The organism is Streptomyces monashensis, from assembly GCF_001866665.1.
Taxonomy (GTDB): domain Bacteria; phylum Actinomycetota; class Actinomycetes; order Streptomycetales; family Streptomycetaceae; genus Streptomyces; species Streptomyces monashensis.
On the sequence record NZ_MLYO01000013.1, the window covers coordinates 1 to 57,671 of the forward strand.

The 57,671-nt window shown below is 74.0% G+C and carries 45 protein-coding genes and 3 pseudogenes (1 of these 48 running past the window's edge); 30 read left to right on the forward strand and 18 right to left on the reverse strand.

Annotated features, from left to right (window positions below; all coding sequences use genetic code 11):
- Window positions 1-22: 22 nt before the first annotated feature.
- Window positions 23-583, reverse strand: a pseudogene (locus tag BIV23_RS06505) (MarR family winged helix-turn-helix transcriptional regulator); the annotation flags it as partial.
- A gap of 278 nt (window positions 584-861) precedes the next feature.
- Window positions 862-2,547: an FUSC family protein gene (locus BIV23_RS06510; protein WP_071379783.1), complete on the reverse strand. Its 1,686-nt coding sequence runs from the start codon at window positions 2,545-2,547 to the stop codon at window positions 862-864.
- Between the two features lie 167 nt (window positions 2,548-2,714).
- Here BIV23_RS06510 and BIV23_RS06515 point away from each other — a divergent pair, with 167 nt between their 5' ends.
- From BIV23_RS06515 to BIV23_RS06530, 4 genes are all read left to right on the forward strand, one after another.
- Entirely contained in the window at window positions 2,715-3,272 is a 558-nt protein-coding gene (locus BIV23_RS06515) for a DUF5134 domain-containing protein (protein ID WP_071379905.1), read from the forward strand.
- Between the two features lie 96 nt (window positions 3,273-3,368).
- Window positions 3,369-4,304: a M56 family metallopeptidase gene (locus BIV23_RS06520; protein ID WP_071379784.1), complete on the forward strand. Its 936-nt coding sequence runs from the start codon at window positions 3,369-3,371 to the stop codon at window positions 4,302-4,304.
- A gap of 291 nt (window positions 4,305-4,595) precedes the next feature.
- Entirely contained in the window at window positions 4,596-5,288 is a 693-nt protein-coding gene (locus BIV23_RS06525) for an HAD family hydrolase (RefSeq protein WP_071379906.1), read from the forward strand.
- Between the two features lie 239 nt (window positions 5,289-5,527).
- Window positions 5,528-6,196 (forward strand): TetR/AcrR family transcriptional regulator, encoded by a 669-nt coding sequence (locus tag BIV23_RS06530; RefSeq protein ID WP_071379785.1) that lies wholly within the window; start codon window positions 5,528-5,530, stop codon window positions 6,194-6,196.
- Window positions 6,197-6,209: 13 nt separating this feature from the next.
- On the opposite strand, the gene BIV23_RS06535 is transcribed toward BIV23_RS06530, so the two are convergent.
- Window positions 6,210-6,956, reverse strand: a complete 747-nt coding sequence (locus tag BIV23_RS06535) for a DUF6214 family protein (RefSeq protein WP_425443466.1) — start codon at window positions 6,954-6,956, stop codon at window positions 6,210-6,212.
- 139 nt (window positions 6,957-7,095) lie between these two features.
- On the opposite strand from BIV23_RS06535, the gene BIV23_RS06540 reads away from it, so the two are divergent.
- The gene (locus tag BIV23_RS06540; protein WP_071379786.1) at window positions 7,096-8,433 is read left to right on the forward strand and encodes an FAD-dependent oxidoreductase; all 1,338 of its coding nucleotides are present in this window, start codon (window positions 7,096-7,098) and stop codon (window positions 8,431-8,433) included.
- Window positions 8,434-8,578: 145 nt separating this feature from the next.
- A complete protein-coding gene (locus tag BIV23_RS06545; protein WP_071379787.1) occupies window positions 8,579-9,952 on the forward strand; it encodes a nucleobase:cation symporter-2 family protein in 1,374 nt (457 codons plus the stop codon).
- Here BIV23_RS06545 and BIV23_RS06550 read toward each other — a convergent pair.
- Window positions 9,920-10,297, reverse strand: coding sequence for an ArsR/SmtB family transcription factor (locus BIV23_RS06550; RefSeq protein WP_245790396.1), 378 nt, complete (start codon window positions 10,295-10,297; stop codon window positions 9,920-9,922). The genes BIV23_RS06545 and BIV23_RS06550 overlap by 33 nt on opposite strands.
- Before the next feature lie 120 nt (window positions 10,298-10,417).
- Between BIV23_RS06550 and BIV23_RS06555 the strand changes: the two genes are divergently transcribed.
- The 3 genes and pseudogenes from BIV23_RS06555 to BIV23_RS50160 all read left to right on the forward strand — a co-directional run bounded on the left by BIV23_RS06555 (window position 10,418) and on the right by BIV23_RS50160 (window position 12,503).
- A complete protein-coding gene (locus BIV23_RS06555; RefSeq protein ID WP_071379909.1) occupies window positions 10,418-11,497 on the forward strand; it encodes an NADH:flavin oxidoreductase/NADH oxidase in 1,080 nt (359 codons plus the stop codon).
- A 212-nt stretch (window positions 11,498-11,709) separates the two neighbouring features.
- Window positions 11,710-12,193 (forward strand): annotated as a pseudogene (locus tag BIV23_RS51580) (ATP-dependent helicase); the annotation flags it as partial.
- On the forward strand, window positions 12,156-12,503 hold the full coding sequence (locus BIV23_RS50160) for a hypothetical protein (protein ID WP_071379788.1): 348 nt from the start codon (window positions 12,156-12,158) through the stop codon (window positions 12,501-12,503). The pseudogene BIV23_RS51580 and the gene BIV23_RS50160, both read left to right, overlap by 38 nt.
- On the opposite strand, the gene BIV23_RS50165 is transcribed toward BIV23_RS50160, so the two are convergent.
- Window positions 12,500-12,910 carry a DUF6221 family protein gene (locus tag BIV23_RS50165; protein WP_071379789.1) on the reverse strand — a complete coding sequence of 137 codons (411 nt, stop codon included), beginning with the start codon at window positions 12,908-12,910 and terminating at the stop codon, window positions 12,500-12,502. The genes BIV23_RS50160 and BIV23_RS50165 overlap by 4 nt on opposite strands.
- Window positions 12,907-13,665, reverse strand: coding sequence for a PaaX family transcriptional regulator C-terminal domain-containing protein (locus tag BIV23_RS06570; RefSeq protein ID WP_071379790.1), 759 nt, complete (start codon window positions 13,663-13,665; stop codon window positions 12,907-12,909). Before BIV23_RS06570 ends, BIV23_RS50165 begins: the two co-directional genes overlap by 4 nt.
- A 72-nt stretch (window positions 13,666-13,737) precedes the next feature.
- Here BIV23_RS06570 and BIV23_RS06575 point away from each other — a divergent pair, with 72 nt between their 5' ends.
- Both BIV23_RS06575 and BIV23_RS06580 read left to right on the forward strand, forming a co-directional pair.
- Window positions 13,738-15,417, forward strand: coding sequence for an acyl-CoA dehydrogenase family protein (locus tag BIV23_RS06575; RefSeq protein WP_071379791.1), 1,680 nt, complete (start codon window positions 13,738-13,740; stop codon window positions 15,415-15,417).
- Between the two features lie 147 nt (window positions 15,418-15,564).
- Complete coding sequence (locus tag BIV23_RS06580) at window positions 15,565-17,559, forward strand: PBS lyase (protein WP_071379792.1); 1,995 nt, start codon at window positions 15,565-15,567, stop codon at window positions 17,557-17,559.
- A 69-nt stretch (window positions 17,560-17,628) separates the two neighbouring features.
- On the opposite strand, the gene BIV23_RS06585 is transcribed toward BIV23_RS06580, so the two are convergent.
- On the reverse strand, window positions 17,629-18,219 hold the full coding sequence (locus tag BIV23_RS06585; protein WP_071379793.1) for an Rv1733c family protein: 591 nt from the start codon (window positions 18,217-18,219) through the stop codon (window positions 17,629-17,631).
- 272 nt (window positions 18,220-18,491) lie between these two features.
- Between BIV23_RS06585 and BIV23_RS06590 the strand changes: the two genes are divergently transcribed.
- From BIV23_RS06590 to BIV23_RS06605, 4 genes are all read left to right on the forward strand, one after another.
- Window positions 18,492-19,580, forward strand: a complete 1,089-nt coding sequence (locus BIV23_RS06590) for a WD40/YVTN/BNR-like repeat-containing protein (RefSeq protein ID WP_071379794.1) — start codon at window positions 18,492-18,494, stop codon at window positions 19,578-19,580.
- A 119-nt stretch (window positions 19,581-19,699) separates the two neighbouring features.
- Window positions 19,700-20,377, forward strand: a complete 678-nt coding sequence (locus tag BIV23_RS06595; protein ID WP_071379795.1) for a uracil-DNA glycosylase — start codon at window positions 19,700-19,702, stop codon at window positions 20,375-20,377.
- The gene (locus tag BIV23_RS06600) at window positions 20,374-21,348 is read left to right on the forward strand and encodes an N-acetylglucosamine kinase (RefSeq protein ID WP_071379796.1); all 975 of its coding nucleotides are present in this window, start codon (window positions 20,374-20,376) and stop codon (window positions 21,346-21,348) included. Before BIV23_RS06595 ends, BIV23_RS06600 begins: the two co-directional genes overlap by 4 nt.
- 189 nt (window positions 21,349-21,537) lie before the next feature.
- Window positions 21,538-22,464, forward strand: coding sequence for a sirohydrochlorin chelatase (locus BIV23_RS06605; RefSeq protein WP_107471097.1), 927 nt, complete (start codon window positions 21,538-21,540; stop codon window positions 22,462-22,464).
- 110 nt (window positions 22,465-22,574) lie between these two features.
- On the opposite strand, the gene BIV23_RS06610 is transcribed toward BIV23_RS06605, so the two are convergent.
- Complete coding sequence (locus BIV23_RS06610) at window positions 22,575-23,612, reverse strand: lactonase family protein (RefSeq protein ID WP_071379798.1); 1,038 nt, start codon at window positions 23,610-23,612, stop codon at window positions 22,575-22,577.
- Window positions 23,613-23,726: 114 nt separating this feature from the next.
- Window positions 23,727-25,244: an FUSC family protein gene (locus BIV23_RS06615; RefSeq protein ID WP_071379799.1), complete on the reverse strand. Its 1,518-nt coding sequence runs from the start codon at window positions 25,242-25,244 to the stop codon at window positions 23,727-23,729.
- A 231-nt stretch (window positions 25,245-25,475) separates the two neighbouring features.
- Here BIV23_RS06615 and BIV23_RS06620 point away from each other — a divergent pair, with 231 nt between their 5' ends.
- Both BIV23_RS06620 and BIV23_RS06625 read left to right on the forward strand, forming a co-directional pair.
- The gene (locus BIV23_RS06620) at window positions 25,476-25,952 is read left to right on the forward strand and encodes an Lrp/AsnC family transcriptional regulator (protein WP_071374457.1); all 477 of its coding nucleotides are present in this window, start codon (window positions 25,476-25,478) and stop codon (window positions 25,950-25,952) included.
- A 97-nt stretch (window positions 25,953-26,049) separates the two neighbouring features.
- Window positions 26,050-27,522, forward strand: coding sequence for an MFS transporter (locus tag BIV23_RS06625; protein WP_071379800.1), 1,473 nt, complete (start codon window positions 26,050-26,052; stop codon window positions 27,520-27,522).
- Between the two features lie 78 nt (window positions 27,523-27,600).
- Here the strand turns inward: BIV23_RS06625 and BIV23_RS06630 are convergent, their stop codons facing one another.
- A complete protein-coding gene (locus tag BIV23_RS06630) occupies window positions 27,601-28,362 on the reverse strand; it encodes a LysR family substrate-binding domain-containing protein (protein WP_071379801.1) in 762 nt (253 codons plus the stop codon).
- A 103-nt stretch (window positions 28,363-28,465) separates the two neighbouring features.
- On the opposite strand from BIV23_RS06630, the gene BIV23_RS06635 reads away from it, so the two are divergent.
- The 8 genes from BIV23_RS06635 (at window position 28,466) to BIV23_RS06665 (ending at window position 43,488) form a co-directional block, all read left to right on the forward strand.
- The gene (locus BIV23_RS06635) at window positions 28,466-28,861 is read left to right on the forward strand and encodes a DUF5997 family protein (RefSeq protein ID WP_071379802.1); all 396 of its coding nucleotides are present in this window, start codon (window positions 28,466-28,468) and stop codon (window positions 28,859-28,861) included.
- Between the two features lie 210 nt (window positions 28,862-29,071).
- Window positions 29,072-29,926, forward strand: a complete 855-nt coding sequence (locus tag BIV23_RS06640) for a DUF4132 domain-containing protein (RefSeq protein ID WP_071379803.1) — start codon at window positions 29,072-29,074, stop codon at window positions 29,924-29,926.
- A complete protein-coding gene (locus tag BIV23_RS06645) occupies window positions 29,923-35,019 on the forward strand; it encodes a hypothetical protein (RefSeq protein ID WP_071379804.1) in 5,097 nt (1,698 codons plus the stop codon). Before BIV23_RS06640 ends, BIV23_RS06645 begins: the two co-directional genes overlap by 4 nt.
- Window positions 35,020-35,104: 85 nt before the next feature.
- Entirely contained in the window at window positions 35,105-36,274 is a 1,170-nt protein-coding gene (locus BIV23_RS06650) for an ATP-binding protein (RefSeq protein WP_071379805.1), read from the forward strand.
- 83 nt (window positions 36,275-36,357) lie between these two features.
- The gene (locus BIV23_RS06655) at window positions 36,358-39,957 is read left to right on the forward strand and encodes a vWA domain-containing protein (protein WP_071379910.1); all 3,600 of its coding nucleotides are present in this window, start codon (window positions 36,358-36,360) and stop codon (window positions 39,955-39,957) included.
- Window positions 39,954-41,672, forward strand: a complete 1,719-nt coding sequence (locus BIV23_RS06660) for a hypothetical protein (RefSeq protein ID WP_071379806.1) — start codon at window positions 39,954-39,956, stop codon at window positions 41,670-41,672. The genes BIV23_RS06655 and BIV23_RS06660 overlap by 4 nt, the downstream gene beginning before the upstream one ends.
- A gap of 74 nt (window positions 41,673-41,746) precedes the next feature.
- Window positions 41,747-42,163 carry an NAD(P)-dependent oxidoreductase gene (locus BIV23_RS45745; protein WP_177239750.1) on the forward strand — a complete coding sequence of 139 codons (417 nt, stop codon included), beginning with the start codon at window positions 41,747-41,749 and terminating at the stop codon, window positions 42,161-42,163.
- A gap of 137 nt (window positions 42,164-42,300) precedes the next feature.
- Window positions 42,301-43,488: a cytochrome P450 gene (locus BIV23_RS06665; RefSeq protein ID WP_071379807.1), complete on the forward strand. Its 1,188-nt coding sequence runs from the start codon at window positions 42,301-42,303 to the stop codon at window positions 43,486-43,488.
- Window positions 43,489-43,504: 16 nt separating this feature from the next.
- Here the strand turns inward: BIV23_RS06665 and BIV23_RS06670 are convergent, their stop codons facing one another.
- The 5 genes from BIV23_RS06670 to BIV23_RS06690 form a co-directional block, all read right to left on the reverse strand.
- Window positions 43,505-44,947 carry a DEAD/DEAH box helicase gene (locus BIV23_RS06670; protein WP_071379808.1) on the reverse strand — a complete coding sequence of 481 codons (1,443 nt, stop codon included), beginning with the start codon at window positions 44,945-44,947 and terminating at the stop codon, window positions 43,505-43,507.
- 170 nt (window positions 44,948-45,117) lie between these two features.
- Window positions 45,118-45,321 carry a cold-shock protein gene (locus tag BIV23_RS06675; protein WP_071374452.1) on the reverse strand — a complete coding sequence of 68 codons (204 nt, stop codon included), beginning with the start codon at window positions 45,319-45,321 and terminating at the stop codon, window positions 45,118-45,120.
- A gap of 259 nt (window positions 45,322-45,580) precedes the next feature.
- A complete protein-coding gene (locus tag BIV23_RS06680) occupies window positions 45,581-47,056 on the reverse strand; it encodes an amidase (protein WP_071379809.1) in 1,476 nt (491 codons plus the stop codon).
- Window positions 47,057-47,131: 75 nt separating this feature from the next.
- On the reverse strand, window positions 47,132-48,154 hold the full coding sequence (locus BIV23_RS06685; RefSeq protein ID WP_245790398.1) for a glycoside hydrolase family 3 N-terminal domain-containing protein: 1,023 nt from the start codon (window positions 48,152-48,154) through the stop codon (window positions 47,132-47,134).
- Window positions 48,155-48,639: 485 nt separating this feature from the next.
- Window positions 48,640-49,062 (reverse strand): secondary thiamine-phosphate synthase enzyme YjbQ, encoded by a 423-nt coding sequence (locus BIV23_RS06690; protein WP_071374449.1) that lies wholly within the window; start codon window positions 49,060-49,062, stop codon window positions 48,640-48,642.
- A 375-nt stretch (window positions 49,063-49,437) separates the two neighbouring features.
- Here BIV23_RS06690 and BIV23_RS06695 point away from each other — a divergent pair, with 375 nt between their 5' ends.
- The 3 genes from BIV23_RS06695 to BIV23_RS06705 all read left to right on the forward strand — a co-directional run bounded on the left by BIV23_RS06695 (window position 49,438) and on the right by BIV23_RS06705 (window position 52,130).
- Complete coding sequence (locus tag BIV23_RS06695) at window positions 49,438-50,340, forward strand: ABC transporter permease (protein ID WP_071379811.1); 903 nt, start codon at window positions 49,438-49,440, stop codon at window positions 50,338-50,340.
- The gene (locus BIV23_RS06700; protein WP_071379812.1) at window positions 50,313-51,059 is read left to right on the forward strand and encodes an ABC transporter ATP-binding protein; all 747 of its coding nucleotides are present in this window, start codon (window positions 50,313-50,315) and stop codon (window positions 51,057-51,059) included. Before BIV23_RS06695 ends, BIV23_RS06700 begins: the two co-directional genes overlap by 28 nt.
- Window positions 51,060-51,122: 63 nt before the next feature.
- On the forward strand, window positions 51,123-52,130 hold the full coding sequence (locus tag BIV23_RS06705; RefSeq protein ID WP_177239758.1) for an ABC transporter substrate-binding protein: 1,008 nt from the start codon (window positions 51,123-51,125) through the stop codon (window positions 52,128-52,130).
- A 684-nt stretch (window positions 52,131-52,814) separates the two neighbouring features.
- On the opposite strand, the pseudogene BIV23_RS51585 reads toward BIV23_RS06705, so the two are convergent.
- Window positions 52,815-53,063: pseudogene (locus BIV23_RS51585) on the reverse strand (hypothetical protein); the annotation flags it as partial.
- A gap of 80 nt (window positions 53,064-53,143) precedes the next feature.
- On the opposite strand from BIV23_RS51585, the gene BIV23_RS06710 reads away from it, so the two are divergent.
- A complete protein-coding gene (locus BIV23_RS06710; protein WP_071379814.1) occupies window positions 53,144-54,223 on the forward strand; it encodes an NAD(P)-binding domain-containing protein in 1,080 nt (359 codons plus the stop codon).
- 290 nt (window positions 54,224-54,513) lie between these two features.
- Here BIV23_RS06710 and BIV23_RS06715 read toward each other — a convergent pair whose 3' ends face one another.
- Entirely contained in the window at window positions 54,514-56,322 is a 1,809-nt protein-coding gene (locus BIV23_RS06715; protein WP_071379815.1) for an ABC transporter ATP-binding protein, read from the reverse strand.
- Window positions 56,323-56,436: 114 nt separating this feature from the next.
- On the opposite strand from BIV23_RS06715, the gene BIV23_RS06720 reads away from it, so the two are divergent.
- The gene (locus BIV23_RS06720; RefSeq protein ID WP_071374442.1) at window positions 56,437-56,886 is read left to right on the forward strand and encodes a MarR family winged helix-turn-helix transcriptional regulator; all 450 of its coding nucleotides are present in this window, start codon (window positions 56,437-56,439) and stop codon (window positions 56,884-56,886) included.
- Between the two features lie 274 nt (window positions 56,887-57,160).
- On the opposite strand, the gene BIV23_RS06725 is transcribed toward BIV23_RS06720, so the two are convergent.
- A protein-coding gene (locus BIV23_RS06725; protein ID WP_177239751.1) for a peptide-N4-asparagine amidase crosses the window boundary here: on the reverse strand, window positions 57,161-57,671 show its final stretch. 1,100 nt of this gene lie beyond the right edge of the window; 511 of the gene's 1,611 nt are visible here — the last part of the coding sequence; the start codon falls outside the window, past its right edge; it ends in the stop codon at window positions 57,161-57,163.

A 57,671-nucleotide genomic window follows, 5' to 3' on the forward strand; every position in this document is an offset into this window, starting at 1 on the left:
CCCGCGCTTCCTAAAACACGGCCTAGGCGCGCAGCGCCCCCATCCGTCCCTCCAGACGGCCGAGCAACTCGCCCAGCAGACCGGCGAGTTCGCCTTGGCCCTCGGGGGCGAGTACCGACAGTACGGCGGTCTCGTAGGCGAGTTGCTCGGGCAGGATGCCGTCGACCAGCTCGCGGCCGGTGTCGGTGAGCCGGAGGTGGGCGACGCGGCGGTCACGGGTGTCGCCGCGCCGCTCGACCAGCCCGCGCTCGGTCAGCTGCTTGAGCCGCTTGGTGACGGCGGCGCCGGAGGAGAAGGTCTCGCGGGCCAGCTCGCCCGGCGTCAGCTCGTGGCCGGTGCGGCGCAGCGCGCCGAGCAGATCGAACTCCGGGCGGCTGAGCCCGGCCCGGCGCAGGGGCGCGTCCTCGGCCTGCTGGAGCAGGGCCGCACAGCGGTTGATCCGCCCGATGACCTCCATGGGCCCGGTGTCCAGCTCGGGATGCACCGCCCGCCACTGCCGGACGACGGCGGCAACGGTGTCACCGGGCGAGACACCGGAACCGGGGCCCGGGCCGGGACCGGCACCACCGCCGGTGCCCGTACCGGTACCGGTGCCACTACCGGTGCCGGTGGATGTGCCGGACCCGACGTCAGCCCCGACCCCCGCCCGGGACTCGGCCTCAGCCCTGCTCCCGGCCTCGGACCCGGTCCCGGTGTCGGTCCCACTCCCGGCCGCAGATCCGGAGACGGCGCCGGGAGCCGGGCCGGAGCCCGTGCCGGTCCGCTCCGCTCCCCCGTTCCGTCTCGTCTCCGCTCCGGCGCCCGTGCCCGCCTCCGCCCCGGTCGTGTCGTCCGCGGGTGCCGGTCCGCCGTTGCTCGCCGTCATGGCCGTATGTCCTCCGTCGCCCGGCCCGGGTTCTGCCTCCGGCCCCGGGCCTGCTCCTCGTCCTGCCCCGGTACGTACCCCTGACGTCGTACCGTCGCCGCGAGCGTACGGTGTCCGGACTGCTCGGCGAGCACGACCCGCTCCTCGGGCAGGGCGCGCTGCCACCATTCGCCGGCGGCGGCGTCGGCTGTGGCGCGCAGGTCGGCGAGGGCGGCGGCGAGGGCACGGCGGGCGCTCTCCAGGGCGCGGGGCGCCGGATGCGGTTCGGCCAGCAGCCGGGCGGCGTGCTCGCGGGCGCGTTCCGCCGTGGTCAGGGCGTGTTCGAGGCGGTCGCCCGCACGCCGGTTGGTGACGACGACCGCCGCGCCGAAGCCGACCAGCGCGCCGACGAGGGTGTCCAGGGCCCGCTCGGTCATCAGCCGCCCCGGGTCCTGGCTGCGGGCGAACTCGGTGACGAGCAGCGCCATCGGGGTCACACAGACACTGCCGAGCCAGTAGTTGCGGCCCATCAGCGCCTCGGCGCCGAAGCTGAGGGCGAGGCAGCACAGCACCAGGGCGGCCGGGTGGAGATGGGCGAGCGGGGCGAGGGCCGCGAAGGCGAGCACGCCGACGAGGTTGCCGACGACGCGCTGGACGGCTCGCTTCCAGGTGAGCGTGACGTTCGCCTGATAGAGGGAGGCCGCCGTGACCAGGGCCCAGTAGGGACGGCCGACGCCGAGCGCGAGGGCGGCGTAGCTGGCGAGGGCGCAGCCGATCGCGGTGCGTGCGGCGATCGGCGCGTACGGGGCGAGGCGGTGCCGCAACGACCGTGGCCGCAGGGCGAGTTCGTCGTCCACGCCGAGGAGTTCGTCGGCGGATTCGCGGGGCGGCGCGACCCGCGGCACCCGGCCGGTGCCACCCAGGTCCCGGGCCCAGGCGCGCAGTCGGGCGGGGTCGCTGTCGGCGGGGGCGGCGAGGGCGACCTCGGCGCGCACCACGAGCTGCTCGAGGGCGCGGCGGGCCCGGTCGGGGCGTGCGGCGAGCAGGGACTGCCAGGCGGCGTGGATCGCGGCGGCGCTCGCCGCGCGGGCCGTGACCCGCCCGTCGCCGGTGCCGTCCGTGGCGGCGTACGCGGCTGCGGCGTTCAGGGCCTGGGCGGTGGCGCGCCGTTCGGGGCCGTGCGGGCGCAGCAGCCCTGGCGCCATGCCGACCAGCCAGGCCCAGGCGCCCGCCGCCAGGGCCAGTGCGACGTGTCCGGGGACCTGGCCGAGGGTCTGCGGGGCGAACAGCGAGGCGGAGCTGATGAAGGTGAGGACCACGTTGGCGGGCGGCCCGAGCCGGGTCGCGTCGCACGCGGTCTTCTGCACGGCGGCCATGACGGCGCCGATGGTGACCAGGACGACGGCGTTCGTGGTGAGCGACGCCGCGAGCAGCGCGACGGCGAGGCCGCCGACCATACCGGCCACCACCCAGGCGAGGACGCGGGCGCGGGCGGCGTAGGGCCGGTTGTGGCCGTAGAGCGCGCACAGGGATCCGGCCATCGTGTACATGGCGAGATCAAGGCGGCCGAGCGCCAGCAGGATCAGGTTGGGCGGGGCGATGGCGGCGACCACGCTCAGTGCGGGCTTGAACCAGATGTCGGAGGGCCGCCCGAGGCGGAGCACTCCGGAGAAGGGAAGTCGGCGAGGGGGCGCATTGCTCATACCCTCTAATTTAGCATGTGTTTTACTCGTGAAGCATTTATTCGCCGGACCCCCGCTCACCTGCTGTGCTCCGTCGAATGCTCCCCGTGTACACCCTTGCGCTCGCGTGCGCCCCGTTCGGCCGGGGCATCGCATCCCTCGACCGAGCGTCGAGCGGGGAGGTGCGCGTGCACGGACCGGTACCGGCCGCCTGGCTGCTGGTCGCGCTGTGCGCGGCGACGGGGGTCTACTGCCTGCTGCGGATGCGCAGCGGAGTCGAGGAGCAGCGCCGCTCCGCCGGCGGCGAGGCGCTGATGGGCTTCGGCATGGCCGTGATGGCCGTACCGGCCGCGGCCTACACCCCGCCGAGGTGGGCGTGGCCGGCGTACGCGGCGGTGTTCGGGGCGGCGGCCCTGCGCGCACTGTGGGCCGCCCGCACAGCGCCGCACCATCTGCACCACCTGGTGGGCACGTTCGCGATGGTCTACATGGCGGCGGCGATGGCCGTCGCGCCGCCCGCCGCGCACCATGTGCACGGCGGCTCCGGCGTGCCGGTGCTGACCGGCGCGCTCCTGGTCTACTTCACGGGGTACGTACTCCGCACCGGCTCCCGCCTGGTGCCGGCCACGGTCGCCGCGGCCGGACCGGGATCCGGACCGGCTCGCTGGGGAGACCGACCGGAGCTGGCCCGGGCCTGCCGGTTGTCGATGGGGATCGGGATGGTGGCCATGCTGCTCACGATGTGAGCGAGCAAGCCGGCGGACCCGACGGGAGCGTTGTCTGCGTCACTTCGGCGTCACGGCCCGTACGGTGAGCGGCCCCGCACTCATAGGGTGCTGTCCATGATGGTCCCCGTGGCACTGTTGCTGCTCGGCGCCGTGACCGCCATCGTCGCTCCCCGGCTGCTCGCCCGGGCCGACTGGGCGGACCGTGAACCGGTCGTCGCCCTCTGGGTGTGGCAGTGCGTCGTGGTGGCCGTCCTGCTGTGCTGCGCACTGTCGATGACCCTCAGTGCGGCCGCGGCCTGGGGGGCCGTGCGCGGGAACGTGTTCGCCCCGGCGCCGCGCGCGGTCGTGGACGCCTACGCGCTCGGCGCCGCCGGGCCGTGGGCCGCGACCACCGCCGTGCTGCTCGCCTCCGGAGGCCTGTGGAGCCTCGCGATGTTGGTGCGCGAGATCGTACGGTCCCGGACGCGACGGCGGGCACGGCGTACCGAACTCCTCGTGCGTGCACCGCTGTTGCCCGGCGAGGAGCAGGTGGGCGGACGGCTGGTGGTGCTGGAGGCCGAGCGTCCCGACGCCTGGTGGCTGCCCGGCGCCGCGCCCCGGCTCGTCATCACCACGGCCGCGCTGCGCCGCCTGAAGGGGCGTCAGCTGGACGCGCTGCTCGCGCACGAGCAGGGTCACGCGCAGGCCCGGCACGACTGGCTGCTGCACAGTTCGGCCGCGCTGGCGGGCGGGTTCCCGCAGGTGCCGGTGTTCGCCGCGTTCCGCGACGAGATGCACCGGCTGGTCGAGCTCGCCGCCGACGACATGGCCTCCCGGCGCTTCGGCCGGCTGACGACCGCTCTGGCCCTGGTCGAACTGAACGAGGAGCGCGGCGTGTTCGGCCCCTCCCCCACCCCGCAGGCCCATGTCCCGCAGCGCGTGCACCGCCTGCTCACCGCCCCGGACCGGCTCCCCGCCCTGCACCGGCTCCGCCTGACGGCGCTGGCCGCGCTGGTGCCGGTGCTCCCGGTACTGGTGGCCCTCGTACCGGGGCTGCGCGCACTGGGCTGAGTCACCGCGGAGCCGCCGTAGGTGCCGTCACGGAGTCGCCGCAGAGCCGCGGGCATCCGGCCACGACCCCCGCCGACCGGCGTACATCACACGATGCGCCCCACGCGTCCCCGCCCCCATCCCCCGTCGCGTACGGCGCGCTTCGCGGCGCTCCTCGCCGTCTGCCGCACGCTCGTGCTGGGCAGCCGGCTGTTCGGGGCGTCGGCGGTGGCTTCGGCCGTGCCGGTGCACGAGTGGATCGGGCCGGTCGGCTCAACTCCCCTGGACACCAACCTCGATAAGGTCAACGGCATGACCGCTGTGCTGTTCGACTTCTCCGGGACCCTGTTCCGGATCGAGTCCGCCGAATCCTGGCTGCGCGCGACGCTGGACGCGTCGGGGCGCGACCTTCCCGAACCGCAACTACTGGAGACCGCACGGGCGCTGGAAGCATCCGGCGCGCATCCGGGCAGCGGTGTGGAGCCGGTCGGCCTGCCGGCCGAACTGGCCGCGTTGTGGGCGGCGCGGGACGAGAGCGCGCGGCTGCACCGGGCCGCCTTCACCGGCGCGGCCCGACAAGTGCCGCTGCTTTGGCCGGAGTTGTACGACGTCCTTTACGAGCGGCACATGGCCCCCGCCGCCTGGTCCCCGTACCCGGACGCGGCCGAGGTGCTGAGCACGCTGCGCGAGCGCGGGATCGGGGTCGGCGTGGTCAGCAACATCGGCTGGGACCTGCGCCCGGTATTCCGCCATCACGGGCTCGACGCACACGTGGACGCGTATGCCCTGTCGTACGAACACGGGGTGCAGAAGCCGGACCCGCGGCTGTTCTCGGTGGCCTGCGCGGCCCTGGGCGCCGATCCGCGGCAGGTGGTGATGGTCGGCGACAGCAAGGAGGCGGACGGGGGTGCGGCCGCGCTCGGCTGCCGGGTGCACTTCGTCGACCATCTGCCGGTGACGGACCGGCCCGACGCACTGCTGCCGGTGCTGGACCTCGTGGACTGAGGGCACTTCCGGTCACGCTGCGGCCCAAGTGGCCCTCTGGCCCCGGGACACCGAGGCGCGGCCGTCCGAGCAGGGTATTGACGGCCGTGGAGAGCAATGGCTAGCTGACGCACCGTCCGTCTGAGACGATCCCCCGCGTCGCCCCAGACGGACGGCAGCCCTGGACCGGTCCCACCCATGGCGGGGCCACCCGCGTTGAGTATAGTTGGCTGGCAGCCAGTCAACGCAGGAGTTACAGGATGTCCCCGCGAAGCGCCTCGGTCAATGAAGAGTTGCGACGGCGTTCCCGGGAACGGCTGTTGCAGGCGGCGGTGGAGATGGTCGACGAGCACGGCTTCGAGGCCGCCACGCTGAGCGACATCGCGGACCGGGCCGGTTCGGCGCGCGGCCTGGTGTCGTACTACTTCCCCGGCAAGCGCCAACTGGTGCAGTCCGCCGTGCACCGGCTGATGCACCGCACGCTGGAGGAGGCGCTGGAGCGCGAGCCGCACACCGAGGACGGCAGGGAGCGGCTGGCCCGGGCCATCGACGCCATCCTGGGCCTGACCCGCGATCACCCCGTGCTCATGCGCCAGCACATGGCCGGCCTGCTGCAGGCGGAGGGCTTCGTGCAGTGCCCGGAGCAGCAGCGGCTGGGCGAACTGCTGGGGGACACCGTCGCCCGGTACGGCTCCGAGGACGTCCCGGCCGACTATCCGAAGCTGCGGGCCCTGTTGATGGGAGCGGTGTACGCGGCACTGATGCCGGGAGCGCCGATGCCGCTGCCGGTGCTGCGCGCCGAGCTGTTCCAGCGGTACGGGCTCGACTGGTCGATGGGGGTGCCGCCGGAGAGCGCGACGGACTCCGGGGCGCGGGCGCAGGATCTGTCCCGGTTCTTCGCCACGGAGGCCCGGCCGGAGCAGGGCTGAGGGCCAACCGCCCTCAACCGCGGCGCGCGTGACGGGCCGTCAGGAATCCCGCGTCCCGCGCCTGGGCGATCAGTTTGAGGGAGCGGCGACGACTGCGCCCGGTCGCGGTCATCACGGCGAGCACCGGATCGGCGCCCTCCTCCTGCGCGGCGCGGTACTCCTGGGCCGCGCGCCGACACCCCTCGACACCGCGCGGCCAGGGCGACCGCTCACGTCGAGCCGTTGCGCAGACACCAACCGCTTCCCCACCGTCCTCGCCACTCACACCGCCCTCGCCGCCCTCGGCCCTCCCGTTTGCCTCACCACCCTCGCTCGCCGTGGTGTTCACACCCACCTCGTACGACTCCTCCGCCACACGAGCACCCTCCTGGGCGACCCAGTCGGACGCCCCCTCGACCACTTCCGCCTCCACACCCGCACCCGCCCCCTCACCCTCGTCCGCCCGTCGGTCCGCCGTGTCCGCCGCCACCCCGCACGCCCCGGAGAGCGGCCCCTTGAGCCAGTCCGCGAGGGCTGTCAGGTCGGCGAGGGACAGGGCCGGTTCGGCCTGGACGTCCTCGATGGACACGCGTCCCTCGCGGGCGACGGCCAGCGCGTCGACACGGGCGCCGTCGGGAAAGGCCAGCCGGACGTGGAACCAGGACAGGGTGCCGTCGCGTTCCCGCACCTCCCACGCGGGCCACACGGACACCGCACCGTCCTCCGGGTCCCGATCAGTCAGATTGAGGTCAGAAAGATCAAGAAAGGATGCTCCAGGCACGCATGCAACGTAACCGCATGATCACACTCCATACGAACGGACACGCGTCCACGTCACCCCGGCGGCCCCTGCCGTACCGGGCCCGGCAGTGCCATGCTGATGACGTCCGCACACTCTCCTTCCCTCGAGGAGTTCCGCTGTGCTGCGTGTCGCCGTCGTCGGTTCGGGCCCGAGCGGGTGCTACACCGCCCAGAGCCTGGTTCAGCGGGATCCCGGGGTCCACGTGGACGTCCTGGACCGGCTGCCGTGCCCGTACGGCCTGGTCCGGTACGGCGTCGCCCCGGACCACGAGAAGATCAAGTCGCTCCAGGGCGCCCTCGCGGCGGTGCTCGAACACGAGCGGGTGCGATTCCTCGGCGGGGTCCGGGTGGGCGGTCCGGGCGGGCTGCCGGTGCAGCGGCTGCGGGAGCTGTACCACGCGGTGGTGTACTGCGTGGGCGCCGCCGGTGACCGCCACCTCGGGATCCCCGGCGAGGAACTGCCGGGCAGTTGGTCGGCGACCGACTTCGTGGCCTGGTACAGCGCACATCCGGACGCGGTCGACGCGGGCTTTCTGCACGGTGTGCGCTCGGCCGTGGTCATCGGCGTGGGCAACGTGGCGGTGGACGTCGCGCGGATGCTGGTCCGGGGCGCCGCGGAGCTGAACCCGACGGACATTCCGCAGGCGGCTCTCGACACGCTGACGGAGAGCAGGCTCGGCGAGGTGCACGTGGTGGGGCGGCGCGGCCCCGCGCAGGCCCGCTTCACCACCAAGGAGCTGCGCGAGCTGGGCGGCCTGCCCGACACCGAAGTGACCGTGCGGGCAGACGAGTTGGCGCTGGAGCCGAGCGACCCCGGCACGCTGCCCGGGGTGTCGCGGCGCAATCTGGAGGTGCTGCGCGGCTGGGCGGAGCCCGCGCCGGAGCCGGCCGCACGGCGGATCGGCCTGCGTTTCTTCCTGCGGCCGGTGGAACTCCTCGCGGGCGAGGGAGGCCGGGTGGGCGCCGTGCGCTTCGAGCGGACGGCACCGGACGGGCAGGGCGGGGTGACGGGCACGGGCCGGTACGAGGAGGTGTCGGCCCAGTTGGTGCTGCGGTCGGTGGGCTATCGCGGAGTGCGGCTGGACGGGCTGCCGTTCGACCCGGTGAGCGGCACCGTGCCGCACGAGGCGGGCCGGATCGTGCGGGGCGGCGCGCCCGCTCCCGGCGAGTACGCCGCGGGGTGGATCAAGCGCGGCCCAACAGGTGTCATCGGCACCAACCGGCCCTGCGCGAAGGAGACGGCCGCCTCGCTGCTCGCGGACGCGCCCACGCTGCTCGGCAGGGAGGTGCCCGGGGATCCGGTGCCGGCGCTGCGGGCGGCCGGGTTCGATCCCGTGCCGTGGCCGGGCTGGCTGGCGATCCAGCGGGCCGAGGCCGCGCTCGGCGCGCGGCTCGGGCGGAGCGTGGTCAAGCTGGCCGACTGGGACGCGCTGCGCACGGCGGCCGGCACCGCGTAGCCCGGCCTGCTCCGCTGTGCCGCGACGGCGGGGGCCGGAGGTGACACACACCGGCAACAGACCGGAAATCAACAAACTGTTCAAGACGCTTACGGTCTCCTCCTGTTCGGATGTCACTCCCCACCCGCCGCTCGCTGGAGTCCCCATGACCACCACCGCAGAGGTGCACCCCGTCGACGAGATACCGCCGGTACGGCAGCTGGCCGCCTTCGGGTTGCAGCACGTGCTCGCGATGTACGCGGGCGCCGTCGCCGTACCGCTGATCGTGGGCGGCGCGATGAAGCTGTCGCCCGCCGACCTGGCGTACCTGATCACCGCCGATCTGCTGGTGTGCGGCATCGCCACGCTGATCCAGTGCGTCGGCCTCTGGCGGTTCGGGGTACGGCTGCCGATCATGCAGGGCTGTACGTTCGCGGCCGTGTCACCGATGGTGCTCATCGGGACGACGAACGGCGGACTGCCCGCGATCTACGGCGCGGTGATCGTCGCGGGGCTGGCGATCATGTTGCTCGCGCCGGTCTTCGGCAGGCTGCTGCGCTTCTTCCCGCCGCTGGTGACCGGCACGGTGATCCTGATCATCGGGGTCTCGCTGCTGCCGGTGGCGGGCGACTGGGCCGCCGGCGGCGCCGGGGCGAAGGACTTCGGCGAGCCGAGGAACCTGGCGCTGGCGGCCTTCGTGCTGGCGGTGGTGCTCGGCGTGCAGCGGTTCGCGCCGGCCTTCCTCGCCCGGATCGCCGTGCTGATCGGTATCGCGGTGGGCCTGGCGGTCGCGGTGCCGTTCGGGTTCACCCGCTTCGGCGGGGTCGCGGACGCCGACTGGGTCGGCATCAGCGCGCCGTTCCACTTCGGGACGCCGGTGTTCCATGTGTCCGCGATCGTGTCGATGCTGGTGGTGGCACTGGTCAGCATGACCGAGACGACCGGTGACCTGATCGCCGTCGGTGAGCTGACCGGGCGGAAGGTCGAGCCGCGATCGCTGGCCGACGGGCTGCGCGCGGACGGGCTGTCGACCGTGCTCGGCGGGGTGTTCAACACCTTTCCGTACACGGCGTACGCGCAGAACGTGGGTCTGGTCGGCATGACCCGGGTGCGCAGCCGCTGGGTGGTCGCGGCGGCCGGCGGGATCCTGGTGCTGCTCGGCCTGCTGCCCAAGCTGGGCGCGGTGGTCGCGGCGATCCCGGCGCCGGTGCTGGGCGGCGCCGGTCTGGTGATGTTCGGCACGGTCGCGGCGAGCGGGCTGCGGACGCTGGCCCGGGTGGACTTCCGGGGCAACGACAACCTGACCGTGGTGGCCGTCTCGGTCGCGATCGGCATGCTGCCGGTGGGGGTGCCCACGGTCTACGAGCGGTTCCCGGACTGGTTCCAGACGGTGATGAACAGCGGCATCAGCGCGGGCTGCCTGTCCGCGATCGTGCTGAACCTGCTCTTCAACCACCGTACGGCGAGGGCGGGTTCGGGCGCAGGCGACTCGGCGGGGGAGCCGGATTCAGGCGCCGCCGCCGAGCCGGCGGATCTGTAGCTCGGTGGCGGCGAGCAGGCGGTCGAGCAGCCCGGGAAAGAGGTCGTCGAGATCGTCCCGGCGCAGGACGTTCATCTTGGCCGTGCCCCGGTAGACCTGCCGGATGACCCCGCTCTCACGCAGCACCCGGAAGTGGTGCGTGGTGGTGGACTTGGTCACCGGCAGGTCGAACTGCGAGCAGCTCAGCTCGCCCTCACCGGCGGAGAGTTCACGGAAGATCCGCAGCCGGATCGGGTCGGCGAGCGCGTGCAGCACGGTCTCCAGTCGGATCTCGTCCCGCTCCGGGTGCGGCAGGGCGCGGCCGGTGGCGGCGGTGTCGGTCACGGCGGAGCCCTTTCGTCCCATGATCCCTGCAGGTCCTTGCCCCTCGACCATTGTACGAGACTCATCATAGTTTGACATCTCTCGTAGTACGAGGGTTATCGTACGAGTCGACCAACGGTCCCGTGACGAATGGAGTCCGTCGTGAGCGCGCTCTTCGAGCCCTTCACCCTGCGCGAAGTCACCATCCCCAACCGGGTGTGGATGCCCCCGATGTGCCAGTACTCGGCCGACCCGGAGGGACCGCTCACCGGCGCCCCGAACGACTGGCACTTCGCGCACTACGGGGCCCGCGCCACGGGCGGCACCGGCCTGATCATCGTCGAGGCCACCGCCGTCTCGCCGACGGGCCGGATCTCCCCCTACGACCTCGGCCTGTGGAACGACACCCAGGTGGAGGCCTTCCGCCGGATCACCCGCTTCCTGACCGCCCAGGGCTCGGTACCCGGCGTCCAGCTGGCCCACGGCGGCCGCAAGGCCTCCACCGACCGGCCCTGGAAGGGCGGCGCGCCGGTCGGACCGGAGGCGCACGGCTGGCAGCCGGTCGCACCGAGCGCGGTGGCCTTCGACGAACGGCACCCCGTGCCCACCGAATTGACGATGGATCAGATCGCCGAGATCGTGGGTGAGTTCGCCACCGCCGCGCGTCGCGCGCTCGACGCGGGCTTCGAGGTCGCCGAGATCCACGGCGCCCACGGCTACCTCGTCAACGAGTTCCTCTCGCCGCACTCCAACCGCCGCACCGACGCCTACGGCGGCTCGTACGAGAACCGCACCCGCTTCGCCCTCGAAGTCGTCGACGCCGTACGCGAGGTGTGGCCCGAGGACAAGCCGGTGTTCTTCCGCATCTCGGCCACCGACTGGCTCCAGGACGGCGGCTGGACCACGGAGGACACCGTGCGCTTCGCCCGCGACCTGCACGCCCACGGCGTGGACCTCCTCGACGTCTCCACGGGCGGCAACGCCTCCGGCGTGACCATCCCGGTCGAGCCGGGCTACCAGGTGCCGTTCGCCGCCCGGGTGAAGGCCGAGACGCCGCTGCCCGTCGCCGCCGTGGGCCTGATCACCGAGGTGGGGCAGGCCGAGAAGATCCTGACGAACGGCGAGGCCGACGCCGTCCTGCTCGGCCGCGAGCTGCTGCGCAGCCCCTCGTGGGCCCGGCAGGCGGCGCGCGAGCTGGGCGCCGAGACCCGGGTGCCGGTGCAGTACCACCGGTCGGTCTGAGCCCGGCGGTGCGCCGCCGGTCCGCCGGCGCACCGCCCGGTCGAAGTCGATCACCGCGTCGAAGTGGCCTGCACGGCGACGAGACCGCCGGTGCCCGCGCGCCGCGCACCGGCGTGGAAGACCACCACCGTCGGCACCCTGCCCCGGCGCACCTCTGTCCCCTCCAGGTCCGCACCGGCCGGTGGCAGGATGCGGGGGCGAGGGGAGAGCGGATGGGGCGCGGGGAACGGGAGGCGGTCGCGCGCGGCGCGGCTGTACGAGGCGGCACGGTCGCCGGGCTACGACCACGACAAGGCCGTCGAGGCGGCGCGGGCGGCGCTGAGGCCGATCGAGGACGCGGCGGTGGAGGAGGCGCTCGACGCCCTGCCCGTGGCCCGGCTCCAGGACGCCACCGGCGGACGGGTGCGGCTCGGCGAGGGGGACGACAGCGGGCTGCGCACGGTGCGTCAGGTGCTCGACGCCGGTCCCTACCGGTTGCGGCGGATCCCCGGAGCGGGCGAGCGGACCGCCGGCCAGTTCGTCGCGGCCGCGCGCCGGCTCGCCGACGCCGTACGGGAGACCGTCGCCGTACACCTCGGCGTCGACCGGCCGCAGCCGCGCACGACGGCGCTCGTGAGGGCGCTTCAGGTGCTGGTGGAGGCCGGGCCGGAGGCGCGGCGTGCCGTCGGCACGGCCGGCGTGCTCGCACAGCGCCTCGAATCTGAAGGCCCGCCTGTTCGACATCTACGCCCGCCGGAGCGCGCTCGCGGAGGCGACCCCGGACGCCGTCGACGTGTCGGACTCGGACCTGGGACGCCTGATCGTCGAGGAGGAGCAGATCCGGCTCGGCCTGGCGAACGGCGGACGGGGAGCCGAGGAGGCAACGGGAGCCAATGGCGGAGTCGGCAGCAGTGCCGAGGAGTTCCACGCCACGGGCGCCGACGACGACCTGGCGGGCGCCGCCCCTTCCCCGTGTCACGCCCGCACCCGCGAACGATCCCGGCGCGTACGGTCGGACGGGTCCTAGGGGCGCCAGAGGTCGTCGTATCCGGGATGCCCGGCGAAGGGCAGCGCGAGCAGGCGCAGGGTGGTGCAGGGCGGGCGGGGGTGCTCGCCCTCGCGGCAGGTGCGGCACCTGCCGTCGTCCCGCACCCGATGCTCCGCCAACAGCCCCCGCTTCGCGTGAAGTTCGCGCAGTACCCGGGCCGGATCATGCCGGGCCACGTGGGTCAGCAGCTTCACCGGATCCTCGGCGCCGAACTGCACCATCGGCGTGTGCGTGGACCCGCCGTCCCGGGACGTGAGCACCTGCTCGATCTCGTCCGCGACGACGCCCCAGACGGCGCCGGGGGCACCGGCGATCGCGTCGCGGGCCACCCGCTCCTCTTCCTCGAGCCGGTCCCGCAGGAACCTCTCCAGAGCCGTCGTCGTCATGCGGCGCGCTCTCTGCGGCCGACCGATGCGGACAGTTCCCGCTGGTAGTCGGCGTAGGCCGTGCGCAGGGCCTCCCCCGGCCAGTCGGCGGGCAGGAGCGCGGGCGGCAGGACGGGGTCGGCGAGCAGGTGGCGAACGGCCGCCGCGCAGGCCGTGAAGCGGTCCGCCGGGCCGCGGCCGGCCGCCGTGTGCGCGAGCAGCGTCCGCGCGGTGGCGGCCCAGGCGGCCAACGGCCAGAGCCGGGCCGCCAGTTCGGGGGTGGGGTCGTCGGGGCGGGCGGCGTACGTGAGGGCGACGCGGCGCAGCTCGGCCGGCAGCGGGCGGTCGAGGTTGGCCGGGCGCAGCCACACGCCCTCGCGGAGTTCGGCCAGGCGCAGGGCGGTCAACCGGGCGCGCAGGTCGGCGCGTTCCGCGGGACCGCGACCGGTCGCCGTGATCACCACCATCTCCCAGTCGCCGTCCCACGCACGCGTGCCGGGGCGCAGTGCCTCGTCCTGGCGGCGCTGGCGGGCCAGCAGCCGGTCGCTGAGCCGGTACACGCCGTCCGTGCGCCGCAGATCCCCGGCGGCCACCATCCGGCTGAGCGCGGCGCGCAGCGCGGAGCCGCCCACGCCGAACGGCTCCACCAGCCGGACCAGGTCCCTGACCGGCAGCTCTGGCGGGTGTGCGCCGAGCAGGAGGCTCAGCACGGCCGACCGCGCGGACAGCGGCCGCAGGTCCGCCTCCTCCGGCTCGGGCGGGACGTTCATGCGCATGGGCACGTACTCTACGTGCGCCCCCACTGTTGCGTCATTGCTACAGCCGCAGGAAGAGTGCAACATGACGTTATGGTCTCCATACCCGCAGAGCAGCGGCCGCAGTCTGCGGCTCAGCCGCCGTACGTCACGCACGACGTCACCAACCAGGCCCCGCCGCTGGCCCCGTACGACGCCTCCGACGACCGCGCCCTGCTGGAGGGGCTGCGCCGGGAGGGTGCCGGGTGGGCCGAGGAGGACCTCCGGCGGCTGGGGGCGCGCGCCGGGAGCGCGGAGGCGCAGGAGTGGGGCGAGCTGGCCAACCGGCACGAGCCCGAGCTGCGCACCCACGACCGCTACGGCCACCGGATCGACGAGGTCGACTTCCACCCCAGCTGGCACCACCTGATGCGCACGGCGGTCGCCGAGGGCCTGGCCGGCGCCCCGTGGGCGGACGAGCGGCCCGGCGCCCATGTGGCCCGCAGCGCGGGCGGGCTGGTCTGGGGGCACACGGAGGCCGGGCACGGCTGCCCGACGTCGATGACGTACGCCGCCGTCCCCGCCCTGCGCGCCCAGCCCGACCTCGCCAAGCTCTACGAACCGCTGCTCACCAGCCGGGAGTACGACCCGGAGCTGCGCGTGCCGGCCGAGAAGCCGGGTCTGCTCGCCGGTATGGGCATGACCGAGAAGCAGGGCGGCTCGGACGTCCGCACGAACACCACGACGGCCACGCCCACCGGCGAGCCGGGCGTGTACACCCTGCGCGGGCACAAGTGGTTCACGTCGGCGCCGATGTGCGACGTGTTCCTGGTGCTCGCGCAGGCCCCGGGCGGCCTGTCCTGCTTCCTGGTCCCGCGGATCCTGCCGGACGGCACCCGCAACACGTTCCGCATCCAGCGGCTGAAGGACAAGCTGGGCAACCGCTCCAACGCGTCCTCCGAGCCGGAGTTCGACCGGACGGTGGCCTGGCTGGTGGGGCCGGAGGGGCGCGGGGTGAAGACCATCATCGAGATGGTCAACTGCACCCGGCTGGACTGTGTGATGTCCACGGCGACCCTGATGCGCAAGACGCTGGTCGAGGCGGGCCATCACGCCCGGTACCGCAGCGCGTTCGGCGCCCGGCTCCTCGACCAGCCGCTGATGCGCAACGTCCTGGCCGATCTGGCGCTGGAGTCGGAGGCGGCGACGACGCTCACGCTGCGGCTGGCCGGCGCGGCCGACCGCGCGGTGCGCGGGGACGCCGGGGAGCGGTCCTTCCGGCGGATCGCCACCGCCGTGGGCAAGTACTGGGTCACCAAGCGCGGCCCCGCGTTCACCGCGGAGGCCCTGGAATGCCTGGGCGGCAACGGATACGTGGAGGACTCCGGCATGCCCCGGCACTACCGGGAGGCCCCGCTGCTGTCGATCTGGGAGGGCTCGGGCAACGTCAACGCGCTCGACGTGCTGCGCGCCCTCGGCCGCGAACCGGACTCCGCGCAGGCGCTGTTCGCCGAACTCGCCCTCGCGCGCGGGGCGGACGCCCGGCTCGACGCCACGGTGGCCGGGCTGAAGGACCAGTTGGCCGAGACCGACCAGGTGGGCGCCCGCCGGCTGGTCGAGCGGATGGCCCTCGCCCTGCAGGCCTCGCTGCTGGTCCGGTACGCCCCGCAGCCGGTCGCGGACGCCTTCTGCGCGAGCAGGCTGGGCGGCGACTGGGGGCACGCGTTCGGCACGCTGTCCGCCGGGACCGGCCTCGACGCGATCCTGGAACGGGCTCTGCCCGGCCTGAACTGACCCCTCCCTCCGGGCGAGTGCGGGCCACGCGCGCGTGTGGCCGGTGACAGCCGACGGATCGCACACAGTCAGGCCGTGACTGCGGACCGTTGTCAGTGCCGTGGTGCACACTCGCGATCAGGTGGCACTCGCCTGGGGGAGGACTACGTGTTCACGGGGATCGACGAGGTCGACTGGGCCTCGCTGCGGCACGCCCACGGCAGCGCGCGGGACGTGCCCGGATGGTTGCGGGCGCTGGCCTCCACGGACGACGCCGAGCGGGCGACCGCGCTCGACGGGATGTACGGCGCGCTGCGCCACGAGGACGGGGTGTACGACGCGACGCCGGCCTGCGTCCCCTTCCTGTTCTCGCTCGCGGCCCGCGCGGAAGTCCCGGACCGGGCCGGCATCGTGGAACTGCTGATCGGCGTCGGCACGAAGGCCGCGGACGGCGACACGCGCGCGTGGGACGCGGTGCGGGCGGGCGCGGAGGACTTCGTCCCGCTCGCCGCGGACCCGGACCCGGCGCTGCGCGCGGCGGCGGCCGGGGCCCTCGTGCGGTTCCTGACCGAGCCCGCGCGGACCCTGGAGGTGTTACGGCGGCGGCTGCGCGCCGAGCGGGACGACCGCGTCCTGCTCGCCCTCACCGAGGCGCTCGGCCTGTTCGCCCGCGGGCACCCCGCGCACGCCGCCGCAGCGGTGGACCTCCTGGCCGAGCTGAGCGCGCCGCCGCACGACGCGGGGCTGCGGCTGGCCGCCCTCGGACAGCTCGCGCTCGCCGCGCCCGACCGGCTTCCGGCCGGCCTGGTGCCGACGGCGGTCCGGCTGCTGCGGGAGCGGTCCGCGCGTCGCGCAGGCGCCGCCGAGCAGCCCGCGGCCGACACGCTCGTGGGGCGGCTGCGGCGACTGCGTCCCTCGGACGAGGAGGGGGCCCGTCTGCTGCGCACCCTGCACACCGCGCTCGGCGACCGCGTGGCGGACCGCAGCACCCTGCTGTCCGGGCAGTTGACCAGCGCGGACCCGGTGGACCGGTGCAACGCCGTCTGGCTGGCCGCGGCCCTGTTGCGCGGCTGGCGCGGCGACCACACGGCGACCGTGGCGCTGCTGGGCCGCCAACTGGGCGCGGAACAGGACCGGTTACGGGACGCGGCGGTCGCGGTCCTGGCGGAGCTGTTCGTGCTGGCGGCGCCCGCGGCCGACGCCCTGCACGCGCTGGTGTGCGCCCGGCCCGACCTGTGGACACACCGCTGGGAGCGCGGCTCCCCCGTGCTCGGCGGCCCGCTCAAGGCGCTGGCCAGGAGCGGCGATCCCCGCGCGGTCCCGGCCCTGGCCCGGCTCCTGGCGGGCCCGGCCGCGCCCATGGACCTGGGGTTCGAACTGGCCCACCTGGGCGCCGCCGCGGCCCCGCTCGCCCCGGCGGTACGGCACCGGCTCGGCCGGGTCCCCCTGTCCTCCCCGTCTGCCGCCCGGCTCGCCGCGCCGCTGCTGGCGGCGGTGCGAGCCGCGGGGGACGCGGAGGCGGTCCCGGAGGTGTTACGGCTGCTGTCGGACACCCCCGACGCCCTGGGGACACGGGACGCGCTCGCGCCTCAGGTGATCGCGACGCTCGAGACTCTGGGAGCCACGGCGCAGGCGGTCCCGCTTCTCCACGCGCTCCTGTCCACGCGCCACGCGGCCGCGGCGGCCGGGGCGCTCTGGTCGGCGCACGGGGACAGCGCCGCCGTACTCCCGGTCCTGCTGCGGGAGTTGACCGAGGGCGACCCGGCCGGCCGGTGCGTGGCCGCCCTCCGGCTGGGCAGACTCGGCCCGGCCGCACGGCCCGCCGTGCCCGCACTGCGCCGCGCCGCCCGGTCGGGCCGGACACGTCAGCGGACGTCGGCAGCGTGCGCGCTGTGGCACATCGCCGCGGATCCGGAGCCCGTGCTCCCCGTCTTCCGGGCGGCCTGGACGGACGACGTGCGCACCCGCGGCACGATCGCCCACTGCCTGACCACGATGGGCCCGGCCGCGTCCCCGCTACGGGACCTGGTCACGGCGGAACTGGCCGCCCCACGCCGCCATCTGGCCCGCGCGGGCACGTCCTGCCGCCGGGGCGTACCGAAGGACGAGGCACTGCTGCGCGCCTGCCGGGAGATGCTGATGGTGATGCAGCGAGTGATGTGACGGGCGGTGCAGGAGGTGTTGGGACGGGCGTTGCAGGGGGTGTTGTGGTGGCTGGAGTGGGTGTGGTGGTCAGACCATCCGCCCCCACTGCGGGCCGAGCCGTGCCCATTCGGTGTCCCAGGCGTTCATCCGGCGGCGCTCGAGCCGGCCGCGCAGGGCCAGGCCGCCGACGAAGGGCACCGCCGCGGCGCTCATGCCCACCAGCCCGCCGACGAGGGTGCCCCGCAAAGCGGCCTCGGAGGCGGAGGTGGGGCGGCCGACGAGACGGCCCTGGGGATCGGTCCAGACGGTGACCGGCGTACCGGCCTTGCTGCCGAACTCCACCCTGACCTGCCCGGTGTGAGCGGTGCCGTCGGCGACCGTCCAGCGCACCTCGGCCCACACCCGAGCCGCCGCGGCGGCGTGGCCGTGCGGGGGCGAGGTCTGCCCGGCGCGTCCGACGACACGGGCCACGACGGGCTGCCACTCGGCGCGCTCCCGGGCGAGTCCGTGCTCCACCGCCCCGGCGCCCGCGAGACCGGCCAGCACCCCGGCGACGACGGTCAGCAGCCAGGTCCCGAGCACCACCCAGGCCTCCACCACGTCGGCCCGGCGTTTGAGCGGGTTGCGCCGCCAGCGCCAGAGCCACACCTTGGGACCACGGAACGCCTTCAAAGGCATCCTCCTCACGAGCGCACCGACCGGCCGGACCGCCCTCCCATACGTGGGAGATCGCTCCGTTGCTCACGACGAGCCGTCTCCTCGACGGTCGCACGAGACACCCGGTTCGCGCAGGCACATGCCGGAACGCATCCGGCCGATCCTCGCCGCAGACCGACGACACCGCCGTGACCTGCGCCGACGCCCGGTCGGGGGGAGAGTGTCAGTGGTGGGGTGCAGACTGGCCGATATCTGACGACTACCCGGACAACGGCGTCCCGGAGGTGATCGGCATGACCGACGTTCTACTGGCGGTGGGCACCCGAAAAGGTCTGTTCATCGGGCGGCGACAAGGCGGCGGCAGCTGGGAGTTCGACGACGGCCCGTACTTCAACGCACAGGCGATCTACTCGGTCGCCATCGACACCCGGGAGGGCCGGCCTCGGCTGCTGGCGGGCGGTGACAGTGCGCACTGGGGGCCGTCGGTCTTCCACTCCGACGACCTCGGCCGCAGCTGGACCGAGCCCGAGCGACCGGCCGTCAAGTTCCCCAAGGACACCGGCGCCTCGCTGGAGCGCGTCTGGCAGCTGCATCCGGCCGCGGCCGAGCCCGGCGTGGTCTACGCGGGCACCGAGCCCGCGGCGCTGTACCGCTCGGCGGACCGCGGCGAGAGCTTCGAGCTGGTCCGGCCGCTGTGGGAGCATCCGACGCGCGCGCAGTGGGTGCCGGGCGGCGGCGGTGAGGGTCTGCACACGGTGGTCACCGACGCCCGCGACCCGAAGGCGGTGACCGTGGCCGTGTCGACGGCCGGGGTGTTCCGCACGACGGACGGCGGCGCCAGCTGGGAGCCGTCCAACTCCGGTGTGTCCGCGGTGTTCCTGCCGGATCCGAACCCGGAGTTCGGCCAGTGCGTGCACAAGATCGCCAAGGACGCGGCCGACCCGGACCGGCTGTATCTGCAGAACCACTGGGGAGTCTACCGCAGCGACGACGCGGGCGGGCACTGGACCGACATCGGCGCGGACCTGCCGTCCACGTTCGGCTTCGCGGTGGCCACGCACCCCCGCCGGGGCGACACGGCGTACGTGTTCCCGATCAACGCCGACGCGGACCGGGTGCCCGCCGAGCACCGCTGCCGGGTCTTCCGCACCACGGACGCGGGCCGCTCCTGGGAGCCGCTGGCCGCGGGGCTGCCGCCGGAGGACCACTACGGCACGGTCCTGCGGGACGCCCTGTGCACGGACGACGCCGACCCGGCCGGTGTGTACTTCGGCAACCGCAACGGCGAGGTGTTCGCCTCGTCCGACGACGGCGACAGCTGGCAGCAGCTGGCCTCGCACCTGCCGGACGTGCTGTGCGTGCGCGCGGCGGTGATCGGCTGACACCTCACACACGCGACGCACACGCGCGCGTGCGCGGCCGGAGCGCGGGCGTGGGCGTGGGCGTCGGGCTCCGGCCATCGGTTGATCACGGGCCCGTGTACGGCAGTAGGGTGACGCCCGTGGCACCACGACCCTTGCATGAAATCGTCGAACCAGGCTGGGCGAAGGCCCTGGAACCCGTCGCCGGGCGGATCGCGCAGATGGGCGACTTCCTGCGCGCGGAGATCGCCGGGGGACGCACCTATCTCCCGGCCGGATCCAACGTCCTGCGAGCGTTCCAGCAACCCTTCGACGACGTACGGGTCCTGATCGTCGGTCAGGACCCGTATCCGACCCCCGGGCACGCGGTGGGCCTGTCGTTCTCGGTCGCCCCCGAGGTACGCCCGCTGCCGCCGAGCCTGATCAACATCTTCCGCGAGCTGAACACCGACCTGGGCCTGCCCCAGCCGTCCAACGGCGACCTGACCCCGTGGACGCACCAGGGCGTCCTGCTTCTCAACAGGGCACTGACCACGGCTCCGCGCAGCCCGGGCGCCCACCGCGGCAAGGGCTGGGAGGAGGTGACCGAGCAGGCGATACGGTCGCTGGCGGCGCGCGGCACACCGCTGGTGTCGGTGCTCTGGGGCCGGGACGCGCGCAATCTGCGCCCGCTGCTGGGCAGCCTGCCGGCGGTGGAGTCCGCGCATCCCTCGCCGATGTCGGCTGACCGCGGGTTCTTCGGTTCGCGCCCCTTCAGCCGGGTCAACGACCTGCTGGTCCAGCAGGGCGGACAGCCGGTGGACTGGCGTCTGCCGTGACCGTCCCCGGATATCTGGCGGTCGACTCCGGGGGCTCCGGTCTCCGGGTCGCGGTCGGCGTCCCGGGGCGGGCGCCCGCTGCCCGGCGGGAGTCACGGGACCCCGTCCGCACGGGCGCCCGGGGCATCGATCCGGCGCATCTGCTGGCGCAGCTCCTCCCCCTGGCCCGCGCGGCGGCCGCTGAGGCCGGCGTGGACGGGCTGGACACGGCCGTCGTCGGCGCCACCGGATTCGCCACGCTGGGCGACGCCCTGCGCGCCGAGCTGCCGGACGCCCTGGCCCGGGAGCTGGGGGTGCGGCGGGTGGCGCTCGCCGCCGACGCCGTCACCGCCTACGTCGGCGCCCTCGGGCCGCGGCCGGGCGCGGTGCTCGCCGCGGGCACCGGGCTGATCGCGGTCGGCACCGACCTCGCGCGGTGGCGGCGGGCCGACGGCTGGGGGCACCTCCTCGGCGACTGCGGCAGCGGCGCCTGGATCGGCCGGGCCGGCCTGGAGGCGGCGCTGCGCGCCCATGACGGCCGCGAGGGCGGCTCCGCGCCCCTGCTGGCCTGTGCGGAGGAACAGTTCGGCCCGGTGCGCGAACTGCCGGGCAGGCTCTACCCGCGCGCCGACCGGCCCGCCGTGCTGGCCTCCTTCGCGCCCGGGGTGGCCGCGTGTGCCGCGCACGACCCGGTGGCCGCGGACATCCTGCGTGCGGCGGCGCGGCACATGGCCGACTCCGCCGCGGCGGTGTGCCCGGCGGACGGGGCGCCCGAAGTGGCGCTCACCGGCGGCCTGTTCCGCATGGGCGAGCCCCTCCTCGGACCGCTGCGCGAGGAGCTGGCGAGCAGGCTGCCGCACGCCCGGCAGGTGCCGGCCGAGGGCGATCCCCTGCACGGCTCGGTACGCATCGCGGCCGTCCTCGCGGCGGGTCGGCTCACTCTGCCGGGTGAACCGGCGATGCTCTACGTGGTCCCCCGGCAAGGGGGTTGAGCGAACGGACGGACCACCAGGTCGATATCGCCGTAAAAGCGGATTGTTCGCCCTGTCGGCTCATGTTCCCGGCACGTGCCCGGAACACGTGTCCACGGTACGTAACTCATCAGACAAAACAGGACGGATACCGCTCACCTGCACCCTCCCCGAACGGAGGAGCCCCCGAAGCCAGTAACATGCGGCGCCATGAGCTCCCCCACTGGACCCGCGTCCGGCCTGCCAGTACGAATGCCGCGACCCCGTCAGCCCGGACGGCACCGCCGACCGGAACCGCTGGCGGCTCCCGAGGGCGCGCCCGCGCTCGTCCTCGCGGTGCCCGGCGCGCCCAGCACCGCGACCCGCGGCCTCGCCGAGGAGGTCGTGAGCATCGCCCGCTCCGAGCTGCCCGGCCTGGACGCCCGGATCGGGTACCTGGACGGGGACGACGCCGAGTTCCCCACGCTCCGCTCCGTGCTGGCGTACGCCGCCGAGGAGCGCGCGGCCCGCTACGAGCAGGCCGTCGCCGCCGGTGTCGAGGGGATCAAGGAGCCCGACGGCCCGGTCGCCGTCGTCGTACCGCTGCTGGCCGGTCCGGACAGCGCCCTGCTGCGTCAGATCCGCCAGTCCGTGATGGACAGCCGCGTCGCCGCCGATCTGACCGACGCCCTCGGACCGCACCCGCTGCTCGCCGAGGCGCTGCACGTGCGGCTGTCCGAGGCGGGCCTGGCCCGCGCCGACCGCGCCCGGCTGTTCACCGTGGCCACCGCCGCGGACGGCATCATCCTGGCGTCCGTGGGCGGCGACGAGGCGGTGCAGGCGGCCGGGATCACCGGCATGCTGCTCGCCGCGCGCCTGGCCGTGCCGGTGATGGCGGCGGCCCTGGACCAGGAGGGTTCGATCTCCTCCGTCGCCGAGCAGCTCCGCTCGTCCGGCTCGCAGCAGCTGGCCCTCGCCCCGTACCTGATCGGTCCGGAGATCGACGCGGGGCTGCTCGCGGCCGCCGCCGAGGAGGCGGGCTGCGCCACGGCCGAGTCGCTGGGCGCGTACCCGGCGATCGGCAAGCTCGCCCTCGCCAAGTACACGACCGCGCTCGGCATCGCCCCGCAGCAGCCGCAGGGCACGCCGGTCCGCTGATCCCACGCCGGCACCGGCCCGGCATCCGCACGACGAAGGGCCCGCTCCGCACCCCGGGAGCGGGCCCTTCGCGCTGCCTCGCGACGGCTCGGCCGGCGCCTGCGGACGGCTCAGCCGAAGACGACGCAGGAGGCCGCGGGCACCGGCACCGAGCCGTCGTAGCGGGGCAGCCCCGTCGCCTCGTCCACGGCGAACCAGGTGACGTCGCCGGAGCGCTCGTTGGCCACGTAGAGGAAGCCGGCGTGCTCGGCGAGCGCGCGCGGCCAGTTCCCGCCGCAGGTCACCGCGCCGACGAGCCGCAGCGCGTCGCCCTCGACGGCGAGGACCGACAGGACGTCCTCGCCGCGGGTCGCGGTCCACACGAAGCGGCCGTCGGGCGAGACCGCGATGCCGGACGGGTAGGCGTCGCCCGCCGGGGCACCGGGCAGCACGGGGACCTCGGTCAGCGGCTTCAGGGAGCCGCCGACGGCGTCCCAGCGGCAGACGGTCACCGTCGGGGTGAGTTCGTTGACGACGTAGGCGTGCCGGCCCCCCGGATGGAAGGCCAGATGACGGGGGCCGGCGCCGGGGCGCAGGGCGATCTCGCGGTGCAGGACGGGGACGCCGGCCGCGAGGGCGCACACCCGTACCGAGTCCGTGCCGAGGTCGGTGCTGACGGCCCACCGGCCGCTCGGGTCGGACTGGACCTGGTGGGCATGGGGGCCGCGCTGGCGCCGGTCGTGCGGGCCGGAGCCGGTGTGCTGGAGGAGTCCGGAGGCCTTGGCGGCGAGGGTGCCGTCCGGGCGCAGGGGTACGGCGGTGACGCTGCCGGAGCCGTAGTTGGCGGTCAGTACGTGGCCGTCGTACAGGCCGAGGTGGGTGGGGCCGCTGCCGTCCACCGGCACGGGTGGTCCGGCGAGTTCCGGCCGCTCGCCGCCGACCCGGAAGGCGGCGACAGCGCCCTCGGCCGTCTCGCTGACCGCGTAGAGCGTGTCGCCGTCGGGCGAGAGGGCCAGATACGAGGGGTCGCGGACGTCGGCGGCGGTGGCGCCGAGCGTGAGGGCGCCGCCGTCCGGCGCGACGGTCGCGGTCACCAGTCCGGGGCCGCCCGCCGCCGTGAACGAGCCGATGAACGCCCGGTGCCCGCCGGAGCTGCCGTCCTGTGCCACCGCTGTCCCCTCTCGGTCCTCCCGGTGGAGCCGGTCCGGGGCCGACGGTAGCAGTCGATCAGGCAGGGTCTAGACCAAGAGACACGGGGCGCGTCCCCGGGTCGCGGCGCCGGCTCAGGCGCCCACCAGCCGCGAGCCCGACGGTGCCCGCAGGGGCTCGGCGAGATCGGCGAGGGCACGCTCCAGGCCGTGCAGATGGGCCAGGGCGGGCGGGTGAGCCTGGGCGGACTCGACGGACGGTGCGGTGCGGCCGCGCACCGGCTCCGGGCCGCCCGCCGTGAGCGCCTCGACGGCGGCCTCCACCCGCCAGCAGGCGGCGGCCAGCCGGGCGTCGTGCGAGGCCTCGGGGTCGGCCGCGACCGTCACGAGGCCGCGCACCTCGCGGACGCAGTCGTCGAGGAGCGCGAGGACACGGCGGGCGCGTTCCTTGCGGGCCGGCATCGGGTTCAGCGGGTGCACCAGCGGGGCGACCGCGAGCCGGACCCGGCCGAGCAGCTGCTCCAGTTCGGCCACGCGCGGCGCCGGGTCGGCCGTCGCGGAGCCCGCGAGCCGGTCGGCGGCCTCGGCGGTGCAGGCGTGGACGCAGCGCAGGGCACGCTGGATCCAGCCGTCGGTGACGGCGTGGGTGGTGACCGGCAGGACGAACACCACGGCGAGTACGGCGCCGAGCGCGCCGACACCGGTCTCGACCAGGCGCAGGCCGAGCAGCCCGGGGCTGAGGACGCCGAGCAGGCCGTAGAGGGACTCGGCGAGCACGGTCACCCAGAGCATCATCCAGGTGTAGGAGACGGCGGCCGAGTAGAAGATGCCGAAGACGGCGATCGTGACGAGGACGGCGGTCGGGACGGGCGCGCCGTGTACGGGGACGGCGACGAGGAAGCCCAGGCCGATGCCGATCAGCGTGCCGAGGACGCGGCGGAAGCCGCGCACCAGCGTCTCGCCGCGCGAGGCGGTGTTGACGAAGACCCACCAGGTGGCGCCGACGGCCCAGTACCAGCGCTGTTCCGACACCAGCTGGCCCACGACCAGCGCGAAACCCGCGCCCGCGGTCGCCTGGACCGCCTGCCGCGTGGTCACCCGGGCGAGGCCGGTCCCTGACGGCCCGGACGGTGCGGACGGTGCGGCGGCCGGGGGCAGCCGGCGCTCGTAGCACCACAGCCCGAAGCGCACCACGGCCGCGCTCAGCACGGACAGCAGGACGGCGGCGTACAGCTCGGGCAGCTTCTCCGGGGTGGCGTGCACGAACTGGGCCACGAAGAAGGTCATGAAGGCGAACACGCCGAGGCTGTGCCCGCGAGGCCCCCAGCGGCGCGCGTACACCCCGGCGCCGACGACGGCCAGGAAGGCCCCGTCGCGCGCGACGGGGAAAGCGTGCAGCTCGGCCGCCGCGGCGAGCACCGGCACGCCCACGACGGGCAGCAACGCGGTGGTGACCGCCTGCCCTCGCACGGTCGCGTCGGCCACGGTGAACAGCGCGAGCAGCGCGGCGAGGCCGCCGGTGACCGCGCCGACGAGGGAGTGTCCGGCGGCGAAGCAGACGACGACAGCCAGGCCGATGCCGAGGACGGCTCGCGCGGCGAAGCGCAACCGAGCCCGACCCGGGTCCGGCGCCACGAACATCCTCTTCAGCACTGCTGCCCTCCCCAGGGAACACCGGCACGGAAAAGGCGCCGCGGGGGATCCGCAGCGCCATCGACGTCCCCATGAGAGCATCACCGGGGTCACTGGCTCAAGTGTTCGCCGATTCACTGGTCCATTGGCATAGCATGGGGGATGCGACGGGGCTCATGGAAAAGCCAACGGACCAGGTCGGAGGGCCTGCGTCCCGGCAGGGGGCCTGAGCCATTGGTACAGTCACCGGTCATGGCCGTGGACGAACTCGACACCCGCATCCTGCGACTGCTCCTGGAGCAGCCGCGCACCAGCGTGCGCGAGTACGCCCGCGTTCTCGGCGTCGCCCGCGGCACTCTCCAGGCCCGGCTGGACCGCATGGAGCGGGACGGCGTGATCACCGGCACGGGCCCGTCCCTCTCCCCGGCCGCCCTGGGCCATCCGGTGCTGGCGTTCGTGCACATCGAGGTCACCCAGGGCCATCTGGACGACGTGGGGGACGCGCTGGCCGCCGTACCGGAGATCGTGGAGGCGTTCTCCATCACCGGTGGCGGGGATCTGCTCGCGCGCGTGGTGGGCCGGGACAACGCCCATCTGGAGGACGTCATCCAGAAGCTGATCAGTCTCCCGGGCGTGGTGCGCACCCGCACCGAGGTGGCACTGCGCGAGCGCGTCCCGTACCGGCTGCTGCCCCTGGTGGAGTCGGTCGGCCGGGCGTCCCGCGCCTGAGGCGGGACCTGCGGACCGGCTCGGCGGGCCGGAGCGCATGAGCGGTCACGGGAGTCCCCGTCGTGCGCGCGCGACCTCGACTGCATAGCGTGATCGCATGACCACAGACCAGGCCGGACCGGTGCCGGTCGTCGGTGACCGGCGGTGGAAGGCGCTCGCCGTCTGTCTGACCGCGGCCTTCATGACGCTGCTGGACACCTCGATCGTGAACGTGGCCCTGCCCTCGGTGGAGCGCGGGCTGCGTGCCGACGAGGCCGATCTGTCCTGGGTGATGTCCGGCTACGCGCTCACCTACGGCCTCTGTCTCGTCCCGGCCGGCCGGCTCGGGGACATGCGCGGGCGGCGGCAGACCTTCCTGACCGGGCTCGCCCTGTTCACGCTGGCGTCGGCGGCCTGCGGGCTGTCGTCCGGCGCCGCCTGGCTGGTGCTGTTCCGGCTGCTCCAGGGGGCGTCGGCGGCGCTCATCGCGCCCCAGACCTCGGCGCTGATCCAGCAGATGTTCCAGGGCCCGGAGCGGGCGCGCGCGTTCGGCATGATGGGCAGCACCATCGGGATCTCCACCGCGGTCGGCCCGCTCGCGGGCGGCCTGCTGATCCAGGCGTCCGGCGGCCCCGAGGGCTGGCGCTGGGTCTTCTACGTCAATCTGCCCATCGGCGTGGCCGTGTTCTGCGCGGCCCTGCGTCTGCTCCCCCGCTCCCCCGGTCCGCCGGGCCGGCGCGGCGAGTGCTTCGACCTGCCGGGCGTGCTGCTGCTCGGTGCCGGCGTGCTCGCCCTCATGCTGCCCCTCGTGCAGAACCAGCAGTGGCACGGGCGGTCGAAGTGGGCACTGCTCCCGGCCGGCGCCTGCCTGCTGGCCGCGTTCTGGGCGTGGGAGCGGCACCAGGGGCGGCGCGGCCGGGCGCCGCTGATCGACCTCGGGCTGTTCCGGCTGCGTTCCTTCACGCTCGGCGCGCTGCTGAGCCTCGTGTACTTCGGCGGCTTCACGACCCTGTTCTTCGTCTACACGCTGTTCCTCCAGAACAGCATGGGGTACGGCGCGCTCGCGGCAGGTCTGTCCTCCATGCCGTTCGCGCTGGGCGCCGCGGCGGGCTCCGCGCTCGGGGGTCGGCTGGTGCTGCGGTTCGGGCGCCGGACGGTCATCGGCGGGCTGAGCACGGTGGCGGTGGGGATGGCCGGCGTCGTCACGGCCGTGCAGTTCGTGCCGGGGCGGGCGGTGGCCTGGGGCGTCGCGCTGCCGCTGCTCGTCGCCGGACTCGGCTCGGGCCTGACGATCTCCCCGAACACCACCCTCACCCTCTCCCGCGTCCCGGTGGGGCGTGGCGGGGCCGCGGGCGGGGTCCTCCAGACCGCTCAGCGCATCGGTTCGGCCGCCGGCATCGCGGTCGTGGGCTCGGTGTACTTCGCCCATCTGGCGCACCGCGGCAGCCCCGCGACCGCGCTCCAGCTGGGCCTGCTCACATCCATCGGCATCATCCTGCTGGCCCTCGTCCTGGCCTACGCCGACCTGCGCGAACGGCGCTCGCATCCGGAGGAGGAGAGAAAGCCGGAGGCCGCCCGGCAGGGGACGTAGCCGGAGTCGTGCCGGGGCGCGGGACGGGACCGCTGCGGGACGAGGTGGCGCGCACCGCGTCGCACCCGCCCCGCGGCCTCACGACCTGCGCCGCGGCTTCCCCCGCTTCGGCGTCGGCCTGCCCCCCGCCGTGCGGGCGCGGGGCGTGCGGGCCGGGGATTTCGCCTGGGGCTTCTGGCGGGTGCCCGCGTCCTCGGAGCGCTTGGGCTTCTGTTCGGCCGGCGGCTGGGTGCGGCCGCGGGTGCTGTTGACCGTGCGGCCACGGACGATGCCGATGAAGTCCTCCACCAGGTCGGTGGTGGCCTCCTCCGGCCAGGACAGGGCGACGCCGGATTGCGGGGCGTCGGTGACCGGGCGGTAGGTGAGGTCCTTGCGGTGGTAGAGGCGGGCCAGGGACTGCGGGACGATCAGGAGCCCGACGTTCGCGGCGACCAGCTCGATCGCGTCCGGCGTCGTCGCGGGCCGCTCGAAGGCGGGCTCGCCGGGCGGGCTGTCCCAGTCGAAGACGTCGTCCAGGGGGTGGAAGAGCACCTCGTCGACGAGGTCGGCGAGGGTCACCTCGTCCGCGGCCGTGATCAGGTGGTCCTTGGGGACGACGACCACCGTGGTCTCGGTGTAGAGAGGGATCGCGCTGAAGTACGTACGGTCGACGGGGAGCCGCACGAGGCCCGCGTCGGCCTCGGCGGCGCGCAGCATTCCGGGTGCCTCGGCGGCCGGGACCTGGACGAGGGCGAGCGGGATGTCCGGCCGGCGTTCGTTCCAGGTCTTCACCCATTTGGCGGGCGTCACTCCGGGGACGTACGCGAGCCGGAACGACGGTGATTCCTCCGAGCCTGTCACCAGGCCAGGTTACCGGCCCTGGCTGCCGCGCCGTCACCGGCGGCCGCCCTGCCGCGAGCGGCCGTGGTCGGCGGCCGGGCACGCGGCCGATACCCTTGGCCTCATGAGTTCGCAGCAGAACACCCAGACGATGAAGCCCGCGACCGCGGCGAAGAAGCTGGGTGTGTACCTCCCCGCCACCCCCGCCTCGTTCCAGGAGGGCGTCGTCACGCGCGCCGAGCTGAACGAGCTCCAGGCGAACCCGCCGGAGTGGCTGAGCGAGCTGCGCCGCACCGGTCCCCACCCGCGTCCGGCGGTCGCCGCGAAGCTCGGCGTCTCCATCGCCGGTCTCGCGCGCGGCGGGGTGACCGAGGCGCTGACCACCGAGCAGATCGAGGCGCTCAAGCAGGAGCGGCCCGAGTGGCTGGAGAAGGAGCGCGCCACCCAGGCCGAGGTCCGCAAGGAAGCCGCGCGGATCAAGCAGCGGAACGCCGAGCGCGCGGAGCAGGCACGCTCCTGACGCACTGAGCGTCCCGCGACGCCCGGAGCGTCCCCGACGCCCCCATCGCCGAGTAGTACGGCGGTGGGGGCGTCGTCGTGCTGTCGACGTGCTCACCGTCGCGGCGCTGGTCAGAGGCCCCGTGCCGGTCCTCCCCAGGGCCCGCGGGCGTTGTCAGTGGTGTGCCCTACAGTTCCGGTCACTTGATCAGTAAGGGTGCGGGAGGCACGTATGGGGTGGGTGTCGGCCGGCGACTACGAAGTCGCCCTCGACGGTGGGAAAGTGGTGTGCCGCAACGCCTCGGGGCGGCTGTTGAAGTCGGTGCCCCCGAAGATCGCGGACGATCCGGCGGTCGTGGGTCTGAAGCAGCTGACGGAGTGGCTGGAGCGGCACGAGCGACAGTGCCTGGCCGATACCGAGCGGTGGATGGTGCGTTCGCTGCCGGTCCCGCTCGACGTCCTCACGCGCGTGTGGCCGGACCCCGCCTGGCAGGCGGCGCTGCGCGACCTCGTCGTCACCGGCGCCGACGGACAGGTCGCCGGCTTCCTGCGGGACGCCGACCTCGAGCGCGGCCTCGGCCTGGTCGACCTCGACGGCGACACCGTCCGCATCTCCCCCGCCCTCGTCCGCATCCCGCACCCCGTCCTGCTCGACGACCTGGAGGAACTGCGGGAGTTCGCCGTCGAGCTGGGCGTGGAGCAGCGTGCGCAGCAGCTCTTCCGCGAGGTCTGGCACCGCCCGGCCGCGCTCGACGCGGAGGCGACCCAGGTCGAGGAGTACGCCGGCGGCTCGTTCAAGGAGCTGCGCTTCCTGCACGGCAGGGCCGCCCAGCTCGGCTACCGGGTGCGCGGCGGCTACGCGGTCTGCCCGGTCCTGGAGGACGGCCGCAGCACCGAGGCGCGCGTCTGGATCGGCGACTACGACGGCTGGTCGGAGACCGAGACCGGTCCGCTGGCCTGGTCGGATGCCACCGGGAGGGTCCTGAAGCTCGGTCAGGTCGGGCCGGTGGCCTGGTCGGAGGGCATGCGCATGGCGGCCGCGCTCCACGCGGGGCGGGACATCGAGGACGAGGAGCGGGCGGCATGACGTACGGCGGGGACAAGAGGAGCGACGCGATCGACGGGGTCGCAGCGACGGCGCTGCTGGACGCCGGTGCCGTCCTGCCGCCGGGCAGCACCGCGCGCGAGGACGCCGACGCCCTCACCGTCCGGGTCTACACGCACGCCGCCCTGGACGGCCGCGCGGTGATCCGGTTGGTACCGGGCACCCTCGGCGAAGCCGAGGACCTGGCACTGGAGTTCCTGGGCCTGGCCCGCGAGCCGGAGACGCCCGAGGTCGGGCAGGTGCGCCGGGAGACGCTGGGCTTCCCGGCCTGGGCGCTGGTCCACGACCCGGCCAACGGCCATCACGCGCTCGCCCTGGTGAAGGACGTCGAGCGGCTCGCGCGGCAGGCCAAGTCCAAGCCGGGCAGCGCCAAGGACGGCTTCGAGGCGCTCGGCGAGCGGCTGGGCCGGGCCGTGCCGCACTTCCTGCCGACGTTCTACGAACAGGCCGCGCGGGTCTTCCTGGAACACGAGAACACCACGTACGCGGCCGCGTTCTTCGGCAAGGCCCGAGAGGCCGAGCGGGTGCACGCGCTCGCGGTGGACGAGGACAGCCGGCGCGCCGTCTTCCTGGAGTTCGCGTTCGCCGGGGCGCTGACAGTGAAGGCGCTCAAGGAGCATGTGCGGGACCTCACCGGCCGGCTCGACCCGGCGCAGGCCTGGGCGCAGTTCCGGCAGCTCACAGTGGAGCGCTGCGCCGCCGGGATGCCGCCGTACGCCTCGCTGCCGCAGGACGCGCGCGGACTGATCAGGGCGGCGGGCCTGGACCGGATCGGCGAGGAGTGCGCCCTGGCCGCCGACTTGATCGCCTCTCCCGCGGCCGTACGCGCGCCGAAGTCCTTCTGGACCGCCTACCGCGCGGTGCTGCCCGTCCTCGCCGAGCGCCGCCCGGAGATCCGGCTGCGGCTGCTGGAGATCATGCCGGTCGGTCTCGGCCGGGACGTCGAGGACGACGCGTTCTGGCTGACGCTGTTGGCGGAGACCGGGGCCGAGCGGCTGCTGACCGATGAGGCGGCGGCCCGGGAGCACGGCGCCGATCCGGCGGACTGGCTGAGCCGCTGGGCGTCCTTCCGCAAGCACGGCGGCTCGTACGCGCGGCGCTGCCCGGCCACGCTGGCACTGGTCGCGCGCATGGCTCCGCTGCTGCGGGCCGCGGGCCGTCCGGTGGACCTGTGCACCGGCCGCTGGCACGCGGGCGCCGACCTCGACCTGCTGGACCTGTGCGCGGCCGAGCGGCTCCCGCTGGCGCTGCCGGGCCCTGACGTCCCCGTGTATCTGCCGGTGCCCGAATGGCTGTTGGACACCCGGGAGGACCCGCGTGACCTGGCGGCGGTCGCGGCGGACCCGCGGCTGCGGCGGCTGCTGCACCGGACCATGGGCCGGGTCGGCAGCCATCAGCGCTCCGCCGAGCTGCTGCAGTCCGTCGCGGGCCATCCGGTGCTCTCCGGGGTGCTGCGGGAATGGCTGGACGAGGCCGCCGACGACGTCACGCGCGCGGTGGGCCTGCCGGGCGCCCGCGCGGCGCTCGACCGGCTGCGTCCGTTCCGGGTGATCGCCGCCGAGGTGGCCCCGGACGCGGTGGCCCGGGTCGGCGGACACGAGGTGGCGCCGCTGCTCGGCCGGACCCTGCGCGCCGGCATCCTGGACGAACTGGGCTGGCCCGCCCTCGACGAGGCGCTGACGCTGCTCGACGCCGGGATGGGCGAGGTCGACGATGACGGCAAGACCGGCACGGTCGGCACGGTCGGCAAGAAGAAGCGGAACGGCGGCGACGACGAGCTGGCCGTCCACGAGGCCTGGCCCACGCTGATCCTGAGCCGTGGCCGCAGGGCGGTCGTCGTCGGACCGGAGCGCGTACTGCTCGAACACGATCTGCGCCTGCCGCACGAACCGGACCGCTGGCAGCGCCCCCGCTTCCGGTTCGTGGACGGGGAACTGCTCGTGATGTGGCGGAGCGACAGCAAGCAGTACGGCTATTGGTCGGCCCGGCCCGCCGCGGTGTTCGAGCTGGGCGGCGAGCAGTTGCCGACCTGGTGGTCCGGCCAGGAGACGGCGATCCCGTCGGTCCCGCTGGCCGGCGGGGGCCGCGCCACCGGCGGCCGCACGCTGCACGCCGGGGACACGGACCTGCCCCCGTGCCGTGCCGTCATCGGCGACGGCACCACACTGTGGCGCCAGGGCCGGCAGGGCCGCCGGACGGTCTGGCTGGAGTACGACCCGGCCACCGGCACACACGGCCGCGCCTCCCTGCCCGCGCTGCTGCGCTCGGGCATCCGCGAGGACGCCGAGCTGCTGCCCGACCTGTGCGAGGTCCTGCCGCTGCAACCCGGCCTGGAGCGCAGCCCGTTCGGTACCGACGGCACGGTGCTCGGACGCTGGGTGCGCACCGAGGTCACCGGTGCCGAGAAGCGCCGGACGGCCGGGACGCCGGACGGGCGGACGGTGTCGCTCGCGGTGGACGACGACGGCGCGACGGGCGTTCCTCTCGGCGCGCTGCGGCTGCCCTGCGACGCCGAGCCCGTGGTGGCCCAACTGACCGGCCCCCACGCCCGCCTGGGCGGACACGTCGGGCTCTACGCACCCGAGGACACGTCCTCCCACGACCTGCTGGGTCGCGTGACGCCGTACGCCGGCGGCGGTGAGTACTGCGCCGGCACCCGCTTCGTGCCTCCGCTGCCCTTCTGGCACGCGCTGCGCCCGCGTGACGAACGGGGCTCGGCCGTACTGCGCGCCCTGGGCGACGAACGGGTCGCCGAGGCGCTCCGGAAGACCGCCGAGGAGCTGGCCCTGCGTCAGAAGGCGCTGGCGAAGGCCGGGAACGACGAGGCCGCCAGGGCCGCCGTGCCGACCGTCGACCGCATCGTGCTGACGGCCGTGGAGCGGTTCCTCCCGGGGATCACCGACGAGCGGCTGCGCATCGGTGTCGCCGGGCTCGTCACGTCGGCGTTGCGCATCACCGACTCGGCCGTCACCTTCGCGAACCCCCCGAAGGAGCGGCCGCGGCAGCCGCGCAGCCGGACGGAGGGCATGTTCGCCGACTACAGCCCCGCGCACGGTGACGACCGCACGCTGTCCGCCGCCCTGACCGGTCTGGTCGGCCTGCACGGCTGGTGGCCCGGGGAGCGGTACACCGTGCTGCGGCAGATCCGCGCGGTCAACCACGTGCTGTCCGGCAGGCCCGCCGAGGGCCGGCAACTGCCCGGCCTGGAGCGGCTCGACGCCCTCACCGACGGCTGGACGAGCGAGAAGCACACCGTCCCGGCGATCGGCCTGACGTGGCCGCCCGTCCTGGGCGCCCTGCGGGCGATGCTGTACCGGGCCGCCTCGCCCGTCCTCCCCGACGCCCACCGGGAGGCGCTGCTGCTGCTCGGGGAGGCCCTCGGCGAGGGTCCGCTCGCGTCGGCCGACGGCACACTGCGGCAGGTCGTACTGGGCGAACCACTGGAGGAGAAGCAGCAACAGCGCGACGGGCAGGTGCTGCGCCGTGCCGGGCGCACGGTGGTGATCCTCGGTTCGCACGGGATCGACCGGCAGCGCGACCGGATCCGGTGGCTGGCGCTGGACCACGATCCGGCCGGTGCGTTCGGCGCGGTCGCGCACTTCGCGCTGGACGAGGAGACGCGGTACACCCCGACGGTCTCCGCCGAGGACCTCGCCGCCGTCGTCGGGCTGATCCGGGCGAAGGGCGCCGCGCCCTGGCAGCCGGGGGCGCCCGAGGCGCTGATCGCGGCGACCGGCGGCGGGCTGGGACCGCTGCAGGCCACCGTACTGCTCGCCGGAGTGCCGCAGGAGGCGCCGCCCGCCGAGAGCCGCGCCGCCGTCGGACTGAAGCCGAAGCAGCGGGAGTTCGGCGCCGCCCTGCTGCAAGGTCTCGGGATGGAGCCGCGGTCGGCGCTGATGGGCGCGCTGCTGCCGGCCGACCCGGCCGCCCTGTGGACGGCGGGACCGGACCTCGACGCCGCCGGGCGGTTGTGGACCGAACGGTTCGGCTCGCTGGTCCGGCTGCCCGAGGACCTCTTCGCCGAACTGGCCGGAACGGACGCCGGCGGCGCAGGGGACGTGCTCAACCCGTCCCGCACACCGTGGCTGAGCCGCACGACGGTGATGCGGTGGGACAAGGACGGCCGGCTCGCCCCGGCGGACCCGCAGGCGCTGCCCGGCGGACACACCCTGACGGGGGCGGTCGGCGCGCTCACCGCGCTGGCCTACGTCCTGCCGTACGGCCATCCGCTGCGCGCCCTCCTGCCGGACGGGCTCGCCGCGGTGCGACGCCGGATGTCCGACCCGGAGCTGATGCTCGGCCTGGGCGTGGAGTCGACGGAGAAGGGCGGCCCCACGGCGGTGGAGCTGCGCAAGGCCTACGGACTGCCCGCGGCCGGCGGCGCCGACGCGCACGGCACGACCCGGGTCGGCGAGGCACTCGCCCTGCGCCCCTGGTACCGCGACGTCGAGACGGTCCTGGTCCGCCCGGCCGGACTCACCGGCCCGGACGACGCCGTGTTCGGACTGCTGGAGGGCCTGGTGGGGCCGCACCGCGGGCACGGCCTGCGCATGCTGCGCACGCTGCTCGGCGAGGAGCTGGGCCGCGCGGTCGCGACCGGCGCCGAGGGCCTGACGGGATACGCCCAGGACCCGACCGTCAGCGTGCCGCAGCTGGTCACCGAGGTCGCCGGGGCCCATGGCCTGAGCCAGGACTCGGCCGCGCTCTACCTCCAGCTGCTCGCCCTGCCCGATCCGACGGACCGCAACTGCGCCCGCTGGACCGGCTGGAAGCCCGCACGGCTGAAGAAGGCCCGCACCGAGCTGGCCGGCACGGACCTGGTCGTCACGGCCAAGCGGCCGCGCGCCGGACGGACCTTGTTCCTGCCGTGCGGCTGGCGCGACCTGAAGTCGCCCGCGCTGCCGGTGGAGATCTGGAAGGAGGGCCTGTACCCCGTCCCGGCCCGGCAGCGTGCGATACCGCTGCTTCCGGTGCCGGAACTCTTCGGGCGCGCCTGGGACCGCGTCCGCGCGGGCGACGCCCCGGCGTACGAGGAACTGACCACCCGCGCGACCCGGCGGGGGCGGCGCCGATGACGTCCCGCCAACCCGGGCCAGGAGGCTCTCCCCCGCCCGGTTCCACTCCTGCCGCTGTCCGCACCACACCGAAGGACTCCCGCCGATGACCGCCGCCCTCGCGCCCGACGCGACCCGCCAGATCGTCCCGCCCGAGGACCGGTACGCCACCGAACTGGCCTTCCTCGCCGCCCACGACTCCGGTCCCAGGCCGCCCGCCTGGCGGCTCACGCCCCGGGCCGTCGTCACGTTCGTCATGGGCAGCGCCGGGCAGGCACTGCGCCTGCCCGACGACGCGACGGCGCCGGACGGCGTGCCGCGCCGGCTGGTGATCTCCGGCAAGTTCGTGGGCGACCGCGCGCTGGTCGAGCGATGCGTGGTCACGCTCGCCGGTGAGCGGGGCCTGCTGCTGGTCGGCGAGCCCGGCACGGCCAAGTCGATGCTGTCGGAGCTGCTGTCGGCCGCCGTGTGCGGCACCAGCGGGCTGGTCGTGCAGGGCACGGCCGGCACGACGGAGGACCAGCTCAAGTACGGCTGGAACTATGCCCTGTTGCTCGCCCAGGGACCCAGCCGGCAGGCGCTCGTACCGTCGCCGGTGCTCACGGCGATGACCCGGGGCGCGATCGCCCGGGTCGAGGAGGTCACGCGCTGTCTGCCCGAGGTGCAGGACTCCCTGGTGTCGCTGCTGTCGGAGCGGCGCGTCGCCGTACCCGAACTGGCTGGCGGCGAGGACGCGTTGGCGCACGCGGCAGCCGGGTTCAACCTCATCGCCACCGCCAACCTGCGGGACAAGGGCGTCTCGGAGATGTCGGCCGCGCTCAAGCGCCGCTTCAACTTCGAGACGGTGGGCCCGATCTCGGACCTCGACGCCGAGACGGCACTCGTGCGCGGCCAGGCCCAGGCGGCGGTGGAGCAGGCGGGCGCGGCCTTCCAGGTCGACGACGCCGTCCTGGAGGCCCTGGTCACCGTCTTCCGCGATCTGCGGGAGGGCAGGTCGGCGGAGGGCTGGGAGGTCGAGCGGCCGTCCACGGTGATGAGCACGGCGGAGGCGGTGTCCGTGGCGGGTGCGCTGGGGCTGGCCGCGGCGTACTTCCCCGGTGACCGGGACGTCCTCGGGCTGCTGCCCGGCCATCTCCTGGGTGTCGTACGCAAGGACGACCCGGCCGACGCGGCGCGGCTGCGCGGCTACTGGGACGGAGCGGTCCGGCGCCGGGCCGAGCAGGGGTCGGCCACCTGGCGCACGCTGTGGGATCTGCGCGCGGTGCTGGAGGGCTGAGGATCGTGACCCACCCGTCCACGGACGACGCGACGGCCGAGAGCAGGACCCGGGCCGAGGACGCGGCCGAGGCTCGCCAGCGTATTCGCGCGCCCGACGCGGCCGTCGCCGCGCTGACCGGGCCGTCGGCGCCGTATCTCATCGGGGTACGGCATCACGCACCGTCCCTGGCCGCCGCCGTGCCCGCGCTGCTGGACGCCGCCGGGCCGGACGTGCTGCTGGTCGAACTCCCCGCCGAGTTGCAGGAATGGCTGCCGTGGCTCGCCCACGAGGAGACCCGGGCCCCGGTCGCGCTCGCCGCCGCACCCGGTGGCGGCGGCGCGGCCGGGGGCCCGGCGTTCTACCCGTTCGCCGACTTCTCACCGGAGCTGGCGGCCGTGCGCTGGGCCGCGCGCCACGAGGTGCCCGTGATCGCCTGCGACCTGCCGCTCGCGGACCGGGCGTGGACGGGAGCACCGCGCGCCCACGGCAACGGCAACGGCAACGGCAACGGTCGCCCACCCGGCGTCGTCGCCGCGCTGCGTGCCCGGCTCACCGGTCGTCCCGGGGACGATCTGTGGGACCGGCTGGTCGAGGCCGCCGCGCCGGGTTCACCGCCGGAGGCGCTGCGGCGGGCCGCGCTGCTGACAGGGTGGGCGCTGCGTGAGGAGGCGATGGCCTCGGGCGGGGTGCCGGAGCTGGATCTGCGGCGGGAGCGGTGGATGCGGTCGTGCCTCGCGGCGGCCACGGCGAACGGGGAGCGTGCCGCGGTGCTCGTGGGTGCCTTCCACGCCCCGGCGCTCCTCGGACCGGCCGAGGACGACGCCGGTGAGCCGACCGCGCGGCAGCAGCCGACCGCACCGGCCTGGACGACCTCCCTCGTCCCCTACAGCTACGCCCTGCTGGACGAGCGCTCCGGTTACCCCGCCGGCATCCGTGACCCGGAGTGGCAGCACACGGTCCTGGACGCGGCCGGTGATCCCGCGGCACTGGAGGACGCGCTGATCCGGACCGCCGTACGGGTGTGTGCCGAGGTGCGGACGCTGGGCCACCCCTCCGGGCCCGCCGACGCGCGGGAGATCGCGCGGCTGGCCGGTGATCTGGCCCGGCTGCGGGGACTGCCCGCGGCGGGCCGGGGCGAACTGGTCGAGGCCGTGCAGACGGTGCTGGCGCAGGGCGAGCCGTACGGGCGGGGGCGGGCCGTCGCCCGGGCGATGGAGCGGGTGCTGGTCGGTACGCGCACCGGGCGCCCGGCCCCCCGGGCGCCGCGCAGCGGGCTGGCCCCGGCGGTCGAGGCGGACCTGGCCGGGCTGGGCCTGCCGGGTCCGGCCGACGCGCCGTCCGCCGGCACCCGGGACCTGCGCCTGGACCCGCTCCGCTCGGACCTGGACCGCTGCCGTGAACTCCTGCTGCGGCGTCTGACGGTGTGCGGGGTTCCGTACGGCGAGCCCAAGGCAGTGACCGGCACGGGCGGCGCCGACGCGCTCACCTCGCGCTGGGAGGTCCGCTGGACCCCGGCCACGGCGGCCATGCTGACGGCGGCCGGGGTGCGCGGGGTCACCCTGGCACAGGCGACCGAGGGGGTGCTGCGGGAGCGGCGGCGTACCGAGCGGGAGGAGGGCGGCCCGACGGCGGCGCAGACCCTGGCGGGCCTGGAGCAGGCGGCGGACTGCGGTCTGCCCGGGCTCGCCGACGAGCGCCTGGCGGACGCCTCCGAGGTGCTGCCGGGCTCCGGCACGCTTCCCGAACTCCTCGCCGGACTGGCCCTGTTGGACCGGCTGCGGGCCGGGCACAGCGCCGGACTCGGCCGCGACGAGGTGCGTACGGCGCGGACCGCGGCCGTCGCCGAGCTGCTGACCGCCGCCGCGGTGCGCCAGGTCGACGGGCTCACGGGCTCGGAGGACCCGGCCGACGCGCACGCGCTGGTGGAACTCGCCCACCGTGCTGACATGTTGGGCGGCATCCGGCTCACCGACGCGCTCGCCCGGCTGGCGGCCGGCGGTTCCCCGCTGATGCGGGGCGCCGCCGGGGCCGTACGCGTGCTGCTGGGGCAGGAGGAGGCCCGGACGCTCGGGGACCGGGTCGCCTCCTGGGTGGACGGGGCCGTCGACACCGCGTCGCGTACGGCGCTCACGGCGCGGCTGACCGGTCTGCTGAGCGCGGCCGGGCCGCTGCTGGAGTCGGCGCCCTCCGCGCTGGAACCGCTGCTGAACCGTGTGTCGGAGCTGTCCGACCGGGACTTCCTCGACCGGCTCCCGGCATTGCGCGGCGGCTTCGACACGCTCAGCCCGGCAGCCCGCGAGCGCCTGCTGACCGCGGTGGAGCGACGCCTCGACGGCGACCGGCCGGACGACACCGGGGCCGTGGACCCGGCGGCCCTGGCCGTCTGGACCCGTGCGGACCTGAGGGCGCGCGAGACGCTCGCCGCACTCGGGCTGCTGCCGCCGGAGCGGCCCACCGGGGCAGACGCCGACGAGGCATCGCGGGACGAAGCGCACACGGACGCGTCCGGCAAGCCCGCGTCCGGCAGACCCACGACCAACGGGCCCGCATCGGGCGGGGGTCGCCCTACGCCCGCCACGCCCGACGCCGGGCGCAGAATCCCTCCCGCCGACCGCTGGCGGCTCGCGCTGGGCCGCCGGAGCAGCCAACTCGGCGTGTCCGCACGCCCGTTGGCGACCGCGCTGGACGAGTTGTACGGCTGTGGGCGCGGTGAGGGGAGTCGCGGAGAGCTCTCCGGGCACGGGAACCGCGGCGGGCGTGAGGCGGCGTTTCCCGGGGTGCGGGAGTGGTCCGAGGAGCTGGCGGCGCTGTTCGGCCCGGGGATCCGGGAGGAGGTGCTGGCGGCGGCCGCCGCGACCGGCCGCCAGGACGTGTTCGCGGAGCTGGACCCGGATCGGGTGCGGCCCTCCGTCGATCTGCTGCGCTCGGTGCTGCGGCACGCCGGCGGGCTGCCCGAGTCCCGGATCGCGGCGCTGCGTCCGCTGGTCCGCCGACTGGTCGACGCGCTGACCCGGGAACTGTCGACCCGGCTGCGCCCCGCCCTGCACGGCACCACCCTGGCCCGCCCCGGCCGGCGCCCCGGCGGCGGCCTCGACCTGCCCCGCACCCTGCGCGCCAACCTCGCCACCGCCCGCCGTCTGCCGGACGGCACGGTGCGGGTCATACCCGAGCGGCCCGTCTTCCGCAGCCGTGCGAAGCGTGCGGCCGACTGGCGGCTGATCCTGGTCACCGACGTGTCGGGCTCCATGGAGGCGTCCACGATCTGGGCGGCGCTCACGGCCTCGGTGCTGGCCGGGGTGCCCACCCTGTCCACGCACTTCCTGGCCTTCTCCACCGAGGTGATCGACCTGACCGACCACGTCGCCGACCCGCTCTCCCTCCTCCTGGAGGTCAGCGTCGGCGGCGGCACCCACATCGCGGCCGGACTGCGCCACGCGCGCGAGCTGGTCGGCGTGCCGTCGCGCACGCTCGTCGTGGTGGTCAGCGACTTCGAGGAGGGCTACCCGGTCGGCGGCCTGCTCGCCGAGGTCCGTGCCCTGGTCGGGGCGGGCTGTCATGTGCTGGGCTGCGCGAGCCTCGACGACACGGGCCGGCCCCGCTACTCCACCGGCGTGGCCGGGCAACTGGTCGCCGCGGGCATGCCGGTGGCCGCACTCAGTCCGCTCGAACTCGCCCGCTGGATAGGGGAGAAGATCGCATGAGCCGGGAACTGCCGCCGGTCGCACCGTCCGTGACCGCCGCCCTCGTCGCGGCCCTGACGCCCCGGCTGCGCAGGCGCCTGGACGCGGGCATCGCCAAGCTCGCGGACCGCCCGGTCGAGCGCGACGGCGCCGTCGTGCGCATCGCCCTCGACGACGCCACCGACCTCGAACTGCACGCCCCGGACGGCACGGTGAGGAGCACGGACGCCGTCCGCTGTGGTTGTCTCCTGGCACCGGAGTGCCTGCACCGCGCCGCGATCGCCGCGGCGGCCCCGGTCGCGGACGACACCGACTCCGCGGAGCCCGAGGGCAGTTCGCGGGAGACACCCGCCACACAGCCGCCACACAGCTGGCCGGAGACCGCCACGGCCGAGCAGTGCGCCGCCGCCCGCGCGCTCCACTCCGCCACGGCCGCCGTACTGGAGGCCGGTACGGACGGAGCGGGCGCAGTGCTCCAGGCCGGGCTGCTGCGTGCCGCGCACGCGGCGCGCCTCGCCGGTCTGCACCGGGCCGCCGCCTCGGCCGTGTCCGTGGTCACCGCGCTGCGCGCCGCCCGCGCGGCCGACCCGGCCTACCGACTGGACGACCTCGTCGCGCGGCTGCGTGACGTGCTGACCGTGGCCCACCGTGTCCCCGCCGCCGACGGCGCCGAACTGACCGGGCTGCTCGGCACCGCACGGCAGCCGTACCGCCCGGACGGCTCGCTGCGGCTGTACGGCCTGTTCTCCGAACCGGTGGTCACCGCGAGCGGCTACGCGGGCGCCGTCACCTGGACCACGGACGCCGCGGGCCGGCTCTTCCAGGTGTCCGACGTCGCTCCGGGCGGCGCCGGGCGTGCGGTGGGCGCGGCCGACCGGGCGGTGCGGATCGGTGACACGGCCCTGAGCCACCGGAAGCTGTCCCGAGCGGGCCTGGCGGTGTCGGGGGCCACCGTCTCCCCCGGCGGGCGGCTCGGCGCGGGCGCAGGGGTACGGGCGGTGGCGGCGGCCGGTGCCGGCTGGCGCGAGGAGCCGCTGTACCGGCTCTGGCAGGCGCCCGTGGCCGAGCAGGTCGAGCGGGCGCTGAGCGGCGGCCACGATCTGCTGTTCCTGGAGGTCACCCTGGCCGGTACGGCGGCGGAGGCGGAGGGCGAGTGTCTGCTCGCCGAGTGCGGTGGCGTCGCGCTGCGGCTGACCCGGGCCCATGACGACCCGGCACTGCCCTGCCGGGACAACCTGCGGCTGCTGGCCGCCGCCCGGGGCAGCACACTCCGGGTCGTCGCCCGGCTCGCACCGGCCCCGCACGCCCGGGCCCAGCTCCTGGCGGCCGAGCATCCGGCGATGGCCGGCGAGCGTGTCGACCTCGGCTTCGACCGGCTCCAGCGCGCGGACCTGCCGGCCATGCCCGTGTTCCCCGTTCCGGCCGCGTCGTCGGTGCGGGAGGAGGCGCCGGTCCATCTGCTGCGCCGCCGGGTGCAGCAGGCGGTGTCGGGCGGGCGGCGGGTGCTGTCCTTCCCCGGTGACACGGCGGTCGACGTCCGTCGGCTGGGCAGGTCCGGGCTCGCGACGGCGGGCGACCTGCTGGCGGCCCTGCACGGTGCGGCGGCGGAGCGGTCCCGTGACGTGTTCGGCCGCCTCCTGCCGACGGACCCGGACCGCTTCGCCCGCGCGTGGCTGGCGGCTGCCCGCTACACCGACGAACTGGACCGGGCCCTGTGCGCCGCCGCCTGGACATGAGACCGGCCCGGGCCACACCTGTCCCTGGCCGGGGCCCGCCCGGGCATGGGGCACCTCGGCCGTGCGATGGCCGGATGGCACACGCCGCGTTCGGCACGGAGATCCTCTGCTGCCGCCGTCGCCCGCCCCGCGCCGGACGCCCTGCCGTACACGGCGGTCCCGTGCCGGCCGAACTCTTCGCCGCCACCGACGTGGTGAGCGTCGGCTTCGCCCACGAACCGGGCGTGAACGGCGAGGGCATCGGCACCGAGCACCTGCGCGCGCCGGGCCCCGCCGGGCACCTCGTGCACGTGTCCCGCGCCGCACTCGTCGACCCGTCGGCGCTTCGTTCCGCCCTGGCCGAGGGCGCCGTCGCGGGCGCTTCCCCGGACGGCTGCTCCAGCGAAGCCCACCCCTCCCCTCGCCGACGACCCGCACGGCCTCCTCGCCTTCGCCCCGACCCGCCTCCTCAGCTCCCCCGCACAGCGCCTTCGACAGCGCCCAGGCCCTGACCCGGGTGGCCGAGACGGCCGTCGCCGGCTTCCTGGCCGTCCACCGCGGCGCGGACCCTCCGTACGCCGTCCACGCCTAGGATCCTGCTCACCGGATCACGCCGGAACTCCCGGAACAGGAACAGGAGACGGCTCCCATGGTGACAGCGCGCCGGTTCCCGCTCGGCTCCGCGACCACGCTCACGGAGCTGGCGGACGACCCCCACCCCCGGCTGGCCCTGCTGCGCGCCCACGAGCCGGTGTCGTGGGTCCCCGTGCTGGGGGGCTGGCTGGTGACGCGGCGCGATCTCGCGCTGCGCGTGATGCGCGACGCGGCGACCTTCACGGTGGACGACCCCCGCTTCTCCACCGCCCAGGTCGTCGGTCCGAGCATGCTCTCCGTGGAGGGCGCCGAGCACAAGCGGCACCGTGCCCCCTTCGCCGATCCGTTCCGCGCGCAGGACGTGCGCGACCGGTTCGCGGGCTTCGTGGCACGGGAAGCCGCCCGGCTCGTGGAAGTCATCCGGCCGCGGGGCAGCGCCGAGTTGCGCCGCGCGGTGGCCGGACCGCTGGCCGTCGCCGTCGTCGCCGAGTCCCTGGGCTTGGCCGGCGCGCCCGCGGAGGCGGTACTGGCCTGGTACGACGCCATCGTGAGCGCGGTCTCCGACATCACCGCCGGGCTGCCGGCGAACCCGGCCGGGGCGGCGGCCTTCGATCAGCTGCGAGGAAGCGTCGAGGCGACGGTCGCGGCAGGAGGCGGCACGTCGCCGCTGGCCGCGGCGGCCGAGAGCGAGCGCCTGACGCTGCCTGAGGTGGTCGCCAACGCCGCCGTGCTGATGTTCGGCGGTATCGAGACCACCGAGGGCATGATCGCCAACGTCGTACTGCACCTCCTGGCACACCCCGGTCAACTCGCCCTCGTGCGCGCCGATCCGGACCTGGTCGACGCGGCGATCGAGGAATCGCTCCGCCTGGAGCCCGCCGCGGCCAACGTGGACCGCTACGCGACCGCCGACGTGACCATCGGCGGGGCCGACGTCCGGCGCGGTGATCTGGTGGTCGTCTCGCTCAGCGGCGCGAACCGCGACCCCGAGACCTTCCGGGACCCCGACGTCTTCGACCTGCGACGGGGCAACTCCCGCCTCCAGCTGGCCTTCGCGCACGGCCCGCACTTCTGCCTGGGCGCCCACCTCGCCCGTCTGGAGACCCGCGCCTGCCTCCTCGCGCTCCTCGACCGGCTCCCCGGCCTGCGGCTCGACCCGGACTCGCCCACCGCGCCGAGGGGCCTGGTCTTCCGGAAGCCTCCGGCCCTGCGTGTCCGCTGGGACGTGCCGGTGCGGCGCTGACGTGACGCCGGCCTACCTATGCGCCACGACGCATCCGGGCGGCCTCACGGGCCTCGGCCATCCGGCGGGCCTCAGCGGACCGGCGCGACGAGCCGCCGGCGCCGGCCCGCCCCGGTCGGGTGCCCAGACCGCGGAACGGGGCACCGCCGCGTTTCGGACGCTCCGCGACCGGCGCGCTGCCGCCGACGGGGACACCGGAGGGAGCCTGGGCGCCGGTGATGCGGCTCAGCTCGGCCTCGCCGGAGCGGACCTGCGTGATCTGCGGCCTGATGCCCGCGTCGGACATGAGACGGGCCATGTCGCGGCGCTGGCCGGGAAGGACCAGCGTGACCACGCTTCCGGAGGCGCCGGCGCGGGCGGTTCGGCCGGCACGGTGCAGGTAGTCCTTGTGGTCCTTGGGCGGGTCGACGTTGACGACGAGATCGAGGTCGTCGACGTGAATGCCCCGCGCCGCGACGTTGGTGGCCACCAGCACCGTGACGTCGCCGGTCTTGAACTGCGCCAGGGTGCGGGTGCGTTGGGGCTGCGACTTGCCGCCGTGCAGCGCCGCGGCCTGCACGCCGCTGCTCAGCAGGTGCCTGGTGAACTGGTCGGCGGCGTGCTTGGTGTCCAGGAACATGATCACGCGCCCGTCGCGGGCGGCGATCTCGGTGGCGGTGGAGTACTTGTCGGCGCCGTGCACCTGCAGCACGTGGTGTTCCATCGTGGTGACCGCGCCCGCCGACGGGTCGACCGAGTGGACGACCGGGTCGTGGAGGTAGCGGCGGACCAGCAGGTCGATGTCGCGGTCCAGCGTGGCCGAGAACAGCAGGCGCTGGCCGTCGGGGCGTACCTGGTCCAGCAGTGCGGTGACCTGCGGCATGAACCCCATGTCCGCCATCTGGTCGGCCTCGTCCAGGACGGTCACCTTCACCCGGTCCAGGCGGCAGTCCCTGCGCTCGACGAGATCCGTGAGGCGACCGGGCGTCGCGACGACCACCTCGGCCCCGGCACGCAGTGCGCCGGCCTGCCTGCCGATCGACATGCCGCCGACCACCGTGGCCAGCCGCAGCTTCAGCAGTCGGGCGTACGGAGTGAGCACCTCGGTGACCTGCTGGGCCAGCTCGCGCGTGGGGACGAGGATCAGGGCCAGCGGTCTCCGCGCCTCGGCGCGCTGCCCTCGCGTGCGCACGAGGAGCGCCAGGCCGAAGGCGAGCGTCTTGCCCGATCCGGTGCGCCCCCGCCCCAGGACGTCGCGCCCCGCGAGGGAGTTCGGCAACGTGGCCGCCTGGATCGGGAACGGCTCGTGCACGCCGAGTTCGGTCAGCGTCTTCAACAACTCGGCGGGCATGTCCAGTTCACCGAAGGCGGCGACCGCGGGCAGGGCCGGGGTGACGGTGACCGGCGGCGCGAACTCGCCCTGGGGTACGGAGGGACGGCGCCCGGTATGGCGGTCGTTCGTGCGGGCTGAGCGGCTCATGGAGAACCTTCCTCGACGGGGCACGCATCGAGGAATTCACGACAGGAATGAGCCGCCTGAATTGCAAGAACGAGCCTAATGTGAGACTGAGAGAATTTCGCCGGAATGCAAAAAAGATATCTGGGGCCCCGTCGCAGGACGGGGCCCCAGATATCTCACGCGCTTCGCCGTCAGGCGGGAGTGATGTTCTCCGCCTGCGGGCCCTTCTGGCCCTGCGTGACGTCGAAGTTCACCTTCTGGCCCTCGTGGAGCTCACGGTAGCCCTGGGTGGCGATGTTCGAGTAGTGCGCGAAGACGTCCGGGCCGCCGCCGTCCTGCTCGATGAAGCCGAATCCCTTTTCCGAGTTGAACCACTTCACGGTGCCGGTAGCCATGTCACATCTCCTTGGGGGCAGTGCCCGCGGGTTCACACCGTGTGAACCCCTGCGTTGCCACGATGAACCCCGTCCGGATGAGCACCGGATAAACAAAAATGCCCGGCGGCATACGGCCGCCGAGGCACTTGAAGTTTCGGGAACCACAACTGCAACTACCGGTAAGTTTAGCAGAGTACGCGAGCTTGTACTACTTTCATCTTGGAAGGTGAACCTCCAGATTGCACAGGGCGTGGCCAAGTGAAACAAGGCACCGGCTTCAGGCTCCGGTCTCGCATTCGGGTGCCTGGAAGCCGCCGATCCTCTGCTCCAGCAGTTCGGCCAGCCGCAGCGGCGTGCGGTCCTCGTACATCGGCCCGATGAGCTGCACTCCCACCGGCAGCCCCTCGGGGGACCGGCCCGCCGGTACGGCGGTGGCGGGCAGGCCGGGCATGGTGGCCACACCGGCCCAGACGAGCTGGTCGAGGTACGGATGCTCGACGCCGTCGATGTCGATCCGGCGTTCCCCCGGATCGGGGTTGTGGTCGTGCGGGAACGCGGGAGTGGGCGTGATGGGAGACACCACGACGTCGAACTCGGCGAAGAGCTGCCGCCACCGGTGACGGTGGAGCTCGCGACGGGTGTCGGCCTCGATCCAGTCGCGGTGGCTGAGCACCATGCCGCGCAGCCGCGCCGCATCGAGACTCCGGTCGTCCGCGCCCAGCGCGGCGACGCGGGTCCGCAGCCGCTCCTGCGCCTCGACGGGAAAACGCGCGACGGAGCCCGAGACCACCAACTGCGTGTAGAGCAGCGCGGCTTCGTCCAGGTCCGGCAGCAGCGGACTGTGCCGTTCGACGCGGGCACCGCCGTCGGCAAGCGCTTGGGCCACCCGGTCCACGCCCGCCCGCACGGCGGACCCGGTCGGAATGAACGGATGCTCGTCGAGGACCAGGACCCGGAAGTCGCGGAGCCGCTCGTGGCGCGCGGGCGGCAGCCTGACATCGTGCGCCACACCGAGCGTCAGGGGGTCCGGTCCGGCCATGACGTCGAGCAGGAGCATGAGGTCGCGGGCGCTGCGCGCCATCGGTCCGACGACGGCGAGGTCAGGATCGGTCGGCAGGGCCGGCGCGGACGGCGGGACCATACCGCGGGTCGCCGCCAGCCCCCGTGTCGGCTTGTGTGCGTAGACGCCGCAGAAATGCGCGGGGGTGCGCAACGAACCGGCCATGTCGGAGCCGATGGACAGCGCTCCGAATCCGGACGCCAGTGCCGCCGCCGAGCCGCCGGAGGATCCACCGGGTGTGCGACCGTGGTCCCACGGGTTGCTGGTGGTGCCGTAGATCTCGTTGAAGCTCTGTATGTCCTGCAGCCCCAAGGGCACATTGGTCTTGCCGAGCACCACCGCGCCCGCCGCCCTGAGCCGCGACACCTGCACCGCGTCCTCGGACGGCAGGTAGTCCCGGTGCAGCGGTATGCCCCAGGTCGTGGGCAGCCCGGCGATGTTGTAGGACTCCTTGACCGTCACCGGAATGCCCAGCAGCGGCCGGTCCTCACCGACTTCGCCGCGGGCGCGCGCCTGATCGGCATCGCGCGCGGCGGCCCGTGCGCGGTCGAAGTCCGGCACACAGATCGCGTTGACCGCTGTGTCGTCCCGCTCGATGCGGGCGATCGCCTCGTCGGTCAGTTCCACCGAGCTCACTTCACCGGCACGCAAGGCAGTCGCGAGTCCTTCGGCCGTCTGAAATTTCCACTCCATGAACCAGACCGTACCGGCCTCGGGAACAGGCCACGAAATGCCGCTTCGCACAACGGGTTTATGCCTCGATGCTCCTCAACCGCAGTCGAGTCGGCCCGCGTTGTGCTTGGCGTCGAGTATCCGGCGCACGCTGTCGTCGACCTTGGCCCGGAACGACGCGTCCTGTCCCATCCGGGTCTGGATGCCCTGCGCCATCGCGGGTATGGTGCTCGGCTGCACCGTGAGGATCATGTCTCCGCCCGCCGCGATGAAGTTCACGGCCCGCTGGGTAGGGGTGAAGGACCGCACCGCGACCGCGTTGCCGAGGTCGTCCGAGATGACCACGCCCTTGAAGCCGAGTTGGCCGCGCAGCAGATGATCGATGACCGTCGGCGAGAAGGCCGCCAGGTGGTTGGGGTCGATCTTGGTGTAGGTGGCCGACGAGATCATCACGAAGGGTGATCCGGCCTGGATCCCGGCGCGGAACGGTGTGAGGCTGGGGCTGTCGGCGGTCGTCACCGAGTCGACGACGTTGGCGGTGGTGTCGGTGTTGCCGATCACCTGCCCGAGCCCGGGAAAGTGCTTGAGCGTCGTCATCACGCCCGACTGCGCGAAGCCGGCGGCGAAGGCGCCGGTGTGGGAGGTCACGACGTCCGGGGTATGGCCGTACTCCCGCTGGAAGGAACCGATGGGTATGTTGCGGGCGCCCAGCGCGGCCGGGACCACGTCGGCGACCGGTGCCAGGTTCAGGTCGAGCCCGGCGGCCTTGAGCTCGCCGGCCCATGCGGCGGCCTGGGTACGCAGCGTCGCCGTCGGCCAGCTGCCCTGGGTCAGGCCGCTGGGCATGGCCGAGAAGCCGGGACCACTCAGCACTTGCACCCGGCCGCCCTCCTGGTCGGTCGAGACCAGCAGCCCGACCCGCCTGCCGGCGACCTGGTCCGCCTGGCCTCGGAAACCGTCGACGAGCTTTCTAGTCGCCGTCGTACCGGCGGTGCTGCGGCCCGTCAGCATGACGGATCCCACATGGTTGTCGCGCAGGATGCGCAGCTGGGCCTGATCGGGCTGGGAAGCGGAGATTCCTCCCATGAGGAGCTGTCCGACCCGTTGAGCGGTGGTCATGCCCGACAGGTATCGGTCGGTGCAGGTGGCGGCGGGCGCCGACGTGCTGGCGCTCGCGGTGGCCGGGGCCGCATCGGCACGGGTACGGCCCGGCAGTGCGCTGGCGGTACCCGGGGTCGGTGGGCCATGGCTGGCAGCGGGGGTTCGGGGGGATTCGGGTGCCGCCCCTGGCGCTGCCGACGAACCACAGCCCGCGACGGCGAGCGCCAGGGTGACCAACGGGACCTTGGTGCGCAGGGCTGAGCAGCGGCGGTTCCTGGGCTGCTGCCGGACGCGTATGGTCATGCTTCTTCCTCCGGCCTGGACGAGCCGGGGTCACCGCGCGCTGCGTAGCCACTTCCGTCACGGCGGGCCCGGCTTGCTGCGTCCATCACACCGTACGTTACTGGGCATTTGTTCGCCCCTTGGCCGAGTACTCGGGGCTCTGGAGCGGACCGGTGCGGCGGCGCGGCAGCGCGTCGGCAGGCCGGGAACCCGCCTCGGAACTATCCGAGGAACGACAGACGCACCTGACGGTCGGGGTTGTCCTTGTTCGTGTCGACCAGGCACACCGACTGCCAGGTGCCCAGCGCCAGCCGGCCGGCGATGACGGGGAGGGTCGCATGCGGCGGGACGACGGCCGGCAGGACGTGGTCGCGGCCGTGGCCGGGGCTGCCGTGACGGTGCTGCCAGCGGTCGTCGGCGGGGAGCAGGGTGTGCAGGGCGGCGAGAAGGTCGTCGTCGCTGCCCGCGCCGGTCTCGATGACCGCGATCCCTGCGGTCGCGTGCGGGGTGAAGACATTGAGCAGCCCGTCGCGGCCCGCCGCCGCCTCGCGCAGGAAGTCGTCGCACTCAGAGGTGAGGTCGACGACGCGCTCCTGCGTGCCGGTGGCGACGTGCAGCGTTCGGGTGGTGAAGGCATCTGGCATGCCCCCATCCTGGCCCATACGCCGGGCTTCGCCTCAGCGGCGCGATCGGCTGGTGATATCCATGGTCCACAGGACGAGACACCGTTGACCGTGGACCGAACATCTGGCTACGTTCAGCCGCATGTTGCGTTCAGCCCTGCTCACCACGCGTGGTCACATCGACCTGCTGTGGGTGGCCTCCGCCGCGTGTCGCCGCGGCTGCTGACGCCCTTTTCCACCGCACCCTCCCACTCTCCGGCGCGCTTCGCCGTCGATTCCGCGCACCCGTCTCCCCTTGGTCCGGCTGCTCTCGTACGACGGTGACCAGCTTCCGGGACGGACCTGAGACGCGCCCCCTCCCCTCTCCTTCGCTCACCCTCTCCCCGCGGAGCCTTTATGAGCATCAGCCATGCCCCGCCCAACGCCCCCGACCCCGATATTTCGCGTATATCCAAGTCCGAGTCCGGCGAGGCGGCGCGGGCGGACGCCACCGACCTCGACCTCCAGCCCGTCGTCCCCGCCTCCGCCCGCAACCTGCCCGTCCCCCGCTGGCTGCGCCGCACCACAGGCCCGATCCTGCTGCTCGCCCTGTGGCAACTCCTCAGCGCCACCGGCGTCCTGACGCCCGACGTACTCGCCTCGCCGGGCCGGATCGCACAGGTCGGCTGGGACCTGATCAGTGACGGGTCACTGCCGTCGGCCATGGGAACCTCGCTCCGGCGCGTGGCGCTCGGGCTGCTCTTCGGCACCTCGGCCGGCACCGGACTCGCCCTGGTCTCCGGGCTGTTCCGGATCGGCGAGGACGTGGTGGACGCGCCCGTGCAGATGCTGCGGACGGTGCCGTTCGTCGGTCTCATCCCGCTGTTCATCATCTGGTTCGGCATCGGCGAGGCCCCGAAGATCGCCATCATCACCCTCGGCGTGACCTTCCCGCTCTACCTCAACGTGTACGCCGGCATCCGCGGCGTCGACTCCCAACTCATCGAGGCGGGCGAGTCGTTGGGGCTGTCCCGCTGGGGGCTGGTACGGCACGTCGTCCTTCCGGGTGCGCTGCCCGGCGCGCTGACCGGGCTGCGCTACTCCCTCGGTATCGCCTGGCTCGCGCTGGTCTTCGCCGAGCAGGTCAACGCCGACTCCGGCATCGGCTTCCTGATGGTGCAGGCACGGGACTTCCTGCAGACCGACGTGATCGTGGTCTGCCTGATCGTCTACGCCTTCCTCGGCCTGCTCGCCGACTTCGTCGTCCGTTCTCTCGAAAGGGTGTTGCTGCAATGGCGACCGACGTTCACCGGCCGGTGACCCCTGCGACGACCCGGGCCGTGCACGTGGAGGGGCTCACCCGCTCCTTCGACGGCCGAACCGTCATCGACGGCCTGCGTCTCGACATCGCGCCCGGCGAGTTCGTCGCCCTGCTCGGCCGCAGCGGCTGCGGCAAGTCGACGCTGCTGCGCATCCTCGCCGGGCTCGACCGCGACATCCAGGGCACCGCACTGGTCCCGCGGCGCAGGGCCGTCGCCTTCCAGGCGCCTCGGCTGATGCCCTGGAAGAAGGTCTGGCGCAACGTCCTGCTCGGTCTGCCCGGCAGGCCCGAACGCAACGTCGCCGAGCAGGCGTTGGACGAGGTAGGGCTCGGCCACCGCGTCGACGCCTGGCCGAGGACGCTGTCCGGCGGCGAGGCCCAGCGCGCCTCCCTCGCCCGCGCCCTGGTCCGCGAGCCCGATCTGCTGCTGCTCGACGAGCCGTTCGGCGCGCTCGACGCGCTCACCCGGATCAAGGCCCAGCGCCTGGTCGGGGAGTTGTGGCAGCGCCGCGGCTGCGCCGTACTGCTGGTCACTCATGACGTCGAGGAGGCCGTCCTGCTCGCCGACCGCGTCCTGGTGATGGACGACGGCCGCATCGCCCACGAGCAGCACATCGACGTCGACCGGCCGCGCGAGATCACCGACCCCCGCTTCGCCGCGCTCCGCGCCGGTCTGCTGGAACGGCTCGGCGTCAACACCGCGGCCGAAGCCGCCTGATCCTCCGGTACACACCCGCATCCCCCTGCACTCGCTTCCCCTCCGCACATGAACGGAACCGTCATGCGACGACGACTCGTCCCCGCCGCAACCCTCCTCCCCTTCGCGCTCCTGCTCACGGCCTGCGGCGGGAACTCGTCCGCGAGCACCGACACCGACGGCACGGGGTCGGTCACCCTCGACGTCGGTGATCAGAAGGGCGGTTCCGAGGCGGTCCTGCGCGCCGCGGGAGAGCTGAAGAACCTGGACTACAAGATCAAGTGGTCCACCTTCACCTCCGGCCCGCCCCTGCTGGAGGCCGTCAACGCGCAGGCCGTCGACATCGGCGGCGTCGGCAACACCCCGCCCGTCTTCGCGGCCGGCGCCGGTTCGAAGATCTCCGTCGTGGCCGCCTGGCACGGCACGTCCAAGGGCGACGCGATCCTCGTGCCCAACGACTCCAAGCTCGCCGGCCCGAAGCAGCTCAAGGGCAGGTCCGTCGCCGTGGCGCAGGGCTCGTCCGCGCACTACCAGCTGATCGCCTCGCTCAGGGCGGCAGGGCTCAGCCTGTCCGACGTCAAGGTCAAGTACCTCCAACCGGCCGACGCACTCGCCGCGTTCACCTCGGGCAAGGTCGACGCATGGGCGGTCTGGGACCCGTACACCTCCCAGATCCTGCGGGCCGGGAAGGGCCGTGTGCTGACCACGGGCGAGGGCGTCACCAACGGGCTCACCTTCCAGGTGGCCGCACCCTCCGCGCTGAAGGACACGAAGAAGGCCGCCGCCATCAAGGACTACCTCACCCGGCTGCGACGGGCGACGGCCTGGGTCCACGACCATCAGCAGGTGTGGGCCAAGGTGTGGGCCGAGGACACCGGGCTGCCGTACGACGTGGCGCTGGACTCGGTGAAGCGGACCAACTCCACACGGGTCGCCGTCGCCGTCGACAAGCCGCTCGTCGCCTCCGAGCAGCAGATCGCCGACGCCTTCACCGAGTTGAGGCTGATCCCGAGGAAGGTGGACTTCGGCGACTTCGTGGACACCCGCTTCAACGCCGGCCTGCCCCCGTCGACGACACCGGCCAGGGGCTGACCCCGGCAGGAGGGCCGGGCGGTGCGGGTCCGTGATGTGAGCAGGCCGTGCCGCACCTCCGCGCGGACGACGCGAGGCGCCTGTGCACGGCTCCCCTCGCGGCGCGGACGCGTCCGTCAGCCGCGCCCCGCACTGCCCGGGACAGCCCCAGCGCGGCCGTCCGTGCGGCCGGGGCGAGTCGGGCGGGCCGAAGCGGGGACGGGGTCCGGCCCGCCCCTGTCGGCGGCGAGGCTCGGGCCGCCGTCTCCGGGCGGGCGGCCAGGTCCGGGGCGACGGAAGGCAGTGGTGGGCCCGCACGGCCTTGGCGACCTGGACGTCGATCGCCGCACCCGGCTGAACCTGGCTCCCGGAGGCGCACATCACGGTCACGCCGACGAGGTCCGGCACGGTCGCCCTCTCCCTTTCCTCGGCCGCCCTTGGTGCGTCTCCCGCTCAAGGGGCTCCGCGCGAAGACGCGACCCTTCGGCTGGGCGGACTGACAGCGGCTCGCGCGGTCCTTCGTCAGCGCGCGCAGGACGATCGCGTCCACCCCGGGGCTCGACGTCGAGGTTGCACAGACGCGGCAGCCGAGGTCCGCCCCGGAGGTGCCGGAGCATGACCTCCATCGGTGGCTGGCCGGTGAACGGCGTGCGGAGGGGAAGCAGTTCGTACAGCAGGCAGCACGATGCCGTGGTACTGGGAGTGGGCGAGCGCTTCCAGGGGCGCCGCACGCGCGGGGAAGTGCCCGAAGAGAGTGCGTCCGACGACACCGGAGGCGTGGGCCGGTTCCTCCAGGGTGATGTCGGGGTTCCGTCCGAGTTCCTGGCGTGCGATGGCCGGGATGGGCGCCCGATTGGACCGTGCATTGCACCGCTGTGGCACGCGACCGACGGGCTGGGGCACGGAAGACCTCGATGAAGACCGGACGGGGTACGAGCGCCTCCGTCCTGACATGCGAGCTCCGGCGCGAACTGCGGCCGCATCGGCGGTTGCGGCCCGGGAAGATCCCTGCCCCCTCCCCAGTTAGTAGAAGCGTGAACGAATTGCGCGAGGCCGAGGTTGTCGTCATCGGGGCCGGTCAGGCCGGACTGTCCAGCGCCTATCACCTGCGGCGCACCGGCTTCGAGCCGGACCGTGACTTCGTGGTGCTCGACCACTCCCCCGCGCCGGGCGGCGCCTGGCAGTTCCGGTGGCCCTCACTGACGTACGGCAAGGTGCACGGAATGCACGCGCTGCCCGGCATGGAGCTGACGGACGCCGATCCGGCGCGGCCGTCGGCGGAGGTCATCGGCGCGTACTTCGACCGCTACGAGCGCGCCTTCGGCCTTCGGGTGCGGCGGCCCGTCGACGTCCTGGCCGTCAGGCAGGACGACGGCGGCCGGCTGTCCGTGGAGACCTCGGCGGGCACCTGGTCCACGCGGGCGCTGATCAACGCGACCGGCACGTGGGACCGGCCCTTCTGGCCTCGCTATCCCGGCCAGGAGACCTTCCTGGGGCGGCAGTTGCACACCGCGCAGTACGCCGGTCCCGAGGAGTTCGCCGGGAAGCGGGTCGTGGTCGTGGGCGGCGGCGCCTCGGGCACCCAGCATCTGCTGGAGCTGGCCCCCTACGCGGCCGCGACCACCTGGGTCACCCGTCGGCCTCCGGTGTTCCGCGAGGGGCCGTTCGACCAGGAGGCGGGCCGGGAAGCGGTCGCGCGGGTGGAGGAGCGGGTGCGCCGGGGACTGCCGCCGCGCAGCGTGGTCTCCGTCACCGGGCTGCCCCTGAACGACGCCGTCCGGCAGGGCCTCGCTGACGGGGTCCTGGACCGGCAGCCGATGTTCGAGCGGATCACCCCGGACGGGGTGGAGTGGAGCGACGGCCGCCGTGTCGCCGCCGACGTCATTCTGTGGGCCACCGGGTTCCGGGCCGCGCTGGACCACCTCACGCCGCTGCGGCTGCGCGAGCCGGGCGGCGGGATCCGGGTCGAGGGCACCCGGGCCGTCGCCGATCCCCGTGTCCACCTCGTCGGCTACGGCCCCTCGGCCAGCACCGTCGGCGCCAACCGGGCCGGACGCTCCGCCGTACGGGACATCAGGCGGCTGCTGTCCGAGGAGCAGCCGGTCGCCGCGTAAGGCGCAAGACACCGTACGACTGGCGATGCCTCCTCATCCTGGTGGAGGTCGCCGCACTCCGCCATGGTGCGCGTGTGCGTCGTGCGGTCGGCGGAGAAGCGGTGGCGTCCCTCTGCAACGGCGTTCCGCGGTCGCGGTCCCGCCGGTCGACAACGACCCGGACGACCTTGCACCGTGCCCATGTCCGTCTTCGTCATGACCTCGACCTCGATCTCGATCTGGGCGAAACCGGCGACGATGACAGCCTGCTGGCGGAAGGCCGAGAACTCTGATGGCCCCTGCTTCCGGGTTCAGCCGGCCGGCTCCAGCTGTGCGTCCCGGCGCACCAGGGCGGCATACCGCCCGTCCCGATCCAGCAGTTCCTCGTGCGTGCCGCGTTCGGCGACGCGGCCGGAGTCCAGCACCACGATCTGGTCGGCGTCCCGGATCGTGGACAGACGGTGGGCGATGGTGATCGTGGTCCGGTCGGCGGACAGGGCGTCGATGGCCTCCTGGACCGCGGCCTCCGTACGGGTGTCGAGCGCGCTGGTCGCCTCGTCGAGAATGAGGACCGGCGGATCGCGCAGAATGGTGCGGGCGATCGCGAGACGCTGCTTCTCGCCGCCGGAGAAGCGGTGGCCACGTTCACCGACGACGGTGTCGTAGCCGTCGGGCAGCGCGGCTATGTGGTCGTGTATCTGCGCCGCTTCGGCCGCCGCGTGCAGTTCCTCGTCGGTGGCGTCCGGCTTGGCGAAGCGGAGGTTGTCGGCGACGGTGGCGTGGAAGAGGTACGTCTCCTGCGAGACGACGCCGACCGCGCGGGCGAGGGTGTCGAAGTCGAGGTCGCGGACGTCGACGCCGTCCAGCGTGACGCGGCCGCCGGTGACGTCGTAGAGCCGGGGCACCAGATAGCCGAGCGTGGACTTGCCAGCGCCGGTGGGGCCGACGACGGCGAGGCCGGTGCCCGCGGGCACGGTGATGTCGATGGCGTCGAGGACCGGGCGGATCTTGTCGTCGCTGTCATAGCGGAACTCGACGTCTTCCAGCCGGACTTCGCCCTTGATCTGGTCGAGGTGAACGGGCCGCTCGCGCTCGGTGATGTCGATCGGCAGGTCGAGGTACTCGAAGATGCGCTGGAAGAGCGCGAGGGAGGTCTGGATCTGGACGCCGGTCGCGAGCAGGCTCACGGCCGGGCGGAACAGACCCTGCTGGAGCGAGACGAAGGCGACGATGGTCCCGAGCGAGACCTTCGGGCCGCCGAACTGGAGGGCCAGACCTGCGGTCCAGTAGATGACGGCCGGCATCGCGGCCATGACGATCGTGATCACGGCCATGCGCCAGCGCCCGGCCATGTTCGACCGCACCTCGAGGTCGACCAGGCTCTCGGACTCGTCGGCGAAGGACGCGGTCAGCGAGTCCGACCGGCCCATGGTGCGGCCGAGCAGGATGCCGCTGACCGAGAGCGACTCGGTGACCGTGGCGGCCATGGCGGCCATCTGCTTCTGGCGCTGCGTGGTGATCTTCTTGCGTTCGTTGCCCACGCGGCGGCTGATCCAGACGAACACCGGGAGCAGGAGCAACGAGACGATCGTGAGCCGCCAGTCGAGCGCGACCATCGCGACGATCGTGGCGACGACGCTGGTGGCGTTGGAGACCAGGGAGGTGGCCGTGGAGGTGACGGTGGCCTGCATGCCACCGATGTCGTTGGCTATGCGGGACTGCACCTCGCCGGTGCGGGTGCGGGTGAAGAAGGCGAGCGACATGCGCTGGAGCCGGCCGTACACGGCCGTGCGCAGGTCGTGCATGACGCGCTGGCCGACGGTGGTCGAGATCAGCGTCTGGAGCACGCCGAAGACGCTGGACAGGACCGCACTGAGGATCATGCCGAGCGCGAGCAGGCTCAGCAGGCCGGTGCGACCCTGGGGAATGGCGACGTCGAGGGTCTCCTTCAGCAGGAACGGCGTGGCCACCGAGACCAGTGAGGCTGCGCCGACCAGCAGGCCTACGACGGCGAGCCGCCCGCGGTAGGGACGGAAGAGCCTCAGGATGCGGCGGACCTGCCGGGGCTGCTCCTTGGCGTCGGCAGGTGGGGTCCAGGACGTTTCACGGTCGGGATGCATGGGCTCCTACGGAGATGGACGGGGGCCGGTAAGGAACCGGCCGACGATGACCGACTGATCATAGCTCATTGTTACCTATACTCACAATGAATGTCGTCCTGATATTGTTCCCGCATGAGCACCCCCGATTCCGACGGCCTGCTCGCCGAGCAACTGCTGCGGCTCACCCGACGTGTGCACCGCATCCAGAAGCACCACCTGGAGCGGCGCGATCTGGGCGTCACCCCTGCCCAGTCCCGGCTGCTGCGCACCCTCGCGCACTACCCCTCGCCGCCGCGCATGGCCGACCTGGCCGAGCGCCTGGAGGTGGTGCCGCGCGCGGTCACGACGCTGGTCGACGGGCTGGAGGCGAGCGGGAAGGTACGACGGGCGGCGGATCCCGCGAACCGACGCGTGACCCGGATCGAGCTGACCGACGAGGGGCGCGCGACCCTGCGCGAACTGCGCGGCGCGCGCCGCTCGGCGGCCGAGGAGATACTGGCCCCGCTGACCGAGAAGGAGCGCGAGGTGCTCGGCGTACTGCTGGACACGCTGATCGACGGAGAGTCGGCCAAGAGCTGCTGACGACGGCACCCACCCCGCCGTCAGGGCCTACCCCCCTTGCCGCCGGATCGGCACCACGGCTTCCACCCCGGCCGCTCTGCGCTCTCCTCCCGACGGACTGCGGCACGGGCACTCCCGGGCAACGTCCGACTCGCGGAAGCCGAACGGGACTTCTGCGATGCAGAAGGCGGCTCCGAATGCCGATCATCCGGGTGGCGCCGCCGGTACCTCCCGAGGCGCCCGTGTCACAGCCGCGCACATCATCCTGTGCGTGGCACATCCCGCACGGCCGTGCTCAGCACCGCTCGCGGTCCTCCGTCAGCACCCCTTGAGCCGTGGCCAGCGAACGGTCGTAGCAGCCGTCGGAGCCGTAGCGGCGGTAGCGCTCGCCGGATGTGCCGACCGCGTGCCGCTGCTCGCGCGGGACGTTGACCGTGTACGCCGCGTCGCCGCTGTAGGTGTCGTCGAGCCACGACCACGCGACGCTCCGGCCGTCCTGCCGCCGCGTCACCGACGCACGGTCGCCGAGCGTCAGCACCGTGCGCAGCCGGTTGTCCGACCCGATGGTCGTCGTGCCGTTCAGGGTGTACGTCCGCCGTGTGTGCGTCGCACCGGCGGGGGTGTGTCCGCCGGTGGTGACCGTCTCGTCGTCGGTCCAGGTCGCGTCCAGTCCGTCCGTGTTCTCACCCTCGGTCCACCGGTGCACGGAGGTGTTGGCGAGGGTGCGGCTGACGGTCGTCGTCACGCGGCCGTGCGAGGTGTCCAGGTATCCGGAGACGGTGAGCCGGTGTCCGGCCCGGGTGTTC

Coding starts and splice junctions, on each gene's coding strand:
- BIV23_RS06510 (WP_071379783.1), bottom strand. CDS start 2,547: ATGAGCAATGCGCCCCCTCGCCGACTTCCCTTCTCCGGAGTGCTCCGC.
- BIV23_RS06520 (WP_071379784.1), top strand. CDS start 3,369: ATGATGGTCCCCGTGGCACTGTTGCTGCTCGGCGCCGTGACCGCCATC.
- BIV23_RS06605 (WP_107471097.1), top strand. CDS start 21,538: ATGAGCTCCCCCACTGGACCCGCGTCCGGCCTGCCAGTACGAATGCCG.
- BIV23_RS06620 (WP_071374457.1), top strand. CDS start 25,476: ATGGCCGTGGACGAACTCGACACCCGCATCCTGCGACTGCTCCTGGAG.
- BIV23_RS06680 (WP_071379809.1), bottom strand. CDS start 47,056: ATGGAGTGGAAATTTCAGACGGCCGAAGGACTCGCGACTGCCTTGCGT.
- BIV23_RS06700 (WP_071379812.1), top strand. CDS start 50,313: ATGGCGACCGACGTTCACCGGCCGGTGACCCCTGCGACGACCCGGGCC.
- BIV23_RS06715 (WP_071379815.1), bottom strand. CDS start 56,322: ATGCATCCCGACCGTGAAACGTCCTGGACCCCACCTGCCGACGCCAAG.
- BIV23_RS06645 (WP_071379804.1), top strand. CDS start 29,923: ATGACGTACGGCGGGGACAAGAGGAGCGACGCGATCGACGGGGTCGCA.
- BIV23_RS06635 (WP_071379802.1), top strand. CDS start 28,466: ATGAGTTCGCAGCAGAACACCCAGACGATGAAGCCCGCGACCGCGGCG.
- BIV23_RS06650 (WP_071379805.1), top strand. CDS start 35,105: ATGACCGCCGCCCTCGCGCCCGACGCGACCCGCCAGATCGTCCCGCCC.
- BIV23_RS06705 (WP_177239758.1), top strand. CDS start 51,123: ATGCGACGACGACTCGTCCCCGCCGCAACCCTCCTCCCCTTCGCGCTC.
- BIV23_RS06640 (WP_071379803.1), top strand. CDS start 29,072: ATGGGGTGGGTGTCGGCCGGCGACTACGAAGTCGCCCTCGACGGTGGG.
- BIV23_RS06525 (WP_071379906.1), top strand. CDS start 4,596: ATGACCGCTGTGCTGTTCGACTTCTCCGGGACCCTGTTCCGGATCGAG.
- BIV23_RS06575 (WP_071379791.1), top strand. CDS start 13,738: ATGGTCTCCATACCCGCAGAGCAGCGGCCGCAGTCTGCGGCTCAGCCG.
- BIV23_RS06675 (WP_071374452.1), bottom strand. CDS start 45,321: ATGGCTACCGGCACCGTGAAGTGGTTCAACTCGGAAAAGGGATTCGGC.
- BIV23_RS06550 (WP_245790396.1), bottom strand. CDS start 10,297: ATGGGACGAAAGGGCTCCGCCGTGACCGACACCGCCGCCACCGGCCGC.
- BIV23_RS06720 (WP_071374442.1), top strand. CDS start 56,437: ATGAGCACCCCCGATTCCGACGGCCTGCTCGCCGAGCAACTGCTGCGG.
- BIV23_RS50165 (WP_071379789.1), bottom strand. CDS start 12,910: ATGACGACGACGGCTCTGGAGAGGTTCCTGCGGGACCGGCTCGAGGAA.
- BIV23_RS06695 (WP_071379811.1), top strand. CDS start 49,438: ATGAGCATCAGCCATGCCCCGCCCAACGCCCCCGACCCCGATATTTCG.
- BIV23_RS06665 (WP_071379807.1), top strand. CDS start 42,301: ATGGTGACAGCGCGCCGGTTCCCGCTCGGCTCCGCGACCACGCTCACG.
- BIV23_RS06670 (WP_071379808.1), bottom strand. CDS start 44,947: ATGAGCCGCTCAGCCCGCACGAACGACCGCCATACCGGGCGCCGTCCC.
- BIV23_RS06660 (WP_071379806.1), top strand. CDS start 39,954: ATGAGCCGGGAACTGCCGCCGGTCGCACCGTCCGTGACCGCCGCCCTC.
- BIV23_RS45745 (WP_177239750.1), top strand. CDS start 41,747: ATGGCACACGCCGCGTTCGGCACGGAGATCCTCTGCTGCCGCCGTCGC.
- BIV23_RS06585 (WP_071379793.1), bottom strand. CDS start 18,219: ATGCCTTTGAAGGCGTTCCGTGGTCCCAAGGTGTGGCTCTGGCGCTGG.
- BIV23_RS06590 (WP_071379794.1), top strand. CDS start 18,492: ATGACCGACGTTCTACTGGCGGTGGGCACCCGAAAAGGTCTGTTCATC.
- BIV23_RS06685 (WP_245790398.1), bottom strand. CDS start 48,154: ATGACCACCGCTCAACGGGTCGGACAGCTCCTCATGGGAGGAATCTCC.
- BIV23_RS06570 (WP_071379790.1), bottom strand. CDS start 13,665: ATGCGCATGAACGTCCCGCCCGAGCCGGAGGAGGCGGACCTGCGGCCG.
- BIV23_RS06625 (WP_071379800.1), top strand. CDS start 26,050: ATGACCACAGACCAGGCCGGACCGGTGCCGGTCGTCGGTGACCGGCGG.
- BIV23_RS06690 (WP_071374449.1), bottom strand. CDS start 49,062: ATGCCAGATGCCTTCACCACCCGAACGCTGCACGTCGCCACCGGCACG.
- BIV23_RS06545 (WP_071379787.1), top strand. CDS start 8,579: ATGACCACCACCGCAGAGGTGCACCCCGTCGACGAGATACCGCCGGTA.
- BIV23_RS06530 (WP_071379785.1), top strand. CDS start 5,528: ATGTCCCCGCGAAGCGCCTCGGTCAATGAAGAGTTGCGACGGCGTTCC.